The following is a 52,344-nucleotide window of genomic DNA, read 5'->3' as shown; positions in this document are numbered from 1 at the left end:
TTAGTCAAATAATCCGAAGGTTCCAAATAATCAATTCTATTCAAACCAAATCCAGTTCGCCAATATTTTTCCTTTTGCTGCGGATCAGTTGTTTCTTCAATTTCTTCATATGTTTCATAATATTTTTTTTTAGTCATTTTTGAACCCCCTTTTTTAGACTAATTTTGTAACTGTTCAGTCGCCATGGCATTAAAGATAATTTGGTGGCAGATACAGTTACTGCAAAAATGTACAGACAGACTCAAAAACATCTCGATTCAATTTGGTTTGGCTTTGTTAAGCGATTGGCACCGCTCCTCTAAGGGGTCCGTACTTCTATTCCAACTCAACAGGGTAAGTTATAAGTTTATAAGTTAGTGGCAGGCACGAATACTCATACGGATACTCTACGGATACTCAGCGCATTATTCTTGTTTTTTCCATGCTCCATCTGCAAATATATAAGTCCCTGCACTGCGACCTCCCGTAGTATAGAATGTTTTAAAATCATCATTGTTTGCAAATACCTTTTCCTCCATTGCGACATTGCCACCTATGGTGATCTTTGTGATGTTATTATTGTAAAACGCCAACCCATCAATGCGTGTTACACTATCTGGAAATTCTATCTCGGTTAAGTTGTTATTTATAAATGCTTGTCTATGGATCTGTGTTAGTTGACTATCATTTTCAAAAGATACCGCAGTCAAGCTACTATCTTTGAATGCGCCTTGATAGATATTCTTGATGGTGGTGCCATTTAAAGTCGTAGGGATGATAATATCGGTCGCTGATCCTATATAATCCAATATATTACTCTTCCACCAATCATTTCCCGTTCCCATCTTGATTTCAGCTGATGTCAATACCTTCGTCGCATCATGAATACTGCACTGAATTTCTGCTGTTATCTCTCCATCTGCATCAGAACTAGCCTCAAAGGTATAAACCCCACCAGACGGACATTGGGAAAGCGAGCCCCAATTTTCTTTCACAAAGCTTTCAAACCCAGCCTTAGAAGCACTTGATTCTTGATTAATCAATGACGTTTTATATAAACGCACCATGTCAAGCCGGGTAATATCGCATAATTTTTCTTGGGAATTGGAAATATAACCAAACATGGTCGGAATGGTGAAGGCAGCTAAAATTGCCAAGATCACCAGAACGACAATGACTTCAATTAGGGTAAAACCTTTTCTATTATTCATCGATGGCTTCTCCTTTTTTATAAAGAGTCTTGATGTCTATATAATCATCATACTGTAAAAAAGCAATCATTAATTCACAAGTGTAATTACAAGATAGCCTTCTGTTCCGGCTTTGAAGGTTGCATCGATGGTTGTTGATTTTATATTGTTCATTACAATGCCACCTTTTAAAATGGACATCGAATCTTTTGGTACGATTTCATAATTCATGGTATTGCCATTGGTGACATTAACGCTGATTTCCATAATCTGATCAGTTTGATATTCAACACCGTTAATCACTTCAATGCATTCACCATTATTATTAAAACCAATGCCGTAAAAAATTCCCGTACTTGGCTTGCTAGTCCCTATACTAATATCAGTTGCTATGGCTAAGGCATTCTGCAAATCTGTCTCAATATTGGTGATACTCTTTTGTTTATAGGAAATGCCAGTACCGCGGGTGTAGATCTTCTGGGACATCAGGAAAACAGAAATTATGGTTACCATCAGGATGACAGTGATCAGTAGGGCAACCATTAATTCCACAAGAGAAAAGCCGTTACTACCCAAATTAATCCTCAGCTTTTTCATATTACATCACCGGTTTTGAATTTTTTAGCAAAGGCTTTTAAATCCACGTAAGAATCTCCATTATTATAGTAAACTCGCACGTTAACAGTATAGCCAGCCTCACCATTTAGTCTCGTTTCGGTGTAATAATATTGCTTCGGCTTTGATTGATCATAGACAAATTTTTCTCCGGTATTTGCGACAACATTAACTGCTCCCAGCAAAGCATCCGTCGGAATGATACCTTTTGACAAAGAGGTCATAATATTATCAACTAATTCCTGGGCTTGGGCCGCCTCATTATTTTTTGAGTCTGAAAAAACAATCATCTTTTGGCCATAGAGTAATGCCCCAAGGATCGTAACCAGAATAATGGCTACGATGGCCGTAGCCGCCACTGTTTCAATCAGGGTGACACCGCGTTGATTATGCATTATCTTTTTCATGATAGCCCCCTAATAGTACATTTCATTTATAAGCTTAGTATTTCCCGCTGTTACAATTACACTGCCGCCACCTGTGTTCCCTGAATTGGAATCATTGGTCTTTTTTACACCATTTAGCCAAAAATTAGTGTATGTCCATTTTACGTTTGGAGTCTCTTCTATTGTGCCTTCAACGATAATATTTGTTGCCGAAATATCATTTAATATACCACTCTTGTTAGTATTAATAATAATATTTCCTTTTACCCACAAATTAGCACAATTTTCTATGACAAGATAGGAATTCTCATCAATTATGAGATTACCGATGATCATAATGTTATATGCACTTAAAGTATTTACATCACCATTTACCTGGTTATAGCCTTTGGTAAACAAAATTTCTCCAGGCATTTGAGCTGTTGCAGGCGTTTTATTTGTTTCTGGCATAGCAGGGGTTCCCAATGCGGTTATATTAAATTGCGCCCCGGTAACGCGAACTTGAGGGAGGGGTACAACCACAGCAATATTATTAGCCGTTAAATCCAGGATCTGATGGTCCGCCCATTCAAATTTAGTGGTATCACCATTGCCGTTACTATTACCATTACCATTACCATTATTTTGTCCTACCGCTAAGTTAAGGTTCTTATTCACGGTAAGGGTGCTCGTCGGTGCATAATAGCCCTGATGTTGATTACCGCCTCCCCCTTGTGTAATGATACAAGAAACAGGTGGACTGTTGCTGTTGCTGTTGCTGTTGCCGTTGCCGTTGCCGTTGCCGTTGCCGTTTCCATCATTAGACATTATCCAAGTATCACACCAGCCTGTCCCGGTCGTATCGGGCACATCTGGCATATCGGGTTTCGTACCCGGTGTTTCCGGTGTTACCGAAGTGCTCGTTGCCGGAGTATAGCTAAAGTCAGCCCGATAATCCAATTTTCGTCTTAAACCCTGCGTTTCTATTTTAAATTGATAGTTGCTGTCATCAAATGTCAATTCGCCTAATTTCACAATTTCCTCTGCGTTAGTAGCATCCGGTGCCGTTGTTGTTAACGTTCCGGTTACATCATTTGCATTGCCATAAATCACAAACGGATTAGCTAGCGCCACCACCAAAGCATCTCTCTGAGTTTCTGCCGCACTAATAGCATTTATTAATGCCGTACTGTGTTCCTCAGTTTCATTTTTATATTGGTTATAAAAACCCTCTAGTTCTTTATTTTTATTGTTTAAATCCGTCATCCGCTCATTAATCTCAATCTTCCCAAACTCAATCACCGACTTGGCATCAATATAGGCCTGCCGGCTCTCTACCGTTTGCTGGGTAAAGGTAAAATCGCTGTTAGCCACCGCCAGCAGCGAGGCCACCATGATCATAATAATCATACCGATAATCAGAACAAATGCCAATGAACTGCCTTGTTGATTCTTTAGTTTTTCTATTATTCTAATACCCACGGTAGCCCTCCACCCAATTCTATGGTTTGTATTTTGAGATGCCTGATCTTACTGAACTTTATAAGGATTGCTGATCTTAATAATATCGACAATACGCTCTTTTTAATAACGTTTTATTTTTCAACCATATAAACCGCAAAGGTCATACTAATCGTAATATTGCCGCCGTTTAATTGCGGAACGGTAGTTGTGGTCGCTGTTGTTCCCTCGGTCGTTGGCACTGCCTCCGGTTCAATTGTAAAAGCGGTAATAATCATATCCGGCCGGGACGCCACCGCATCCAGCAAACGGTAAAAGTTTGTTTGCGTCCCGGTAAGCTCCATGTTCACTACACCAGTCCAGGTTTCAGTCGCACTCGCTCCTGTGTCACTATCGGAACTTTCCGAAGTGGTCGAGGTTGTCGTATCTGTTGTTCCACTATTAATTGTGTTAACTACTTCTTTTGCCGCAGCGGTTACATCTTCTGTTGATACGGTATCGGTGGTCGTCTTTTCTGTACCCACTGATGCTGATGACTGTTGGTCCGCTGTGTATGCAACAAACGTCTCCATCCCAGCCAACTCATTGCTTTCAATCGCCAGCACCTTTGGTGCCAGACTATAATCCAGACACAACTGGGTTAATAGCATGTCCAAACCTTCATTCGTCAGCTTCTGGGAAAACGATGTTTTTAAACTGGCCAGATTGGCAGTGGCATCATCGCGAGCCTGCATGGTAGCGGGAATGCTATCAATGGCCATTTCCATCGATTCTTTAGTAAACTGGGCCTCAGCCGCCTGATCGCTGACCACCTGATAACTGCTAAAGCTTGGCAAAACGACAAAATAGATGCCGAAAAAGCCAATCAGAAAACAGGACAAAACATAAATTAATAATTTCTCACGTTTGGTCATTTTTTTCATTGGGCATCACCCGCCTTCAGATAGGCAGCGGCAACAAATCCGAATCCGCTGCTAGATGATGTCGTCGTTGACGTGGTGGTGGTACTTGTCTGGGATGCGATTTCCGCATAACCGGTATATTCAACATCAGTAAAATAACCGGTGCTTTTTAACCGTTCGATATAGCGGGCGGCTTCTTTTTCGTTATTTGCAATCGCCACGACTTCGATCGCTCCGGTGCTCCCATCGTAATCCAGAGAATTGATCACAATCACATTATTCCCCTGGGTGGCGATGCTATTCATCATCACCGAGACCAGATCGGGATTGCTGTTAACCGCCGCATTGATGGCTTCAACCTTTGACACTTCTGCTTGTATCCCACTGACCTCATCGGTCAAGGCCTTGGCCTGGAGATAATCAGCCTGATTATTGGGGTCACTGATATAAGCATTCATTTCCGCCAGTTTTTCCTGGGACCGATATTTCAGTCCAAAGAAAACACCGAAAGCAATCAGGCAGATCAAAATCATCGCAACCGGAAGGATTAAAGCTTTATACTCAAAAGGCAGCTCTTTTTTGACCACATTACTCTTTTTAAAAGCCGTAAACAGATTGATCGGTTTGATGCCGGCAAAAAAACCGGCAATCGGATAGATAAAACTTCCAAAATCAAATGACTCATCCATAACAAAACCGTTTTTTATATTGGGTGTTTGAGGAATAATAAATAAATTGAGCTCCGAATCAAAATTCAATGCTCGCAAGCCATTTAATTCATATTCATCCAACCCGGCATAAAGGCTCATGTTCAAGGTATATTCGGATTTTTGCGATTTATTAAACTGGATCAGCGATGACAGCTTTCCGGAAAGTTCGTCAGCAAAAGCATCCGACCCGCATTCCGAAAGTAGTCGCGAACGGTTGGAAAAAATATAAATGCCATTTTCAAATAATAAGGAGATCAGGTTTTTACCATCCAGAATATTGAGGGCAAAGGTCATCCCCTTATAGTCTTTGGTTGCCGATACGTATTGGATCAGGGCGTTGAGACCGACATCAATACTTTTAATTTGAATTTTCAGGCTGGCAAACAAGGTGATATAGGATTCCAGCACCCGTTTTTCAACGCCACAACAAAACAGATTATTACCGTCCGGTCCGGGAATATGGGCATAATCGACTACCAACGCATCGTAATTTCCGGCGGTATCTTCAAATTCGGTTGCTGCCACGGCAGCTAGTTCCTTAGGTTTTAACTTGGGCACTTCGACATTTTTGGTGGCGATCAAACTGCTGTCGATGACCAGTTTCATGTTTTTAAAAAGACGAGGGCTTTCTTTAAGCGCTGCGCTAATGGTCTCTTTCACCACTTCTTCATTGGTAATCACCCCATTGATCAGCGCCCCCGCCTCCACCGGCAGGGTTTTAAAATTCGATATATTAAGACGGCCACCCTTATTGATCCCCTGGAGGACCTGGATGCCATCGTTTGAAAAATAGACAAGTGTCTGCATATAAAGCCTTCCTATCCGATATTTTGGTATAAGGTCATAATCGGGAGCATTACCGATAACATGATGCCGCCAACAATTACCGACATAATAATAATCATCACGGGTTCGATAAAGGTGACCAGTCGGGTGGTCGCCATTTCGGCCTCGTAGTCAAAGGAGTCGGCGACCGCTTCCAGCATATCATCCAGATTCCCGGATTCCTCGCCGATATAAATGGTCGATACCAGCTTGGCGTCAAATCCCTCAATCGTTTGGATCGAGGCCGAAAGAGGTTCCCCGTTACGCACCTGCTCAATGGCATGGGGAAACTGGGACTGCAAATAGGTGTTGCCGATGGTGGCACCGCTGATCGACAGGGCGTTAATCATCGCCAGACCGCTGGAATAAAGGGAGCTCAGGGTTCTGGCAAAACGGGCGGTATAGATAATTTTCATCAACTTGCCGATTTGGGGGATTTTCAATTTAAACTGATCCAGCGCTTTTTTAACACTGGGGACAGTAATCAGAAAGCCCCCCAAGACAATCACAATTAACAATCCGATAAGATAAATATACCAGTAGCTCGTCATCGACGTACTGATATTGATCATCAACTGGGTAATGGCCGGCAGGTCAATCCCTTCAAACAAAGTGAAAAACTGCGGTAGGATCAGGGTAAAGATCAAGACCACCACCATAATGGTTATTACAAAAAGGATCATCGGATAGGTCATGGCGCTTTTGATTTTGCTCCGCAGTTTATGTTCTTTCTCATAATGGTCGGCCATTTTGCGGGCCGTGCCCTCCATCTGACCACTGGCTTCGCCGGATTTATACATATTGATCAGCAGCTCCGGAAAGGAGCCCCCTGTTTCTTCCATGGCGTAGGACAGGGTATTCCCCCGCTGGATTTCCTGATATAATATTCCATAAACTTTTTTAATAGCGGGTTTAATATCCCGCTCTTCCATGATCTTGATGGCCCGGATCATTGTAATCCCCGACGCCAGCATGCTGGCAATCTGGCGGGAGAAGTCCGATATTTCCATCGGTTTTAATTTATAGACCTGATGGTGCTCGTGGATCTCATGGATTTGCAAGGCAAATTCATTATTCTGCCGCAGGGTGCGCCGTACCAAATCCGGCGTGGCCGCCTCCATAGTACCCTTTACCAGCTGCGACTGTAAATTTTTGGCTGTATATTTATAAACAGGCATATGGCCTCCGTAATTGATTTTAACTTAACAGCATTATAACCCAAACAGGTTAAAATACCACTGTATTATTATATCACCAAATAGTAATGCTGTCATGATTCCGATGCATAAATAGGGGCCGAAGGCCATATGTTTATCGGCTGTTTTTTTCGCAAGAAGTCTAACTGCTACCACCCCGCCTAAGAGCAGACCAATAAAGGTTGCCAGCAGGGTATTGCCCCAGCCCAGCATAAACCCGGCCACCGCCATCAACTTGATATCGCCACCGCCAAAAGCATCAGGAATAAACAGAACCAGGATCAGCATCGGCAGACTGATCACAAAAATTCCAATCACCCGGGATAGGATTCCCACCTGGGGGAAAAAGAAAAAACTGAGCAAGGCTGGCGCCATCAGCGCCAGCACCAAGCCGTTGGGAATGATCATGGTATCAAAATCGATCATCGTAATACAGATCAGGATCGCACCCACTGCGAAAACCACCAGCCACTGGAAGGAAAACCCGTATACCGCAAAAACCAAAACAGCGATGATACCGGTAAGCAGTTCAACTAACGGATAGCGAATGGAAATCGACTCGCCACAATCGGCACATTTACCCCGAAGCCAGAGGTAACTGAACACCGGGATATTATGGTAGCCTTTGATCGGGGCATGGCAACGGGAACAGAACGAACGGCCTTTGGCAAAAGACAGTTCTTTGGGCACCCGATAGATAACCACGTTAAGAAAACTACCGATGACGATGCCGATAACAAAGATATAAAGATATAAGATTATGTTAATGAGTTCAACCATAGTTTAAAGAATCCCTTCCGCCATTAATCGTGAGCCATACGCTTTTATTCATTTTTTACTTCAATCGCCATAGTCTCCCCAGGTGAATACCGGGTGGCCCAACCGTTGCGGATATAAACAATATAATCAATGGTGGCATCCGTATTTTCATCCACCACCCTAATCTCTGCATCCTGATTGATTTCTGCGCCAATCAGATCGATGAGATCCGCTTGAACCGGAACCCGATAATTACCCAAGGCCTGAAATTCAATGGCTTTGGCCCGGGCAGCCAGATAGGTCAGTTTGGCATTGGAGGCATTAGTAGTATGGCGAAAAACAGTGACCAGACCTGAAATAATCAGCATCACCACCACGAGAATTAACACCACGGTCAGCACAAAACCCTGGCTAAAACCAATCGGTTCATTACTTGAGGAAGCCGACGTATAATCTTTAATTGAATGCACAGATTACCTCTCGAATTGATTAAACTATTATGGCGAAATATCTTCGATACTAAAACACAAGCAGACTTATTCTATCATAAAATTTATCTGATTGACTTAAATTGTTGGAGTTAAATTGGTTTGTGCATAAACAAGATGCTTTCGATAGCGATGCCGCCATCCACCAACCTGACTATACTGCTGTCTTTTCTAACTTTTCTTAAATAAAAAACACCCTATCCTACGCAAACCCAATGACAGGTTTGCGCCTTGGATAGGGCGAGAATTCCCTATGGCGCATAGGGTAAATTATACTCGTTATGTACGCAATATTATTACAGCTTCGTAGCTGTAGCATTTCCATTTTCGATTATTACTTGGTAACCATTTTTTACATAAGTAAGACCTGTCACTTTTGCCTTATTTGAGTTCACACTAGCATAAGTATTGGGAGCGTCAGTCCCCATCGTAACTGTCCACCATGCATAACCGTATTTTTGACCCTCCGCATTTGTTGCTAACGCACTAGTTTTATCCGCTATCGGATTTATATCCCCATCAAGATATGTAAACATTTGAAAACTCGCTTGATCCGAAATCGACGGATTAGTTTTTGCTGTTCTATTCACCTTAACTTGTGCAGACTGCAACGCCGCCGTTAATTCCGCAGTTGTCGCACCTTTAGCCGCATATTCCGTCGCCGTAGTCTGCGCTGCCACATACACTTCTCTCGCTTCGGCAATATAAGATTTTGCTTTAGCATCGCCCACAAATCCCATCATCGTCGGAATTGTAAAGGCTGCTAAGATCGCCAAAATAACCAATACCACAATAATTTCTACCAGGGTAAACCCTTTTCTGTTTTTCCGCATTCTGTTAATTAATTCCATTTGTGCCACTCCTTATTTTCTTATTTTTAAGCTCTATATGATCATCTGCGCCTGAAGATGATTTATAAATTTGATTTATTATTAAGACCCTTCTATTTTCACATAGTATCCATTATTTCGTCTTAATAATTAGTTTCATTAGCTTTTGGGGTCAAAAAAAGCCACACTGTACCGTGTGGCAACTGGCTGTCGTATCAAAATAACATTTTTCGGTTATCTGACTTAGACCCTGTAGCTTTGCGTCCCAGATTTTCATCTGTTTTGCCTTTACTATTCTATCTATTTGTAATTAAATCTTATGTTAAACTCTCTTAAAAGTCAAGTTAAAACTTTACATTTTTGTTACAAGTCTACCCATCGACCTCCACCATCGACATTTTTTCAGGCGCAAAAAAAGCCACATCTCGTGTGGCAGCTGGCTGTCGTATTATGTTGCGATTTGAATCGCCGATCATAACTTAGACCCTGAAGCTTTGCGTCACAGACTTTCATCTGATATGCTATTCGCTCTCTTATCTTAATTGTTTTTCAATTAAAAGTCAAGCTAATCTTTCTGTGAATTTTCAAAGGCATAGGGTGATTTTTTTTGACAAACCATCATGAATTGCTCAGTTTGTGAACAGATTTTTTATTTCTCAACGGGGTTGTGGGTGATCGCAAATGCACGCACCAAACGCTTTAATAATTATCGTCGATTAGGATTAAGTTCGCATTAAGACATGACTGCGTTCGGGCGGTGATAACCGCCCCGACAAATTTGATATCCACGTTATTGTGGTGGCCAGGCTATCGGCCAAAATACTGATTAAACTCCTGCTTATCACTCGCCCATTCCAAACCGACATCGTAGGTGATCTTTTGATCCCGAACCAGCATCGCCAGATCGGCGTTCAGGGTTTTCATCCCGTCGCGACCACCGGTTTGCATCACTGAAGCCAGTTGGTGGGTTTTATTTTCGCGGATCAGGTTGAGTACCGCATCGGTACCGATCAGCACCTCCAGCGATGCCATCCGGCCATCGCCGCTGGCCAACGGCACCAGTTGCTGGGTGACAACGCCTTTTAAAATACTGGACAGCTGGGTGCGGATCTGTTGCTGGCTGTGGGGCGGAAAGACGTCAATAATTCGGTCAATGGTATTGGCTGCGCCAATGGTGTGGAGAGTAGAAAGCACCAGATGGCCGGTTTCAGCGGCGGTGACAGCGGCCGAAACGGTTTCGTAGTCCCGCATTTCGCCGACCAGAATGACGTCCGGATCCTCCCGCAGCGAAGACCGCAGCGCCGAGGCAAAGGAGCTGGCATCGACCCCGATTTCGCGCTGATGAACAATGCTGCGCTTATGCTCGTGCTTATACTCGACCGGGTCTTCAATGGTTAAAATATGGACCGCCCGATTGGTGTTGATGTAGTCAATCATCGAGGCCAGGGTAGTGGATTTCCCGCTGCCGGTGGGGCCGGTGATTAAAATCAGGCCCCGGGGCTCAGACGCCAGCTTACGGATAATCGGTGGTAGTTTAAGATCTTCAAAGCTGGGGATGGTATCATTGAGCAGCCGGATGGCGGCGGCATAGCTGCCCTGCTGTTTATAGATGTTGACCCGCTGCCGTAGCCCTTCCGGGGTGACATGACAAAAATCCAGATCGGTGCCGGACGCCAGGGTCTTTTGTTCGTCGACGGTCAGCAGACTGAAAATCAGGTTTTCAATAATCTGCGGGTTATGCTCAAAATCACTTTGATAGAGTTTGCCGTTTTTTCTAAAAACCGGCGGCAGCTCCCGGGATAAATGGATATCCGAACAATCGTTGCGGCGGCCGTAGTTGACCAGATCTAAAAAACTTGTCATGATTTTTCTCCCTATTCCACATAATATGATAATTTAAGAAATTCTTCCATCGAGGTAATCCCCTGGATGGTCAGGTTGGAGACACTTTTACGGAGCGGAATCAGCCGACCGGTTTCTTCGACATAGCTGTAAATATCCTCGATCGGTTCTTTTCGGGAAATCATCGTGCGGATCGTTTTATCAATCGCCAGAATTTCATGGATGGCAGTTCGGCCTTTATAACCGGTGTTATTACAGATATGGCAGCCGCGGCCGCGATATAGTGTGGTCAAGCGTGGTTCGCCCAGCAGGTCTTTCTCAATCTCGCTGGCCACATAGGCTTCCCGGCAATTGGGACAGATTTTTTTGACCAGTCGCTGGGCCACCACCCCAGTTAAGGAATTGGCGACCATATAGGGTTCGACGCCCATATCCTGGAGCCGGACCACTGCCGAAACGGCATCATTGGTATGCAGAGTCGACAGTACCAGATGGCCGGTGATCGCCGAACGAACGGCAATCGAGGCAGTTTCGGCATCCCGGGTTTCACCAACCATGATAATATCGGGATCCTGCCGCAGGATCGAACGCAGACCGACATCAAATGTCAGCCCGGCCAGAATATTGACCTGGGTCTGGTTGATTTTGGGCAGATTCCGCTCGACCGGATCTTCGATCGTGGCGATATTAACATTTCGCTGGCTGAGCATTTCCAGAATCATATACAGGGTGGTGGTTTTTCCGCTACCGGTCGGGCCGGTGATATAAACCACCCCATGGGGACTTTGCAGCATCTGCAGAATTTTCTGATAATCCTGATCGTTCATGCCGAATTGACCGGCATGATCCAGGGGCACGTTCATGCTTAAAAAACGCATCACCATTTTTTCGCCATAAACTGTCGGCATGCTGGAACTTCGGACATTCATTTCAACGCCGTCGATACGGATCCGGAAATGCCCATCCTGGGGTACCCGACGTTCAGCAATATCCAGATTGGACAGAATCTTAATGCGGGCGATCAGGGACTGGTGAAGATTATTGGCGAGGGTCAGGTAATCGACAATCAGGCCATCGACCCGGAGCCGGATAATGGTTTCTTTTTCAAATGGCTCGATATGAATATCACTGGCACCGGCATTATGGCCTTTTAACAAGACCGAATTGACCAGATTGACAATCGGGGCATCGCCCTCGTTGGTAAGAATATCCTCGACAAAGGATAAACTGCTACCCTCGACGGTTTTGTTGGCGGCCGAGGCGGCCTTTCGGGCTTCGATTTCGGTATAAGATTTCCGGATCGTTTCGAGAATCACTTCCCGCGGTGCCAGTACCACATCGATATTCATATTGGTAATCAGCCGCAGATCCTCGATGGCGTAAAAATCGAGCGGATCGTTCATCGCCACCACCAGGTGATTTTTTTCTTCACCAATGGGAATTAACGTATATTTAAAGGCGATATTCTGGGGGATTTTCCCGGCCGCTTCCAGATCGATAACCGTGTCTTTTAAATCCAGTACCAGCACATTCAGCCGTTTGGACAGCGCCTCCAGCAATTGCGACTCAGTAACATAGCCATAGTCAACCAGAATGGCGCCCAACCGTTTGCTTTTATCGACCTTCTGGTAGGCCAACGCTTCCTGGAGCTGTTCCTCTTTAATAAAGCCGGCGCCGATTAAGATATCACCGATGCGAATGTTTTTAGTTTCCATTATTTTCCTCTTCCCCAAAGATCACTTGTTTGTAAGAATCTGCTTTTCGAATGCATCAACCGTCATCGGCTTACCAAAATAGTAACCCTGAATGATATCGCACCCCAATGCTCTGAGCATTTCAACTTCCGCTGCGGTTTCAATGCCTTCAGCCACTACCGTCATCCCCAGTTTTTTGATCATGTTAATGGTGGCTTCGACGACAATATGATTTTGTTTCCGTTTCAGGTTATTGTTAAAAAAGCCCTGATCCATCTTAATGATATCGAGGGGCAGATTCCCCAATAGATTGATGGACGAATAGCCGGATCCAAAGTCGTCCATTGACATCTTAAACCCATAATTCCGGACGGCTTCACCAATCTCAATCATCCGCTCGACATCTTCAAAAATACTGGATTCAGTGAGCTCAATTTCCAGATTGCCACGGTTGATCCGATATTGATTGGTGATATTTAAAACATTTTCGATAAAATCAGTCTGTTTGAGATTTTTTCGGGAGATGTTAACCGAGATCGACAGTTCCGGATATTTTTTTTCTTCCCAACGTTTTAAAACTTTACAAACCGCTTCCAGCATGAACATATCCAGCTTTTTAATAAACCCGGTTTGTTCAAAAATGGGAATAAATTCGCCCGGGGAGATCAACCCTTTGTCGGGATGCCGCCATCGCACCAGCGCCTCACTGCCGCAATAGGCATTGCGATGGAGATCATACTTGGGCTGGAGATACATTTCAAACTCATTATTTTCGAGGGCATCTTCCATCTGGTCGATAATTTCTTTTTCATCGCCAATTTTCTTCCGGAAGGCATCCGAATAGAAAAACCAGCGATTGTTCTCGGCGGTTTTGGCGGCAATCCGGGCCATATTGGCCTTTTCCCGGATTTTTTCGAGATTACCTTGCTTGTCTTCAATGATATAAATCCCAAAATGGCAGGAAAGCCGTTCCTTAATGCCGATCGCTTCTCTTTCTTCATTCAAAATCCGGACAAATTCTTTAATCCGCCAGGTTATTTTATCCCGCTCATCGCAGACACAGAGGATCGCAAAATGATCCCCGGATACCCGGGCATAGGTTTCCTGTTTGGCCATCCGGTTTTCCAGGATCCCCACGACCAGCTTAAGCACCTGGTCGCCCTTTTCATGGCCGTACTCTTCATTTATAAAACGAAACCGGTCAATGTCAAAGGTTAATAAGGCACAATGGGTCACCGTTTTTAATTCCAGAATTTCAGTTGCTTCCAGCTTGAATTTCTGCCAGTTATTACCGCCCGTTACCTCGTCCACATAGGCAATCCGTTCCAGTCGCTTTTTGGCACGGTTCTGGTAAAACAGAATAATAATAAACATCAGGGTGATTGCCAAAAGCGCAGCGGCGATTAGCATAAAGGAATACCAGCTGATTTGTGAGGTTTGGGCGCTAACCACCTTCGTTGGTACCACCGTCATCATATACCAGTCATTGATGGCCAGCGGTTTATAAATCGTATACCGTTCCATTCCCGCATAATAACTGGCAAAGCTGCCACTTTTGCCGGTGGCCATATTGTCGCTGATCGTTTCTAAATCATCGCCATCTCTTAAATCCGCCTCTTTAAGCATTTCGATGATATTGTCAAACGCTCCCGGGCTATTGGCATGCACTGAAGAAACCACCTCATCGCCATTGGCTTTGACAATGTAGGAATAACCCTGGTTGGAGAAACTGCCCACCTCCAGATATCGTTTCATGTTCACAGTTTCTACCGAAGCGATCACCACGGCCACCACCTGACCCTCTTTAAAAACAGGTACGGCATAAACATTGATGGGCTTGTCATCGGTATAGTCGTTGATGGTATCCGATACTGTCGCTTTCCCTTTGATGGCCTCCTGAAAATAAGGCCGATCAGCAATGTTATAGGCTAGCCCATCAGAGGTCATCAAATCGCCATTGGGAAGGGCAATCGCCATCCGTTTATAATTTCCCTCGCCAGCCTCGAGATTAATTAGTTTTAGCATATGACTTTGATCAAAATTACCACTGGATTCAATCAGCTTACTGGTCGTTTTTAAACTTTCCAGTTCATTATCAACCTTGCTTTCCACCAGAGCCACGCCCCGGGTGCCAACTTCTGAAAGATATAAAAGGGTCTGCTCTCTCAGGGCATGATTAATCAACGCTACATAATACCAGCTCAAGGCAAAAAAAAGAATAACCGTTATCACCGCAATAAAACTGGCTTTGATTTTTTTAGACTTCGTGATCATCTGTTATCCCTTCTTTTTTTGTCGTTATATAAAGTTCTTTCCATTCTACCAAATAAAAAGAACTTATTCAACGCAATTGAATAAGTTCTTTTGTTAAAAGCCTGCTTTATTTTAGCGAATTTCTTTAATATCGACCAGTTCGATTTCGGCCATCGTGCGGTTGGATTTTAAACAATCCAGCAACGCCTGAGCCGTGTCCAGCGAGGTCAACAGGGCAATCGAGGTTTCCACGCATTTTCGGCGCATCCGGACATCATCATGATGCGGCATCCGACCCTTACTGGAGGTGGAAATAACATAGTTCAGCTTACCGCTTTCGATCAGATCGCCGATATTGGGCTTGCTTTCAGCCAGCCGGCGAACGACTTTGGTGGGGATATTGTTTTCATTGAGAATCAGCGCCGTTCCGACGGTGCCGTAAATGGTAAAGCCCATTTCATGGAATTGGCGGCCGATTTCGACAATCGCCTCTTTGTCCCGGTCTTTAACGGTGAGGAGCACCCCGCCGGAGCGTTCCATACTACGGCCGGAAGCGACCAGTCCTTTGTAAAGCGCATCAGCAAAGGTTTTGGCAACGCCCAGAACTTCGCCCGTGGATTTCATTTCTGGTCCCAACTGGGTATCGACATCCTGCAGTTTAGAGAAACTAAATACTGGCACCTTAACGGCGACATACTCGCCTTCCGGATACAGGCCGGGCTGATAGCCGAGATCGGCCAGCTTGTCACCCAGCATCATTTTGGTGGCAATATTGACCATCGGAATATCAGTGACCTTGGAAATATAAGGCACAGTTCGTGAGGATCGCGGGTTGACCTCAATCACGTAGACCTCATCTTCAAAAATGACATATTGAATGTTCACCATTCCGACAATATCCAGTGCCTTGACCAGGCGGCCGGTATAGTCGATAATGGTATCTTTGGTGCGTTGATCCAGGGTTTGCGGCGGATAAACCGAAATGGAATCGCCGGAATGCACCCCCGCCCGTTCAATATGTTCCATAATCCCCGGAATCAGGTAGCTTTCGCCATCACTGATGGCATCCACTTCAACTTCTTTTCCCATCAGATATTTATCGATCAGGACCGGGTTTTCCAGCTCAACCATCGTGATGATATCCATATATTCGACCACGTCTTCCCGTTCGTAGGCGATGATCATGTTCTGTCCGCCGAGTACATAAGAAGGCCGCAGCAGTACCGGGAAGCCTAAACGTTCCGCCACTTCCACCGCTTCGCTGGTCGTATAAACGGTCTCTCCCTCTGGTCGGCGGATCTGGCAGGATTCCAGCAACTGGTCAAACACTTCCCGGTCTTCAGCAGCATCAATATTAGCCGGCGAGGTTCCCAGCACCGGTACGCCCATTTCTTCGAGATAACGGGTCAGCTTGATAGCGGTTTGGCCGCCAAACTGAACAATGGCACCAATCGGTTTTTCGGTTTCTACCACCGAACGTACGTCTTCTTTGGTCAGCGGTTCAAAATAAAGTCGATCGGAGGTATCAAAGTCAGTGGAGACCGTTTCCGGATTGTTGTTGATGAAAATGGCTTCATAGCCTTTTTCCCGCAACGCCCAGGCACAATGCACCGAACAGTAGTCAAACTCGATGCCCTGGCCGATGCGGATCGGACCGGAGCCGAGCACCAGAATCCGTTCTTTGCCGGTAGGATGTTCAGCAATAAATAAGGCGGCTTCATTTTCTTTATCCCGGGTTGAATAAAAATAGGGCGTCTGCGCCGCAAATTCACCGGCACAGGTATCAACCATTTTAAAGGAAGCGTAGGTTTTGGGATCTTCATTGATCTTTTCGCCCGATAATTCTTCGATGGTTTTATCCAAAAAGCCGATTTCTCGGGCCACGCGAACCCGCTCTTCGGTTAAACCCAGGGTCGCCAGATCTTTTTCCATAACCGCCAGATGACGCAGCTTATCTAAAAACCATTTATCTATTTTGGTTTTAGCAAAGATGGTATCCAGAGATACCCCTCTTTTGATCGCTTCATAAACGACAAAAGAGCGTTCATCATCAGAATCCGATAGCATTTTCATGATTTCGTCATCACTGGCTTCCACCAGTTTTTCGGTGGTTAATGTTTCCATGCCCAATTCAATCGAACGGATCGCTTTCATCATCGCATGTTCAAAGCTGGAGCCGATCGACATGATTTCACCGGTGGCTTTCATCTGGGTGCCCAGCGTTCGTTTAGCATAGACAAATTTATCAAACGGCCAGCGTGGGAACTTAACGACAATGTAATCCAGCGCCGGTTCGAAACAGGCGGTGGTCGTGCCGGTGACCTCATTGATGATTTCATCCAGCGAAAAGCCAATGGCGATCTGACTGGCGACCTTGGCAATTGGGTAACCGGTGGCTTTTGACGCCAACGCTGATGAACGGGAAACCCGGGGGTTAACCTCGATCACGGCATAGTTAAAGTTTTGCGGATTGAGAGCAAACTGACAATTACAGCCGCCTTCAACTTTCAGGGCGGAAATAATTTTCAGAGCCGAGGTCCTAAGCATCTGGAATTCCTTATCACTAAGGGTTTGACAGGGTGCTACGACGATCGAATCGCCGGTGTGAATCCCGACCGGGTCAAAGTTTTCCATACTACAGACGGTGATAACATTGCCTTTAGCGTCCCGCATCACTTCAAATTCGATTTCTTTCCAGCCGGCAATCCCTTTTTCGACCAGAATCTGACTGATCGGGGAAAGCCGTATGCCGTGGGTGGCGATTTCTTCCAATTCCTGTTGGTTGGCGGCGATCCCACCGCCAGTTCCGCCTAAGGTAAAGGCCGGACGGACGATCACTGGATAACCGATGGTAGCGGCAAAACGAACCGCATCCTCAATGGTTAAGACCACTTCGGAGGGAATACAGGGCTCGCCGATTTCGCGCATCATATCCTTAAATGCCTGACGGTCTTCGGCTTTTTCGATGGTTTCCAGATTGGCGCCCAGTAGCTTAACGCCGTGAGCATCCAAAAAGCCTTCTTTGGCCAGCTGCATCGATAAGGTCAGACCGGTTTGTCCACCCAGGGTAGACAAAATACTATCCGGTTTTTCCATCAGGATAATCCGTCTGATGACTTCTAAGGTCAGGGGTTCAATGTAAATTTTATCTGCCATCGCCTTATCGGTCATAATCGTCGCCGGGTTGGAATTAATCAGGATCACTTCCAGCCCGTAATTTTTCAAGGCTTTACAGGCCTGGGTGCCAGCATAATCAAATTCAGCCGCCTGGCCGATGACAATGGGACCGGAGCCAATCACCAGGACTCGTTTAATATCGCTTCTTAAAGGCATCCTTGTTGCCCCCTTTCCATAAGATCAGTAAATTGTTCAAATAAATAGCCGGTATCGTTGGGGCCGGCACTGGCTTCCGGATGGAACTGCACCGTAAAGGCGTGGATATCCGGATATGCAACCCCTTCACAGGTGCCGTCGTTTAAGTTGAAATGGGTCACTTTTCCCACTTCAGCAGGGATGCTTTCCGGTACCACCGCATAGCCGTGGTTCTGGCTGGTAATAAAAACCCGATCTCTGGTGACATCTTTAACCGGCTGGTTCATCCCCCGGTGGCCGTATTTAAGCTTGAAGGTTTCGCCCCCCAGGGCTAACGCCAACAGCTGGTGTCCCAGACAGATGCCAAAAATGGGCTTGCCGTATTTAACAAACTCTTTGAGGTTTTCAATAATTTCAATATTTTCGGCCGGATCGCCCGGTCCGTTGGACAGCATGATTCCATCGGGATTAAGCATCTTAATTTCGTCAATCGTGGTGTTGGCTGGCATTACGGTGACATTACAACCCAAACGCAGCAGCATCCGCAAAATGTTGTGCTTGAACCCATAATCAATCAAGGCCACGTGATTGGCCCGGTTGACCTGGCTATAATACCAGCCCTTGTTTTTGCGGGTCACGGCCTGAACCGGATTGACAATTTTAAAATCCCGGATTTTTTCCAGCAGGGCGTCTTTGGTAGTGGCAATATCTTCAGTGGTAATGGCGCCGTTCATGGTCCCATGTTCCCGGATCACCCGGGTAATCGCCCGGGTGTCGACATCCCATATCCCGATTTTATCCTGTTCGATCATAAACTCGTTAATATTGTGCGTATTTCTAAAATTCGACGGCTCTTCACACCATTCTTTGGTAATATAACCGTTGATCCAGCTTCGTTCCGATTCCATATCGTCACTGTTGATCCCATAGTTTCCAATTAAAGGATATGTTTGCAGGACAATCTGCCCATAATAAGACGGATCCGTCAACACCTCCTGGTAACCGGTCATCCCTGTGGTAAAGACGATTTCGCCAATGGTAGTGCCTTCGCACCCAAAATTATAGCCTTCAAAAACACTGCCATCCGACAGCACCAGCCAGGCCCGCTTATCTCGTTTGTAATAAGACATTGTTTACCTCCGTATTAGTTATTTTCAAAAAATACCTGATTGCAAGCAACCAGGTATTTCAATTTAGCACATTTATCGAATTGCTAAGTCCTCTCGATCGGGACCAACACCGACATAGGCAATGGTTGTTCCAACCAAGTCTTCAATTGTTTTAATGTATTTTTTGGCATTCTCTGGTAAATCTTCCAGTCGTCGGATCCCAGTCGTATCACTCATCCAACCAGGAAGGGTTATATAAACCGGTTCGACCCGTTCCAGGTCTTCGGTATTGGGAAAGCTTTTTACTAATTTGCCATCTAATTTATAATCGACACAGATTTTAATCTCCGGCAGATCATCCAGCTTATCAATTTTGCATAAGGCCAATTCATCATAGCCGTTAATGGCATGAGTATATTTCAGTACCGGGATATCAATCCAGCCTAAGCGACGGGATCGACCCGTTCGGGCGCCAAACTCATCATCCGGTTTTTCGCCGGTGCCCCGCAGGATATCAATGGTGCCACCAAACTCTTCGGTCGGAAAGGGACCGGCTCCCACGGCACTGGAAAAGGCTTTTGCCACGCCAATGACCTTATTAATTTTTTTGGCCGGAAAGCCGCCGCTGACTGCTGCATAAGCGGCAATCGGGTTGGATGAGGTAACATAGGGGAAAATCCCCAGATCAATATCTTTCATGGCTCCCAATTGACCCTCGAAAAGAATATTTTTATCCGCATCAATCATATCATGTAAATAGCCAACCGGATTGACAATCATATGGCTAAAGGTTTTTGCCCAGAATTCGCATTTTGCAAATAGCGCTTCCACCGTGTAAGGTTCTATCTTATAGGAAGCCATTTGATCATTGACCACCGGTATTATGGTTTCTAGTTTCTTTTTGGCATTGTCAAGATTCAGTAAATCTTCAAAGCGCAGGTTTTTTCGCATCGCTTTATAAGCATAAGCTTGACCGATGCCCCGCTTGGTGGTTCCAATGCCGCCGCTGGCTTCCATCAGTTCATCCAGTTTTTGATGATAAGGCATGAGGATATGAGCTTTTGCCGATATTTTAAGTCCTTCCAGACTTAGCTTTGCGTCGCTGATCTGTTGCATTTCTTCAAGTAAAACATCCGGATTAACAACCATGCCTGTTCCGATTAAACATTGACAATCTTTGTTGAAAACACCGCAGGGAATTAAATGAAGTTTGAAAACCCCATAATCATTAATAACCGTATGACCGGCGTTGTCGCCCCCTTGAAACCGAACAATTAAATCAGACTGTTTGGCGAAATAATCCACCATTTTGCCTTTGCCTTCATCGCCCCACTGGGCGCCAACTAATACAGAAATCGACATCTATTCTCATTCCTTCCATCAACCTCAGACCCGAAACACCTCTGTCACGTCTGGATTTTCATCCATTTTTATCAGAGCGCTTTGATCGAACACCACTTATTAGCATCTTTAACTATTTTATTTAACTACTTACGGGATCATTTTTTCCCAGAGCATTATAACATAAAGCCATCCGATTTGTTCCACATATTTTTATTTTTTTCAATGATATTGTTTACATTTTTTCTTTTCACTGTTTAAATCATTTTACCCTTAAAACAATCTTCTATCCTTAAAACAATCCTCTATCCTTAAAGCTTATCATGTAAAAAGCTTCATAACAAGGGTTTCTCTCGTTAGGAAGCTCAATTTAATAATTATTTGTTGCTGCTACTTTTTATCATAGGTTTTGATAATCTGTTCGGCGACCTTTCGGGGCGATGTCCGCATATCCATCGCCTTCTTTTGAATATAGCGGTGAGCCTGATCTTCGGTCATGTCCAGATGCCCCATCAGGAACAGTTTTCCCCGATAGACAACCCCGAGGTCATCGATTTTTGCTTTTAAGGCCTGGTTCTGACTTTGCAGCTTTTGGATTTTTTCCCGGGACTGACAAACAAAGCGGACATTTTGAACCAATAGCTGGCGGTTCAGGGGTTTAGGAACCACGAACGCCGCTGTATCGGTCAGTTTTTCTTCAACGTGATCGACCAGTTCGCTTTTGACAATCAGGATCACGCCGACCATGAATTTTTCCAGAATATCAACGGCAAAATCGACACCGAATTCATCACCTAAAGGGGTGTTCACGATCACCAGATCATATTCAATTTCCTGAAGTCGCCGCCGGCCTTCGGCGGCCGAATTGGCCGAGTCAATTAATTGAAAATTCATCGGGCGTAAAATATCGGCCAACCCACGGATGACGTCATCTTGTTTACATACCAATAATACGCTGCTCATCCCCTTCACCTCCTGCCTTTTTAAGTTTTTTCTGATTAATAAGTTAAGAGGTAGCGATCAATTTCCCAGGGGTGAACGGTTTTAATATAGTCCATCCATTCCGCTGTTTTCAGTTCAATGTATTTTTCGGCCAGGTTTTCTCCCAACACGGTTTTAATTAACGGGTCGGCGTCCATTTCCGTCAGAGCATCCATTAAGGTGATTGGCAGCTCCTGAATGTTTTTGACCGCCAAAGGATCTTTTATTATTTCATCTTCATCCAGTTTTAATTCGTCCATCAACACCAGCTTCTTTTCAATCCCTTCAAGACCTGCCGCCAGGATAATGGCAAAGGTCAGGTAGGGATTACAGGTGGGATCTGGCCCGCGCAGTTCAAAGCGATAATATTCATCGGATTCCAAGGGTATCCGGATCAGCGGTGACCGGTTTCCAAAACCCCAGCCGATATGGCGGGGCGCTTCCTTGCCACCAGTTAAGCGTTTATAGCTGTTAACCAGGGGATTGGCAATGGCCGTCATGCCTTTAACATGAGCCAGCACGCCGGCCATAAATTGCCGCGCTTCTTCGCCCAGAATGCCATCCTTATTTTCAAAAACATCCTGTCCGTCTTTTAGCAGCGACACATGAATGTGCATCCCACTGCCCGGTTCTTCCATCAGCGGTTTTGGCAAAAATGACGCATGTACGCCATTTCGCTGCGCTACCGTTTTGACCACTGTTTTAAAGGTCATGATCTTATCTGCTGCCGACAGGGCATCGTCGTATTTAAAATCTATTTCGTGCTGTCCCCGACCGGCTTCATGCCGCGAGCTTTCGATTTCAAAGCCCATATCCTCCAGGGTCAGACAAATTTCCCGGCGGGTGTTTTCGCCCCGATCATAAGGCGCCAAATCAAAATAACCGGCCTGATCAGTGGGAATAGTCGTGGGATCGCCGTTTTCATCCTGTTTGAACAGATAAAACTCGCATTCTGCGCTGGTGTTAAATTCATACCCCAGAGCCTTAGCCCGATTGATGGTTTCCTTTAAGATATAGCGACTGTCCGCTTCAAAAATATCCCCATTGGGATATTTGATATCACAGAGAATTCGAGCGACCTTCCCTTGTTGGGGACGCCAGGGTAAGAGCTGAATGGTACTGATATCGGGAAACAAGACCAGATCGGTGTCCCGGGATTCTGAAAATCCCACCACTAACGAAGCATCAAAGGGAATCCCGCTGGCCAGAGCCCGTTCCATTTGCATTGCCGTAATGGCAATGTTCCGATTTTGTCCAAAGAGATCACAAAACTGAAGCCGAATAAATTTCACATCATTCGCTTCAATAAATTTCATCGCTTCAATTATATTTTTCGCTAAGCTCATCCTAAACCTCCACTTATTTTAATCAGAAACAGCATTTAATAATTTCTATCTTTATGGTATTACGCTATTGGTGCTGCTTCTTTAAATTAATCCTGTTATTATTTAAAATTACGATCATTATTGATACCGGCCTTATCAGACTTGGGAGTTTGTATTATTATATACCCATTTTCCTGATCATTCACGATATTTTACACCATTGCCGACCAAACCAACAAAAAAAGAACATGCTAAATGACCCCCTCTGCAATAAAAATATTTCAGGAGGATCGAACGCCTTTGTTCTTTAGTAACTGTTCTTATTCTATTTTCTGTATACAATGTACTTGCTGTGTAGTTCTATTATTAAAACATATTTCTGTTAAGGTTTCAATTTTTTTTTAGCTTATTTTTTCTGACAAGGTTTTCAATTTCAATTTACCGCTAAAAACCCTCTAAACTTTCAGGTTAAAGGGTTTTTCGTAGATTTAGCAGGATCCCTTATTGTACCGGGCCTTTTTCCATTTGAGCCATGACTATTTGTCTCAACATCTCCATCGAACCGGCAAATTCCTCAAGGGTTAATCCCGGCACCCGTTCAGCCACCAGCCGATAGCCAGCTTCAAAGTCTTCGACGGCATTTAAAGCCATCATCAAATCTGCATCTCCTAATAGGGCATCCAGTACCTTGACATGTTTTTCTTCATCCATTTCAAATTTAATACTCATTTTTATTTTCCTCTCATATTAAATAATATTAGGCGTTTGCCAGACATAAATCCCGAATATTCTTTGTTATCGTTGCTATTCATATTATATCGCAGGCCTTCGTTTTTGTAAATCACTCCCGCTCCCTTTACAAAATGATAACCATTACATGAAATTTATTGTAAATTTTGCTTTACAAGAGCCTTTTCATCGTCTATAATAAGTTTAAATTAAATAGTGATAACTGCCTCGAGAGTGGCGATAGCAATGGTGCTTTGAAAGTGTAATGACAACTTTCTGAGGCGCTTTTTTTTTAGCCACTTTCAAAAATCAGCTATCGATCTTTTCAGATATGATTCATCATCTGAACAATTATAACTTGTCAGAAAGAAGGTATTCAGTTAAATGAGTAAAACCTTCGATTTGATTTTGCTTGGCTTTTATTTTAACATATCTGACAATGGTGCCATATATGTTATAATTATACAAATTATATTTTAGGAGGAAACACACGTGCCAATTAGTGAAAATGTATCCGAACTTTTCGGATCAAAAGTTTTTAACTCGGGAGTGATGCGCAAGCGCTTACCAAAACATATTTATGCTTCGCTGTTAAAAACAATGAAAGAGGATTTACCTCTAGAAGAAAACGTTGCTGAAGTTGTGGCAAATGCCATGAAAGATTGGGCTTTAGAATTGGGTGCGACTCATTATACGCACTGGTTCCAGCCAATGACCGGTATCACTGCTGAAAAGCATGATGCTTTTATCAACCCAACTGAAGACGGTAAGGTTATTATGGAATTCTCCGGTAAAGAATTAATTAAAGGCGAACCGGATGCTTCTTCTTTCCCTTCCGGCGGACTTCGGGCAACCTTTGAAGCCCGCGGCTATACCGCCTGGGATCCAACATCCTATGCTTTTATTAAAGGAACGACCCTTTATATTCCGACCATTTTCTGTTCCTACTCTGGCGAAGTACTTGATAAAAAAACACCACTGTTACGATCGATGCAGTCCCTCAATACGCATGCCGTTCGTATTTTGAAACTGTTTGGAAAAGACGATGTCAAAAAAGTAACCTCCACCATTGGTGCCGAACAGGAATACTTCCTGATCGAACGGGAAATGTATAAAAAACGTAAGGACTTGATCCTTTCCGGCCGCACCTTATTTGGTGCCAAACCACCCAAAGGCCAGGAAATGGAAACACATTATTTTGGTAAAATTCGCGGTCGTGTTGCCGCTTATATGGCTGATCTGGATCAAGACTTATGGAGCCTGGGGATCGCTTCTAAAACGCGACACAATGAAGTTGCTCCGGCGCAACATGAGCTGGCTCCTATTTTTACAAACACCAACATTGCCACCGACAACAACCAGTTAATTATGGAATTCATGCAACGGGTTGCTTACCGTCATGATCTGGCTTGTCTATTGCATGAAAAACCATTTGATTTTGTCAATGGATCAGGAAAACACAATAATTTCTCAATGTCCACCAACACCGGCGAAAACTTATTGGAGCCGGGCCAGAATCCGGTCGAAAACAAGCAATTCCTGCTGTTCCTTTGCGCTGTTATCGAAGCGGTTTATAAATACAGCGAAATGCTGCGAATTACCGTTGCCAGTGCCGGCAATGATCACCGTCTGGGCGCCAACGAAGCACCGCCAGCGATTGTTTCCGTTTTCCTGGGTGAACAATTAACGGCTGCTTTAAAATCGATCGAAACTGGCAAACCAGTTTCTGCGGCAAAAGATCTGGTCATGGAACTTGGGGTTAACAGCTTACCGAAATTTATCATTGATGCTACCGACCGAAACCGAACCTCCCCCTTTGCTTTTACCGGAAACAAATTTGAGTTTAGAATGCTGGGATCAAACCAGTCGATTTCCGGCCCGAATATTACCATTAATACGATTGTTGCGGATGTCTTAAAAGACTATGCGGATATCCTGGAAAAAGCCGACGATTTTGATACAGCACTGGATGCCTTGCTTCAAAATACGGTTAAAGAATGTAAGAGTATCGTCTTTAATGGCAATAACTACTCTGACGAATGGGTTGAAGAAGCTGCCCGCCGCGGTCTGCCAAACTTAAAAACCACACCAGAAGCGCTGGCTGAATTTACTTCTGAAAAGAACGTTTCCCTTTTTGAACGACACAATATCTTTACTCCTGCGGAAATGGAATCACGATATGAAATTCATTTAGAAGAGTATATCAAAACAATCAACATCGAAGCCTTGACGATGTTAAACCTGGCTAAGCGTGAAATCTCACCGGCTGTGGTTACCTACACCAAAGAGGTCGTTGATACCCTGATTGCTAAGAAAGCCTGTGGCGATGGCATCGACCTTTCAGCAGAATCAACCCTGGTCGAAAGATTATCTAAACTTTCTGGCGAGCTGATCAAAGCTATTGATGTTCTCGACGCTACCCTTGCCAGTATTAAGGATTGTGACTCCGCTCAGGCCGAAGCTAACTATTCCTGTGAAAAAATTATTCCGGCCATGGAAACTCTGCGAGTGGCAGCTGATTCGCTTGAAGAAATCGTTGCTGAAAAATACTGGCCATTCCCAACCTACGAAGATATCTTATTCTACGTATAATTAAAAAACCAACCAATCAGAACTCGCTCGTTTCATTACGCTCGTCTGATTGTGCAGCAAATGTCTTTGCCTGCGAAAGCGAGCTTTCTCGTCAAAGTCGCTTGCTACACTTTAACAAAAATAATCGGGGTCGGGGTTTATACCCCTCCCCCCAATTATCCATTCATGTAAAACTATAAGGAGGTTCATATGAAAAAGCTAGAAATAGTCATTAAACCCGAAAGACTGGAAGACCTGAAAGAAATCCTCAATACTTGTGATGTTCAGGGGATGATGATCACCAATATTATGGGATACGGAAACCAGAAGGGTTATCAGAAATCCTATCGCGGGACGGCCTACACCGTAAACTTTCTGCCGAAAATCAAGGTGGAAACAGTAACTGATGCCGAAACAGCGGGAATTATTATTAAAATCATCAAAGACCGTCTGGCAGCTGATGATGAAATTGGCGGCGGAAAAATTTTCGTGTACGATGTTGCCGATGTTATTCGAATTCGTACCGGTGATCACGGCGTTGATGCAATATAATATGAAGCGAAAAAGTAATCTAAGCTATCAAAGGAGATAGGTTTTAATGAAATGTTAAAGCTGTCTTCTTTTTTTATACCCGCATTGATTACTTCACTTCTATTTATATGATTTAATTTATCTGATTCAATTTAACGAGAGAGGTTATTATTATGGAATTATTAGCACTACAACAATATATCGATATTGTCTGGGTATTTTTGGCGGCAGTACTGGTCTTCTTTATGCAGGCTGGCTTTGCAATGGTTGAAACTGGCTTTACCCGGGCTAAAAATGCCGGGAACATTATCATGAAAAACTTTGTCGATTTCATGATTGGTTCAATCTTATTCTTCTGTTTTGGTTTTGCTTTTATGTTTGGTCCAGATGTGGGTGGCTTCATCGGGATGGGTGGCTTCTTCAATCCCGAAAATCTGACCAACGTTTCGGCTTTTGAAGCCGTCACACCCGAATTGTTTATCTTTTTCCAGACGGTCTTTTGCGCCACTGCTGCTACCATTGTCTCTGGTGCTGTAGCTGGACGAACCAAATTCTCGGTTTACTGTGTGATTTCAGCCTTTGTCAGCCTGGTTATTTACCCGGTTGTTGGACACTGGGCATGGGGCGGCGGATTCCTAAGCACGATGGGATTTGTTGACTTTGCCGGTTCGACTGTTGTTCACTCCGTTGGTGGCTGGACTGCTTTAATGGGTGCCATCCTGGTTGGCCCCCGGATTGGTAAATATAACAAAGATGGCAAAGCTAACGCCATACCTGGTCATAGTTTGACCTTAGGTGCGCTGGGAGTCTTCATTCTCTGGTTTGCATGGTTCGGATTTAACTGTGGTAGTACCCTGGCTGTTAATTTAGATATTGGCCATATTGCCATGACCACCAACCTGGCTGCCGCCGCTGGCGGATTAACGGTTATGTTCCTGACCTGGGCGCGTTACAAAAAACCAGATATTTCAATGACCCTTAATGGTGTCCTTGGCGGACTAGTCGCCATCACGGCCGGATGTCTGGTTGTGACCATCTGGGGCGCTATCGTGATCGGCATTATCGCCGGTTTGATCATCACCTTCGGGATCCCTTTCATCGATCAAAAGCTGAAAATTGATGATCCGGTTGGTGCCATTGGCGTTCACTGTATGAATGGTGTTGCTGGTACCTTACTGGTTGGTATATTTGCAAACTATCTGCCTGGCACCGAAGATGCTATTCTTGGCTTATTATACGGTGGCGGAATTGATTTATTAACTGTCCAGGCTATCGGTGTGGTTTCAGTTGCTGCCTGGACTTTGGGTACTTCTTTCCTACTCTTCTATGGTCTTAAGAAAACCGTCGGTCTGCGGGTTGAAAAAGTTGTTGAAATTGAAGGCCTTGACGTTCATGAACACGGAATTGAAGCTTACTCTGACTTCGTCAGCCGCATGAACTAGAAACCTGGTTTACTGTTTTACCTTTTAAAACGATCATAAATCACCAGGGCTGATTTTGGAACACCCCCCTTGTTCATAATCCGCCCTGGTTTGATAAAATGTAAGGAACACCTAATGTTGTGACAAAAAAGCCCTGGAAGTTTTGCTTCCAGGGCTTTTTATCTGACTTACGCTATGTTGTAATTAATGCTGCCTTTTTTAAAATTCGGCAAAGGCCTTACCAAACTGGACACAGCGGTGACGCCCCTCTTTATCGGGATCCCCTAAAATGGTTAGTCCTTTATCAAAAAGAATAGCGCCCAGATCTTTCACCTGGTTCTCCCACTCCGCCATCCACTCGCCATCGCCCCAGCCGTAGGATCCAAAAAGAGCCACCTTTTTTCCTATTAAATGATCAGAAATTGCCTTGAAAAACGGTTCAAATTCGCTTTTTTCGAGGGCTTCCCCTTCCATCGCCGGACAACCCAGGGCAATCTTATAATAGCTGTCAATACTGTTAATATCAAAGTCAACCACGTTGACTAGAATCGCTTTAGCGCCGGCTTCATCAATGCCATTTGAAATTTTTTCGGCCATGATCTCAGTGCTTTCTTTATAACTCCAATATATTACGCCAATTTTATCTACCAGTTCCATCTCGGTCTCTCCTTCTTATGTTTGAATTTACAGTTGTCTAATTATATACCCCAAAGCAAACCAGTTATTCTTCAATCTCCAATCCCGAATTAATTTTTTTTAATTCCTGCGACAAGATCTGGACACAGACCTGTAGATGGTTTTCGAGCAAGGCCTTGTTGTGTCGTAGTCCTTCCCGATAATAGGCCCGGGTTTTTTCCTGAATGGCAAATTTACCCAGCAGGCCCATCACCGGTATCGCTAAAAAAACAGCCCCGGCAATTGAGGTTCCAATTTTATCGCTTTTTTTAATTTGAAAATGGGTAATTTGGGGAATGCGCTGTTGCTCCGTCACTTCCACCAGGGCATGGCCTGAAAACTGGCTACTGAAAGCCGCATAGAAATCATAGGCTTCATTAAAAAGAGCATCCGACTCCTTACCAATCTCTTCAAAAATATCCTGGGCGTAGATGTCAAAATATTCATTGCGGCTGGCTTCTTTTTTTCTAGATGTCGGGTTTAAAAAACCGACATGCTTTTGAACCAGTTCCTGACACTCAATAAACCATCTATTTATTTTCTCCTGGCCGATCGTTGTGAGTATTTGCGGCATTTTGCCGGAAATGGAATCGAGCAGATTAACCTTGATCCGCTGGATGATTTTTTCTTTGCCAAAGGCCTGGGTGGTCTTGCCGCTGAGCAGTATTTTGGCGTGGCTGGATACCTCGACAATATCCTGATTCCGTACCCCGGTCTTTTTTATGATCTCTTTTCGCATCGCCGCAATGGCGGTTTCCACATTCATCACATCGCAATGGGTCAGCACCACCAGCACCGGGTTGCCATCCTTCCCCAGAATCGTGATCATTTCCAGATCAAAGTCCTCCACCCGGGCTGATTTGGCTGACAAACAATAAATAATGGTGTGAAACCAATCCTTGATTTCGCGAACATCATGTTGTTCCAGAACCTGCTGAATCAGGGCTTTCCAGCTTTCCGATTTATCAGCTTCCAGTCCCCAGGAGTCGTAGAGATGAAGGATCAGCGTTTGACTTAGAGGGATCGTTTCGGAAAAAATCCCCATCCCGGTCACTGGCCGTCCGGCTCCGGTTTTCATGACTTCGGTACCAAATATATAATTGCACAGGGATGTTTTCCCCACCCCGGTTTTTCCTAAGATCAGGACATTGGTTTCACAGCGTTTAACCATGCCGGGAAACCTTAAACCATTCGGCCATTAGCTTGGCAATGTTCTCGCCATTAAAATAGTCGGCCCACTCAATTTCTTTGCCTTCTTCAAACACTGCCGTGGCGCAGCGAAAACAGATCTCCGAAATGGCATAGCCCATGGCGGCAGTAAAGCTGGAAGCCACGACGGTGTTGACGGTGGTACCAATAGCCGTACCGACCCCGGGAATCAGTTTAAAGAGGTTGGCACTGAGGGTTTGAGCCAATAACCGACCGGATTCAGAAATCACCACCGAACCCACCAGTGACGACAGATTCCCCAGCTTTTGATCCAAACCATAAGTTTTCATAATATGCAGCGACATCTTAATCTGGATCGGCACCAGCAGTGCCGCATCCGAAAAAGGAATCGGTGTTAAGGCCACGCCGGCCGCACCGCTGGTATACAGGGGAATAATCTTATGATTGATCAGTCTTTTTTTAGCCTCCAGATTGCCTTTGAGGGCACTGATAAACCCTTCCCGCAAGGATTCATCGAGATGATCAATGGCCCAGCTGATCAGTTCATCCCATTGCAGATAATCCTGCAAAGCCGCTTTCACCTCCGGATCATCGACCACACTGGTGCGGAAAAATTCCACCTGGCAATGGTTTCTGATGGCCGCTTCCATAGCCTCGAGTTCTTCGGCATCGAGGTTATCGATTTGAGTCAGAACCACCGCTACCGGCAGCTTTTTTGCTCCCAGCATCTGGATCACATCGATATCCATATCGGTAACCCGTTTGTTTCCGGCTGAGATGCAATACCAGACCTCATGGATCTGGTTACTTAGGTCATGACTGGTTTCGTCTTTTTTAGCCGGGTTAATAGCCGACTCTCGACATTTATTTACCCAGCTTTCGACATTGGCCTTGTACTTAGATATTTTTTCGGTGCCGATTTCATAGCCTTCGGTATCATAAAGCACCACCCCGGCATCGGCTCGCTGATACTTGGTAATTCCCCGGGTTACCGGAATACCATGACCGATTTGGGCCACCGCTGCACCAAAAACATAATTCACCACCGAACTTTTTCCGGCACCAGTGGCGCCGCAGATTAAAATGTTTGGTTTCTTGATACTTTCACTGATTTCGTCAAGGGTTTTATTAAAATCAAAATCATCGGGTCGATAGTCTTTCATTTTGTTCCCTCTTTCTTTTTTCTGCTTGGTTACGCTAATTATCTGCAGTTTTTCTCAATTGTCCTAAGTAAGGGGTTTAATCCTTCATAAATCCGGTTTTTATCTAGTTATTATACCAGAGAATTGTTAATTTCATTTTAATTAAAATCTTCACCTGATTATCACAAAACAATCAACACCCGACCACAGATCGGCGTTAAACTAAGTACAGTAATCCATCACAACTGTTATTTATCTGAGTTTTCACCAATGGTTTATCCCTCAATAATCCCTTGGTTTAACATATATCTTTTCATAACTCCTTTCTCACAAAAAAGAATTCTCTGAAAGCAGAGGATTCTTTTTTGATTTAATTTGTAGTTGCTAATCCGCTACTCTGAAACCGTCTGATTTTCATTATTCTTATACGGCACCCGGGCAGAGGGGACGAATTCCGCTGTTGCATCGGTGTGAATGGCCTGGTCGTCAAAATAGATATGAGCTCCGAAGGCCTTAAGCACCTCCTGCTTGCTCATCCCACCGAGGAAAAAGGCTTCATCAATCCGCACATCCCAGGCCCGTAGGGTCCGGATGACCCGCTCGTGGGCTGGGGCATTTCTGGCCGTGACCAGCGCCGTGCGGATCGGTGCCCGACTTTTGTCGAATGCCTTCTGTATCGCTGACAAGGTTTTTAAAAACTTGGCAAAGGGACCTTCTGGCAGGGGATTCGTGGCGTTTTTAATTTCATTGGCCTGAAAGGCTTCAATGCCCTGGCTTTTATAAATCTGCTCTGATTCGTCGGAGAAAAGGACCGCATCGCCATCAAAGGCGATCCGAATCTGGTCGATTTCGGTGGCTTCATCATAGGCCAGGTGCTGGGTATAAATAATCCCCGCCGCTACCCCGGCGTTAATAGCCTCCTGAACATCCTCCTCATTGGCAGAAAGAAAGAGATCAGTGCTAAACGCCTCCAGATAGGGTGAAAGCGGGGCGCCACTGACCAAGGCGGCCCGGGTGATATCCAATTGATAATGCTTAATCGAGTTAAAAATCCGCAGACTGCTATCGGCATTATTTCGGGACATCACAATGATTTCGGTTTTTCGTTCCGCTGAACCAATTTCGTTGAGCTTCAGCAAGGCTTTGATTAAGGCAAAACCGGTTCCTGGTTTTAGCAAGTCATTCTCGTGTTCAATCTGATAGTTGGTATACGCATCTACCCCTTCTTCATTAAAAATCTGATTTTCCTCTTCCAGATCAAAAAGGGCTCGGGATGAGATGCCGACAACCAAACAGTTTTCAAATTTATGCATGTTATTCCTCTTATCTTCCCTATCGCAATGATTTTTTAATCTTAATCCACCTGTTAAAAGATCATGTTATCAACAAATGTGTTGATTTTATAGACAATTGTGGATAAGTATGGCCGTTGTTACTCTGCTCTGTCGGAAAATTTTATCCACATGCTAAAAGAACCTTTCTCAACGAGAAAGGTTCTTGCAATTAAATTCTTACATTCTTATCATATCACCTGAATGGCAGATAGTAAAGGGAATCCTGTCGGATATTTTTTACGCAAAATGATCTGTTTCAACAAGCGTTATTTTAATAATCCGCAAATTCGAAATCTGCCCCTGCAACTCAGCCTTCAGTGCTTTTAGCATTGCCAGTTCGGTTTCTGGATAAACACTGGCTTTATTGATACCCACCAGCGTAAACGCCTTATTTTCAGCCATTTTTAAATAGCCTTCCGCTGATTTTAACGCATACAGAATCATCCTATTTGATGGCCTTTGCTTCCAGATCAGATAAGGTCGAGAGTCCTTTAAGTCGATCGCGGTTTTGGTATTTCACCCAGGTATTCAGTTTTTCCCAGGCTGCGCCGTTGTGAATAAGTTCCAGCGCCAGTTCATAGCCTTCCCGAATGCTTGCTGCCTTGTCTCTCAAATAAAGAATCAGGCCGGCATTTAATGCAACAATATCTTCCCGGGTTTTGGTTTCTTGCCCCTTTAACAGCCGAACCATACACAGTGCGGACGCTTCCACGGAATCAAATGTTCGGATTTCATCCACAATTCCCGGAGTTATCAACATATCCTGTGGATTAAATGAGTAGTTTTCCACAGTGCCATCTTCTTTCAGCTCGGCAATAAAAGTGGTCCCGATAGTCGAAGCCTCATCAATCGACTGCTCGCCAACTTCACCATAAACAACAATGGCTCGTTTATAACCAATCTCCGCCATGATCTGGGGAACAAAGGCCAACATCTCTTTCGAGTAGACACCTCTTACCCCATACTGCGGAAGTGCCGGATTAGCCAGGGATGCTGAAATATTCAGCACGCTGCCAAAGGAAATCTGTGATAAAACCCGACCCAACGCCACGGGATGGACTTCCGGACTCATGCCGTTGAAAATACCAATGCCGGCTTTTTCAATGCTTTCTTTGACCAACTCCACGCTGGAGTCCATATCGATGCCTAATGCTTCCAGTACATCAATGGTTCCGCATACCGAGGTCAATGCCCGGGAACCGTGTTTGGCCATCGGAATTCCCGCTGCTGCCGCAATAATTGATGCCGCCGTACTGATGTTGAAGGTTTTAAAACTATCCATCCCAGTGCCGCAGTTATCCACAATCGGAAACTCGGTGACGGGTTCCACCTTAAAGGTATCCACCTCGTAAATAGCCTCAAAGCTCCCGGCCACTTCCTCCGCTGTCGCCCCTTTGGCACTGAGCGCCGCTAAAAAAGCACCTTGCTGCATGGCGGTTTGTTTATCACTTAAAATTTCCATAAACATTTCTTTGGAATCATCTTTTGACAGGTTTTCTTTATTGATCAGCTGGGTAATCACCTGACCATAATCTTTCATACTGATTGTTTTTTCCATTTGATTTCTCCTTGAATTTTTACTATTGTTATTTTTTTTAGTTCATCACAACAATGGTTGAATAACCATCGCCGTTTTTTATATAATCCATTCCCCGGGCCAGTTCTTCCAGTTTGACCCGATGAGAAATTAGCGGACGCACATTTACTTTTTTTGACTCCAGCAAGGTTTTCGCCTTCCGGCTATGCTTAACACTGCAGCCATAGGATCCCACCACTGAAATTTCCTTGTAGTGAATCAGATTGATGTCCGGGTAAAAAGTATCATCCCGACTCATCCCGCTGAAATACCCTAAGGTGCCTTTTTTGCGTAAAATCTGCAAGGCCAGATCCAGAGCCTTCGCACCGGGACAACAGGGAATAACCACATCCACCCCCTGGTTATTACTATTCATTTGCAGTTGGTTTTTCAGATCCGGCTCACTGCCGCTGAAAACCGCATTAAAGCCAAGCGCTTTGCCACGGTTGCGGCGCTCTTTATTTTCTTCAATAAGGATGACGTTTTTAATACCCGCCGCTTTTGCCACAAACAAATTGAGCAGACCCAGACGCCCTCCGCCGATGATCACCAGCACAGAATTGCCGTTCATTTTCAGACGATCCTGAATATTTACACAACAAGCCAGTGGTTCAATAAAGGATATTTCTTCATAAGCCAGATTTTCATTATTGATCTGATTGACGACTCTGGAACGCAACGCCTGCTGATCAATTTTAATCACTTCCTGAAAACCGCCATCAAAATTAAAGCCCATAATCTTGATCTGATCACAGAGATTATCCAGACCTTTTTTACAATATTCACACACCCCACAAGAAATTCCGGGATGAATGTGAACCCGCCCACCAACAGTATGGCCAATTACATTTTTGCCCTTCTCGATGATCTCGCCGGCAATTTCATGGCCCAAAATTCTGGGATAAACAAGATCCCGTTGCCCCACGGTAGCGCATTTTAAATCGGTTCGGCAAATATTGCAGGCTCTGACCCGCACCAGAATCTCGCCGTTACCGCAAACCGGCATTTCCCGGTCTTTCAGAACAAGGTCTCCCGGTTTTTCCAAAACAACTGCTTTCATTTCTTTATCCACCCTTATTCTCATTTTATCAGACTACCATTTCCCTAAAAGGTAGCGATCCTATCTTTAGACAAAAAAAAGCCACGCTAATAAAGCGCAGACTCTCCACATCTCTCAATATCTAATTCTCAGGCAGGTCTTCTGACTCATGATCATCACCTCTGTCGCCTTCCCATTTTTAAAACAGTGGCATATTGACAGAAATTCCCAATTTACAGCGGCGGGCCCGTATAAGCTTCTCACTTATTTTCCTATTCTCCCCGGGGGGCACCTGAAAACGATTATTCAATTTTGTTCATTATATCATAACTCTAATCCTGAATAAAACACATTTTTGGCAACTTTAATTGATGATTCCGCATGATAATTGGTTTTCTTTGTTAGGATTCTATTTTCGATGCAACCCCCTCATCCAGACCGTTCCATGCCAGCCTCGCTGCTTGAGCTTTCAAATATAATTTCGCCCTGATTGTTAGTTAACCGCACCCAAACTTTAGCGGTGATGCTCTCCACAACCTCCCGATCCATCCGTCCATCCACCGGCGCCCGAAGTCGACCGCCACCAACCATCTGAGCGGTAAAAGCAAGCGCCCCGTTCGGACCTTCCATCTCCCCGGCACAGGTTCCCTTTTCTGTGTCCACTTCCCATTTTTCCAGCCGGGAAAAATTGTAGGTGGCAAAACGCCGGGTGATCCCGTTAAAATCAGTAAAGTAGGCGAAAAAACCCGGAAATTCCATTCCCAAAAAGGGAATGTTCGCCCGTGAAAAAACAAAAGAAGCATTTCTTGTTTCAAAATGACTGGCTTGCAGCCAGAGATAGGTTTTGGGAAATGACCGGCCATAATCCTTTTCGATATAACCCACACCACCATTGAAATCAAGGATCTCCCCATCCAACTCAATTGAGCCATTTATTTCATGATATAAATGGATGATGGCGTGATAGCATTCCATAAATGGCAGCCAACCAAAAGGCCCCATGATTCCGGGATTCTTTCGGCCAGTGGGAAAGGGATAACTATTGTTAAAGGTCAGCCGCCCTTTGATGCTCCCATCCTCGGTGTCCACATTTAGTGACAAGCCCTGAGCATTAAAGCTATTGTTCTCAATTTCCACATCAAACTCGCCCGATCTGGCACTAAACTCCGAATAAGGAAAGTGATGATACCAGGTTTTTCCGTTGACAGCATTGATTACCTGGATAAAAGCATGCTTTTTCCCCTGGGGATCAATCGCCATTCCCGGAATAATGGCAATCGCATGTTTTCGATCCACACTGATGCATTTAAAATACCAGCCTTCGAAATAACGTCTTTTTTTGTTTTTTCCCTGAAAAAATGCCTGTTTAATCATCTGTCCTTTTCCTTTCATGTCACGAAAACAGTAGTTCTCCGCCAAAAACCATTTTTTTATTTGAGCTGCACAAAAATTAGAACCAGTGCGGCGGCCAACAAAGAGCTGGCAAAATTAACAAAATCATTGTTCACAAAGGTTATTCCACTATATAACTGGTTGGGTTTATTATTGTCGTCTGGCTTCTCAGTCAACTCGCCGGTTTCATGGCTGATATACTTGGCCTGGATAGCCGCACCCATTAGGCTGTCCAGAATTGATCCCAACACGCCACCTAAAGTAATAATACCAATTTGCATCCATAACAACTCACCGCTGTTTCCGGCGGCTAACTGGTACAAACCGTAGGTCAACGCCACCACCACCGAACCGCCCAGCGAAGCCATCAACCCCAGCGGACTGACCCCGCCGGAAAGCCCGGGACTGACCGGTTTAAAGGTGATCAGCGAAACCGGTGCCTTGCGGCTGAGAATGCCGATTTCCGAAGCCCAGGTATCAGCGTTGCAAGCCGCAAATGATGCTGCCACCGCCACCAGATAGGCCGGATTCTGAGATATAGCAAAAGGCACTGCCATAATCAGAGCGGCCCCCCCATTGGCACCAACCTGGACAATATCCCGGGGGCCCGACTTGGCGTGAATTCTGGCCTCAACCGGATCTTTAATGCTGGCTTTGAAATGGGATAAAAAGGTCGAGCTTAAAAAGAAAACCATCAGTAAAATAAAGAATAAGGGCCCTCCGGCCAGATATAAGGCGACTCCCAAAAAAAAGGCTCCCAGAGCTGCCGAAAAGGTTAATGATTTTCGCCAGTATGCAAAAGTTGACCCTCCCAAAGACAAGAAAATGTATATCACATGTTCCAGAATCGATCCGGTTTGCGCAGCTGCACTATAGTCGATTAAATTTTCCATTCCGCTCCTCCTATTTTCGCAGCTTACCGCCAAAAGATGTCAATAATAGCGGTTTGCTTGCTTTTATGCCTCAAACAATTCAAAAAATGCCCTGGTTACCCAAGGCATTGAGACTGCCGATAAAATTTGCCTAACATTTGATCGGACAGGCGCATTGCGGCAACTCTGAATAAAAAGAACGTCTACCTTATTTCATTTTTCCCAGCACTTCTTCCACATCCGGCAGGGTGCGAATTTCATATTTCTTGACCCAGATCACCATCCCAGCTTCATTGATCAGGATATTGGCTCTTTTTGATGCCCCGTGTTCCTCACTAAAAATACCATAGTCTCTGGCCACAGCACCTAACGGAACAAAGTCTGATAAAATTTTGATGTGTTTCAAAGACAAGGCCCGAGCCCAAACCGATTTGCTGGGTTGCGGATCCACACTGAGGCCCAGTATCACGGTATTCTTTTCCGCAAAGCGATCCACATTCCGATCCAGTGACCGCATCTGGTCGGTGCATACTGATGTCCAGGCCAGGGGATGCCAGGACAGTAACACCTTTTTCCCTTTAAACTGACTCAGGGTAACCATCTCGCCATTTTGATCCGACAATGTAAAATCAGGAGCCATTGCCCCTAATTGAATCATCTCTGTCATAACTTGTGCCTCCTCTTATTTTTTAATATTTTAATTTTTTTGGTTATCCATTACTGCTGAAATTTCCAGCCGCACTGGCAAGCCTTCTTCTTCAATCATTTTAAGGAAGGTGCTGACAATTTCCGGATCAAATTGGGTGCCGGAACAGGCGTTAAGTTCGCTGATGGCATAAGACAAATCGCTAGCTTTCTTATAGCTGCGGCTGTGAGTCATCACATCAAAGGAATCCACCACATTGATGATCCGTCCCAGGTATGGAATTTCCTGGGCTTTTAGCCCGTCGGGATAGCCGGTTCCGTCAAATTTCTCATGGTGCGCCAGGATATACTCGGCAATATGCTCCAGCGCTGGGGTGGACTTGGCAATCCGGTAGCCAATTTCCGGATGGGTTTTGATAATTTCCCATTCTTCATTGCTGAGCTTAGCCGGTTTATCGAGAATATATTCGGGTATTCCAATTTTGCCAATGTCATGGAGCAGCGATAGCAGTTCCAGTTCGTCCAGTTGATCTTTTCGCAGCTCCAGGCGACTGCCCAGGGCTTTGCTCAACAGGCTAATCCGCATCGTATGGGCTTCTGTCTCGGTACTTTTTTCATGGAGGGTTCGCGCCAGTGACCGGATCGTGGCATTTCGGGAACTGGTGCTTTCCATCAGCTTATTACGATACATTCGGTTTTCCGCCAGGTTCAGCACCTCTTCCGGACTTCTCAATTCCTCATTACTTTCAGCATAACCCATGGCCACGCTGATATTCAAATGAAAATCCTGAATTTTCTCAATTTCATGAGTGATATCCCGGATCAGCTGACAGATCCCTGCCTGTTTGATATCCTTAAGCACAATGACAAACTCATCGCCTGGCCATCTTGAAATCATATCGGTAGGACGGCACATCCGCCTGAGTACGTTACTCACGGCGATCAGCATCTGATCCCCTTCCTGGTGTCCAAAAGCATCATTGGTCAGCTTTAGCCCGTTAATATCACACATGATAATAAAATAGTGGGTATCTTTCTGCTCACCGAGGACTTCAAACTGCATTTTCATGTAGTCCCGGTTTTTAAGCCGGGTCAGCGGATCCGAATAACTTAAAAACCGAATTTCTTCCTCATTGATTTTTCTTTTGGTGATATTGGATTTGATATTCTGATTGGCCTGGTCAATTTCCCGAAGCATCTGGTTGATTGAAACTGCCAGCGTTTTAAGCTCATCGCGTCCATCCATATCGATGGAAAGAGTGGTATCGCGTTTTAATCCCACTTCTTTGGTAAAGGCAATCAGCTTTTCAATTCGCCTTAGAAAATAGCGGTTTACGATAAAAAAATCAATGCTGAGGATCAGCAAAAGCAGCGCAACGAAACTGGCCATAAACAGATTGAACTGATTCTTTACAAAAGCATAATTTTCTTCAACCCGGGAAATTGTCATCAGAATGGTTTTTTCGCCATCGCCATCCTGTAGTAATCGGCTGGCGGTAAGATAGGGTTTCCCATCGAATGCTCTTTTCATAATTTGATTTTCTGGAATGGCCGCCGCCCCCGCTTCGCGGAATTCCACATTGACTCCGGTTAAATCTTCGAGATAAGCCGTCATTTCGCCATCAACAGTTTTGACCATCACCATGCTGCCATTGCTGACCGCATTATGGCTGGAATTGTTAATCCGCCCGGAGGCAATCAGGTACGGCTGTCCATTTAGCATCATCAGATTTGTTTGGGCGTCCTCATCATCGGTCAGCATCCCCCTGTAAAAATCACTCTGGCTGATTTTTTTCACCAGCCCGGCGGATTCTTCCGCTGTCAGTTCAAAATCTACAGATCCCACCACCCCGCCAGTTTGACTGACAAAAAGCATCATATTCAAGTTCAGGTTTTTCAGCGTCTCTTCATTAAGATTCACGGTCACATAACTCGGATTCTGGTCATCGATAAAACGATAGGTATCATCCCAATAGGCCCAATCCTTCAAAATACTGTTGAGATTATCTTTTTCATTTTCAATGATCGTCTCAACCATTTTAAAATCTTTCTCAATCTGATTTCTCTGAGCGGCATCAACAAAACCATAGAAAACCCAATAAAAAATCCCATAGGTGATCCCTAAAAGCATTGCCGCACTGCAAAGGGCGATTATAATTGTTTTAACCTTCAGTTTCATTTGGCACCATCTCAGTCTTTTTTACAATGACTTTATTATATGACTAAATCGTTTTCATTTTAACCGTCAATTCTCTATTTTTTCTTAAGCAACGTCATTTTCGATTGAGCGCTTGCCGCACGATCAGACGATGATCAAATGCTAATTTACGCTCACCTGCTGATCGTTTCCATCCATTGGGATAGTTATATTTAAAGCGCATCTTCATGACCCTATCATAACAATAATTAAACAAAAATGACAGTCCCTATTTTTTTATTTTCATGATCTGTGGTCAAATGAACCAAACTATTATTGCTTTAAATCAGTCCGACATCTTGACATTTATATTTAAGATGATATAATACTGACAATTAAATACTCATTTGCGGGGGGACTTATATAGTTGAGAAGGTTAAAACCTGACCCTTTGAACCTGTTAGTTAATACTAACGTAGGGAGGCAAGGCGTTTTGGCTAATTTTCTAATACGTGCTTTCAGTGCTTTCCTATTGTGGAAAGCACTTTTTTTATACTCAAAATTCTTAATTTGAAAGGAAAATACTGTGAAAAATTACAACACTCAAATGGAAGCGGCAAGAAAGGGGATCATCACCCCAGAAATGGAAACAGTGGCTCAAAAGGAGGGTCTGGATGTTAATAACCTCATGGCTCTGGTCGCCTGCGGCCAGGTTGCCATACCAGCCAATATTTGGCATCATGCCCTTTCTGCCGAAGGCATTGGCACTGGTTTGAAAACAAAAGTCAATGTCAATCTGGGGGTATCTGGCGACTGCAAAGACTATCAAGTCGAATTGGAAAAGGTAAATTTAGCCTTGAAATATGGCGCCGAAGCGATTATGGATTTAAGCAACTACGGAAAAACCAATACCTTCCGTAAACAGCTCATTGCAATGTCCCCGGCCATGATCGGCACGGTTCCGATGTATGATGCCATCGGTTATCTTGAAAAAGATCTGCTAGAGATCACCGCCCAGGATTTTATGCGGGTTGTCCGAGCCCATGCTGAAGAAGGGGTTGATTTTATGACAATTCATGCCGGTATAAATAAACGTGCAGTGGAAGCCTTTAAACGAGCTGGCCGACGAACCAATATTGTCTCCCGGGGCGGTTCCCTGCTTTTTGCCTGGATGGAAATGACCGGCAATGAAAATCCCTTTTATGAATATTACGATGATTTTCTGGAGATTCTCCGGGAGTTTGATGTCACCATCAGTTTGGGGGATGCGCTGCGCCCTGGCTGTATTGATGATAGCTCCGATGCTTCTCAGCTCAGCGAACTGATTGAGATGGGTCATCTGACCAAACGGGCCTGGGCCAAAGATGTCCAGGTGATGGTTGAAGGCCCCGGCCATATGAGCATCAACGAGATTGCCGCCAACATGGTTTTCCAGAAAAAACTCTGCCACAATGCGCCCTTCTATGTTCTTGGCCCCTTGGTAACCGATGTCGCTCCGGGCTATGACCATATTACTGCTGCCATCGGCGGTGCCATCGCCGCCGCCAACGGTGCTGATTTTCTTTGTTATGTAACCCCTGCTGAGCATTTGCGGCTCCCGGATATCAATGATGTTAAGGACGGTATCATTGCCACCAAGATTGCCGCCCATGCCGCCGACATTGCCAAGGGTATCCCGAATGCCCGGGACTGGGATAACAAAATGTCCGATGCCCGGCGACAAATTGACTGGGATACGATGTTTGAGCTGGCCATTGATGGTGAAAAAGCAAAAGCCTATTATGACAGCACGCCCACCGAAGAAAAACATAGCTGCTCAATGTGCGGTAAAATGTGTGCAATGCGAACCACCAATATGATTCTGGACGGCCAAACAGTAGCCTTTCGCTCTGAAAAATAATCAACTTTATTTAATTTAGCACTTATCTTTTTCTTCATTCTGCCGATATTAAATTCAACGGATTGCGTCTTTTTCTGGCGTAACCATTTCGTAATAACATGGAGGTGGATTTATGAAAATCGAAAGTTCAACCGTCGCAATGGCAAGCCAAAGCAGTTATAAGGAAGCAACCAAAGCAGTCGAATCTTTGAAAACCTGGGATGCTCAGGGTAACTCTAAAACGACAACCATAACCAATTCTTCAGCAAAGGGGATGGATACCCTGGAAATATCAAAACAGGCTAGAGATCTGCAGTTAAACACGCTACCCCCCCTATCAACTGTACCCTCGGATGATGAAACAGCCTCTCTCTCCAGCAAAGAAGAACAACAGCTGACCTTATTGAAGCGGATGATTCAAGCCTTAACCGGCAAAAAAATAAAATTCGTGATGCCAAAAAAAGTTACGCTGGAAGACCCCAAGATGAGTCAGGCGATCCAAAGTGCCTATTCCAACCGGAGTTCACTCCAAGCTGCTGCCGCCGGATGGGCGCAGGGTTTAGCCGGTGCGCAACCCCGCAGCAATGCTAGCAATTCTTCCGGTGGCGGCTTTGAATACAGTCAGAGCGTCACCCATTATGAATCCCAAAGTACTTCATTTCAGGCACAGGCATCGGTCACAACTTCAGATGGCCGGCAGATCAATATTGATTTGCAGTTAAATCTTAGCCGGGAATTTATGTCCCAATCTAACCTTACAATTCAAGGAGGCAATCAACCCGTTCAAGTTGATCCACTGGTGATCAACTACGATGCCGGAAGCGCATCGGTCACCGCCGAAAAATATGCCTTTGATATTGATGCCAACGGTACCTTGGATCAAATTTCCTTTGTTGGTCCCGGTAGTGGCTTCTTGGCGCTGGATTCAAATGGCGATGGCAAAATCAATGACGGCAGCGAACTCTTCGGTCCTCAAAGCGGCAACGGTTTTTCCGATCTGGCTAAATATGATTCGGATGGTAATAACTGGATCGATGAAAATGATGCAATCTATGAAAAACTACAGATCTGGTCTAAAGATTCCGCTGGCAAAGATGTTCTAATGGCGCTGGGTCAAAAAGGTGTCGGTGCGATTTATCTCGGCAACGTCAGCACCAGCTTTGCCCTGAAAGGCGCTGATAATCAAACCAATGGTCAACTACAGCGAACGGGGATCTATCTCAATGAAGATGGTTCCGCCGGAACTGTTCAGCACATTGATCTGAGTATCTAAAACCTGAAACGACTTAAATAAATGCCCGCTACTAATAATTAGGTTTTGTCAATTTTGATTGACAAAACCTCTTTTTAATGTTTAAAATTGTTGTAAAACTATTTGGATGAGGTAATTATGAAACAACGAAATAAAGTCGGACTGCTGATCTCACTGATTATCCTCATTGGTATTGTGGCTATTGTATTCTTCAGCTTTACAACTTACAGTAAGATCATTAAAGATGATGTGCTTAATATTTCCAAGCTCACCTCCACCAATATCTATTCTGAAATCAACAACGAATTGACTAAACCTATTTTTGTGAGTCTGACCATGGCCAATGACAGCTTTGTCAAGCAGTGGCTTGAGCAGGAAGATTCACAAAACAATCAGGAAATCATTGCTTATCTGGAGGGCCTTCGTAATAAATATGACTACCATTCGGTCTTTTTAATATCGGCCAAATCGCTGAATTATTTTCATTATAATGGTTTGTTTAAAACCATCTCTCCCCAGGATGAACATGATCAATGGTATTATGATTTCATCAATCAAGACAAGCTTTATCTCCTGGATGTCGATCAAGATCAGGTGGATCATCAACGTCTGACCATCTTCATCAATTGCAAAATATTGGATGACCAGAGTAACCTGATCGGTGTCGCTGGGGTCGGTATTGAGATGAGCTATGTTCAGGATCTTCTCGAAATTTTTGAACGCGACTATAATCTGGAAGCCTTCCTGGTCGATGAAAACGGATTGATCCAAGCTCATACCAATCCGAATCTAATCGAAAATCAGAATATCAACGATCTGGAAATCTATTCGAAAATCGGTCCATCCCTTTATAACAAAACGGATAAGATCAACGTTTTTAACGACGATAATTTGTACAATCCGCAATATATCATCAGCCACTACATTGAAGAGCTCAACTGGTATCTCGTCATCCGCAAAGATACCGCTGAATTAGCCCAGTCGTTTAATAATCAGTTATATTATGATCTATTTATTATCATCCTAGTACTAACCTCGGTTCTCTTGATTGTTCAACAAATCGTCAACAAAAATGATGCTCAAATGAAAAAACTGGCCCTCCTGGATAATCTGGGAATCCTCTCCAATCGAAAGGATTTTGATCAGAATTTGAAAGCAACGCTGGCTCAAAACGATGAGAACAAGGTTGGTTGGTCCGTTTTCTTAATGGATCTGGATCATTTTAAAGATGTCAATGATAACCATGGCCACTTGCAAGGCGACAAAATTTTAAAACATGTGATGACGCTTTCCAAAAACACCCTAAGTGATCATCTCATCACCCGTTGGGGTGGTGATGAGTTCAGCGGCATCATCTTCCTTTCGGGTATTTTAGCCGCTGAAAAACTTGAAACGCTGCGGCTGGAGATTCTCAATGACCCGCTGCTTTCGGAATTTAACGTTACCGTCAGCATTGGGGTAACACAAGCCATTGATATTGATACTGAAGACACGATTATTCGCCGGGCTGACAAGGCGCTTTATGAATCTAAGAGCAACGGCAAAAATCAAGTCACCTTTCTCTAAAACAAACAAAAAGGATGAATTTAAAAGTTGCAATTCATCCTTTTTTGTTATTATGTTTTGGTAATTTTATAGATTTGGCTAAATACCTGCTGCCGGAAATGCTCAAAACCTTCGGCTGAAAGGGGATCCGGATAGGTCATCATCTTCAAGGGAATTTTTTTGCTGATATCGCCGCGCATCACCGGCTGATCATAGCCATATTCGGACAGATGAAAGCCCAGCCGCTGATAAAAACCAATTCGTCTCTCGCTGATTTCGGTTTTCACATCTTCTACCTCAATCACCACCGGCTTTGCCGCCTGGGATAAATAGGCTGCCATCATTCGGGAACCGATTCCTCCGCCCCGCAAAGTTTGCTCCACCGCAAAATGCTCCAGAAAAATTATTGACCCCAGATCCCACTCGGCAATAAAAGCAAGGATCAGATCAGCTTCATTTCTTGAAATCCATATCGTATAATGAGGATCCCGCAGCTGAGCTTTGGCATTTTCCTGGGGTCTGACTTCTTCAATGGGAAAAGAACACTCCATCAGTGCATATATTTTTTCAAAATCCTTTTCATTCAATTTTAATAGTTCGATTGATTACACACCCTTTCTGCTCTTATTAATTAGCGCTAAGTCGCTTTTACCAACTTTTAAGAAAAATCAAGGTATCGACATAGCTGTTATTTTTTAGTCGATAGCCTTCTTTAATGGTCCCAATGATTTTAAAACCGAGTTTCAGATAAAGGGTTATGGCAGGATAATTGGTGGACACCACGGCATTAAACTGGAGACCTTTAAAACCACTTTCGCGGCTTCGTTTAAGACAATCTTCCACTAGCCGACGACCGATGCCCTTGCCCCGATATGCTTGTTTGACCCCAAACGAGGCATTGGCAATATGCCCGCAGCGGCCAATATTGTTGGGGTGAAGAATATAAAGTCCGACGACTTCATTTTCACTGAGGGCGCATACTGTTTCGGTCTGCTGAGCAAACATCACGGCTGCTTCTGCTTCACCAAGAACCTGATCGCCGGGAAAACTATTGGCTTCGGCGACAATAAAATTCCAAATTTCTGTGCTCTGTTTCAAATCTGCCTGACCTAGTGGTCTCATTTCGATGTCCATAAGCTCCTCCTCAACGGTCATTTTTGCTTTATCACTCTTCGCAAAGATAGGTTTTACTTAGTCAATATAGCACAAATTGGCTGTTTCTCCAACCCCCATCCGTCCTGCCAGTGTTTGGGATTTTGATTGGAAAATTTAAGTTAATCTTATTTTTTACAATTATTTTTGATTTATTTAATAAACTCCGCTATAATGTGAATCAACAAGATCGGTAAAAACAACACCACTCTTTGTCATCTGCTGTAGCTATCGATGACCGACTGATGCTGCTCTAGCCTGATCGCCAATCCTATTTGCCGCATAATATTGCCTGTGTCCTGCCGTTTTGCCGCATTCTTTCCAGAAAGGATTAACTTAGATGGAACCTGATCTGAATAAACTCAAAGACAATTGGACAAACTTTGTTGAACATGGAATTCTGGATGAAAATACCCGGCCAATTATCCAGCGTTCCTGGAAATACTGCCAAAAAATAAAAATGAATATAAACGGCGGTAAGGGCGAAAACATCGATACCCGCCAATTGGCGCAGGTATTAGCCGAAAACCGGGAACTGATTAAAATCGCCCAGCCAATTATGCAGAACCTTTATGAAATCGTTTTATCTTCCCATTTTGTTTTGGTTTTAACCGACAAAAACGGTGTCCTCCTGGACACCATCGGCGATGAGGTGGTCAGTATGCGGGCTTCCGAGCTGCGTTTTTTAAAGGGTACCGTCTGGACAAATGAGGCGGTAGGCTCTAACGCCATCGGCATCGCCCTGGATGAAGATGGACCGGTTCACGTAGTGGGTCCTGAGCACTACTGTGTTTCCCATCATACCTGGACCTGTTCCGCCACCACCATCCACAATGTCAAAGGGGAGATCATCGGCGTCCTCAACATGTCCGGCGAAAGCCACAAGCTCCACTCCCATACGCTCGGGATAGTCGTGGCGGCGGCTTACAGCATCGAAAATGAACTGGCGCTATCCCATACTTATCGCTCGATGTCGGCCTCCCTGGACAGCACTGAAGATGGGATTCTGGTCACCGATGAGAACTTTAATCTGCAATGGATGAATGTTGGTGCCCAGAAGGTGCTGCGGATTAACATGGACGAATTCAATGACATCGGCTTTAAAAAAATCTTTAAAAAAATGGACGTTGACGGTGAAATCTGGAATACGGATGAAACCACCCACTACTATACCGATGTCACCGCCCATATCGACAGTCGAAAAATTCAATGCAGCGCCAATATTTCGCGCATTCTGGAAAATGATAAAATTCAGGGTTATTCCATCGGCATCCGTGAAATCAAACATCTTCACAGCGCCGTCAACCGGGTCAGCGGCAACGTGGCGACCTATACCTTTGATGACATCATCACCCAAAACCCCCAGATGCGGATAATTATCAAAACGGCTGAAAAAATGGCTCGGTTTAAAAAAGCGATCCTCATCGAAGGGGAAAGTGGTACTGGTAAAGGGATGTTTGCCCATGCGATTCACCGGGCCAGTGCCTTTTCCCAGGGTCCTTTTATCGTCGTCAATTGCGCCTGTCTGCCTCGGGATCTGGTCGAAAGCGAACTGTTTGGCTATTGCAAAGGCGCTTTTACCGGGGCTCTCAGCGAAGGCAAACCGGGAAAGTTTGAATTAGCCGAAGGCGGGACGATTTTTCTGGACGAAATTGGCGAAATGCCCCTGGAAGTTCAGGCAAAACTGCTCCGGGTCGTGGAAACGAATACCGTTTCACGAATCGGCGGCCAAAGCGAACGCAAACTGAATATCCGGATCATTGCCGCCACCAACCGAAGTCTGGAGCAGGAGGTCAAAAACAAGAGCTTCCGGGAAGATCTCTATTTCCGTCTGAATGTGATTTATCTCCACATTCCCCCGCTGCGGGTCCGGGGAGACGATATTGTCTGGGCCGCTTCCCACTTCCTGGATCGCCTCAACCGGGAATATCCCGAAGATACCAAAACCTTTTCAAGTGAATTTCTGGAAGGTCTTAAGCTTCACCCCTGGCCAGGCAATGTCAGAGAGCTCCAGAATTACATTGAACGGACCTTTTACCTGTGCCCCGAACCGATTATTTCAAAAGAATATCTGCCGACACCCCTGCCAAAGTATTGCGAAGAATCCCGAGTCCTGCCGATGGCCGCCAGCCCCACCCTGGACGATCTGGTCAAAGCCAATCTGGAAAAAATCTTGAAAGAAACTCACGGCAGTGTTGAGGCCTCTGCTGAAATGATGGGCCTGAGCCGAGCCTCGCTTTACCGCAAAATAAAAAAATACAACATCGATATCAAAGATTATCGTTATATGTCTCAAATGTGAGAAATTTCGCATATTTGAGACAAGTGATTCGCAAAAGTGAGATACGCCTGAGAAATCCGGCGTATCTTTTTTTTGTTCAAAAAAGTCCACTCTCAGATAAAACCCTATTTTAAAGCCATTTCAAAAAAAGTCCTGCTGAATTTAAAAGTTGGCACGGTTCTTGTTATTAGATAAGTCATCTAAAATCTTTGGATAATACAAAAAAGGAGAACATTGAATTTATGAAACTTGATAAAGCGATTATCAAAGACATGTACATCCGCATGAAACGGATCAGGGAATTTGAAACAAAGGCCATGAACCTTTTTGCCGAAGGTGCCATCCCCGGTTTTGTGCACCTCTATTTAGGTGAAGAAGCTGTTGCCACTGGCGTCTGCCAGGCTCTTAACGATGCGGACTACATCACTAGTACTCACCGTGGCCACGGTCACATCATTGCTAAAGGCGGCGATCTGAAATACATGATGGCCGAACTCTACGGAAAAGAAACCGGTTACTGTAAGGGTAAAGGCGGTTCCATGCACATTGCCGATGCTACCAAGGGCATTCTTGGTGCCAACGGCATCGTTGGCGCCGGCCATAATCTGGCTGTCGGAGCTGGTTTCAGTGCTCAATACCGGGGCACTGACCAAGTCTGCGTCTGCTTTTTTGGCGATGCCTCAACCAATCAGGGAACCTTCCATGAGTCGATGAATCTGGCCAGCATCTGGAAACTGCCGGTTGTTTTTGTTTGTGAAAACAATGGCTACGGCATCTCCATGAGTCAATCACGTCATCAGGCGATTAAAGATATTGCTGACCGCGGTTCCGCCTATGGTATTCCGGGCATCTCGGTCGATGGAAATGACGTTATTGCGGTTCACGAAGCCGCTGTTGAAGCCGTTAAACGCGCCCGAAAAGGTCAGGGTCCGACCCTCATCGAATGCAAAACTTACCGTCAACGTGGCCATTTCGAAGGCGATCCCGGTAAATACAAACCCACCGAAGAGCAAGAAATGTGGATGAAAAAAGATCCCATGCCACGGATTGAGAAACACATGATCGATAGCGAAATCGTAACGGCTTCCGAACTGAAAGCACTCCAGGACTCCGTGGTTAAAGAAATTGCTGAAGCAATTGAATTTGCCAATGCCAGCGCTTATCCGGAATTATCCAGTGCGGTAAAAGATATTTACTTTGATATTGTTGAGGAGGTTCGTTCAAGATGAAACAAATGACATATGGAGAAGCCATTCGTGAAGGAATGCGCATAAGAATGCTGGAAGATGAAAATGTTTGTATTTTCGGAGAAGATGTCGGCGCCTTTGGTGGCTGTTTTGGTGTCACCGCCGGTCTTTTCGATGAATTTGGTGAAAAACGAGTCCGGGATACCCCTATTTCTGAAGGCGTTATCATCGGCTGTGCCGTCGGTTCTGCGGCTACTGGCTTACGCCCCATTGCCGAGTTGATGTTTATTGACTTTTTAACCGTTGGGATGGATCAGCTAGTGAATCAGGCTGCTAAAATGCGTTATATGTTCGGTGGTAATATTTCCGTTCCGATGGTTGTCCGTTTACCCGGTGGCGGTGGTGTTAGTGCCGCAGCCCAACATTCCCAATCATTAGAAGCCTGGTTAACACATGTTCCCGGATTAAAAGTCGTTTATCCATCCACACCACAGGATGCCCTGGGTCTAATGCTCAGCGCCATCGATGATGAAGATCCGGTAATGTTCGTTGAGCATAAAGCGATGTATGGCATGAAGGGCGATGTCGATGATGTGATTGTCCCGATTAAATTAGGTGTCGGCGACATCAAACGGGCAGGAACCGATATTACCGTGGTTGCCACTGGTAAAATGGTTCATGAGGCTCTTAAAGCAGCTGCCAAACTGGAGAAGGAAGGGATTTCCGTGGAAGTTATTGATCCCCGAACCCTGTATCCTCTGGATAAGAATATGATTTTCAATTCGATTAAAAAAACAACCCGGGTGGTTATTGCCACCGAAGAAGTCAAACGCGGCAGCTTTGCTGGCGAACTGGCAGCGATGATTTCGGAATCCTGTTTCTTCAGTCTGGATGCCCCGATCAGACGGGTCAACGCCCTGGACACCCCAATTCCCTTTGCACCCAACCTGGAAAACTTTGTCCTGCCCAACGACGTCGACATCTACAATGCCGTCAAGGAAGTCATGGCTTAATTCCTAATCAATTAGTATTACCCATTAGAAAACAGGGATAAAGTAGTCCCGACAACCTAGCCGTAACCTTGCTCCAGCAAGGTTACGGTTCAATGAAATCAAAAAATACGGAGGTTATTATGGCACAATTAATCGTCATGCCCAAGTTCGGGCTGACAATGACAGAAGGCACCATTGCCAGCTGGAATGTGGCTGTGGGGGATGCGATTGCCGAAGGCGATATTCTCTGCGAAATCGAAACTGATAAACTGACCAATGAATTTGAATCCCCCAAAGCTGGGGTGCTGCTAAAAATTATCGAAACTGACGGGGCGACTGTTACCTGCCTGGAACCGATCGCAATCATCGGCGAAGCCAATGAAGATATTTCCGCTTTATTATCCGGCGGTGCTGCTCTCAGTGCGGATGAGGCGACGGCGCCCGTAGCTGCTCCCGTTATTGCTGAAACGCCTGCTAAATCAGCTGGCGGCCGGATCAATGCTTCACCGTTGGCTAAAAAGCTGGCTAAAGAAAAAGGAATTGATCTTTGTTTAATCACCGGCACTGGCTCCAAGGGCAGCATCACCGTGGACGATGTCAACAATTATACGCCGACAACCGAAGCTGACCAAAAGGTCTCAGTTTCTCCAGTTGCTAAAAAAATGGCCGATGCGTCCGGCATTGATTTAAGCACCGTATCTGGCGATGGTCGGATTATGAAAAAAGATGTGGCCGCCCTGGTAGCCGATCAGGTACCTGTCGAAAAGCTTCCTGAAACCATCCGGCTGAAGGGTATGCGCAAAACCATTGCCAAGCGGATGAGCGAAAGCTGGAGCACCTCACCTCGGGTCACCTATACCCGGCCAGTAGATGCCACTGCAATGAAAGAATTCCGCTCTCGCTTAAAACCCGAATTTGAAAAACGGGGTCTCAAACTGACCTTTAATCATATTATTATGAAAGTCTGCGCCCAGGCCTTGCTGGAGTATCCGCATCTTAATGGTAGCCTGGTTGATGATACCCTAATTCTTCATCCCCATGCCCATATCGGTCTGGCCATCGGACTGGATTCAGGACTATTGGTGCCTAATGTAAAAAGCTGTGACACCAAATCCTTATCTCAGATTGCTGAAGAAACCGAAAAACTGATTGCCGAAGCCAAATCCGGCCATACCAATATGGACGACCTGAGCGGCGGAACTTTTACTCTGACTAATCTGGGCGCTTATGGGATCACCTCCTTTTCGCCGATTATCAATCAACCCGAGCTGGCTATTTTAGGCATTGACGCCATGGTCGATACCCCGGTTGTTAGTGGTGGTCAAATCACCATTCGACCGATGATGAATCTGAGCCTCACCGCTGACCACCGCATCATTGACGGGGCTTTGGCTGCTCAGTTCTTACAGCGGATTGGGGAATATCTTGAAAACCCTGCGCTGCTATTGGTTTAAGTGCTGTGAAAGAAGGTAAAAATATGAACCATATTGCCATAATTGGTGGTGGTCCCGGAGGCTACGTGGCCGCCATTCGAGCTGCCCAATTGGGAGCCCAGGTCACCCTGATCGAAAAGGAAAAGTTGGGCGGCACCTGCTTAAATGTGGGTTGTATCCCCACTAAGGCCCTGCTCCATTCTGCTGAGGTG

General features: G+C 44.8%; 43 protein-coding genes and 4 riboswitches (1 of these 47 cut by a window edge). Of the genes, 11 read left to right on the top strand and 32 right to left on the bottom strand.

All coding sequences use genetic code 11. From position 1 onward, the window contains the following. Positions 1-404 precede the first annotated feature (404 nt). The 19 genes from Q7J41_RS11320 to Q7J41_RS11230 form a co-directional block, all read right to left on the bottom strand. Positions 405-1,190, bottom strand: coding sequence for a leucine-rich repeat protein (locus Q7J41_RS11320; protein WP_304888139.1), 786 nt, complete (start codon positions 1,188-1,190; stop codon positions 405-407). Positions 1,191-1,259: 69 nt separating this feature from the next. Continuing rightward, positions 1,260-1,766 (bottom strand): PilW family protein, encoded by a 507-nt coding sequence (locus tag Q7J41_RS11315; RefSeq protein ID WP_304888137.1) that lies wholly within the window; start codon positions 1,764-1,766, stop codon positions 1,260-1,262. Further along, complete coding sequence (locus tag Q7J41_RS11310) at positions 1,763-2,191, bottom strand: type II secretion system protein J (protein WP_304888135.1); 429 nt, start codon at positions 2,189-2,191, stop codon at positions 1,763-1,765. Before Q7J41_RS11310 ends, Q7J41_RS11315 begins: the two co-directional genes overlap by 4 nt. 9 nt (positions 2,192-2,200) lie before the next feature. Beyond that, complete coding sequence (locus tag Q7J41_RS11305) at positions 2,201-3,631, bottom strand: hypothetical protein (protein WP_304888133.1); 1,431 nt, start codon at positions 3,629-3,631, stop codon at positions 2,201-2,203. Positions 3,632-3,744: 113 nt separating this feature from the next. Continuing rightward, positions 3,745-4,533: a hypothetical protein gene (locus tag Q7J41_RS11300; RefSeq protein WP_304888132.1), complete on the bottom strand. Its 789-nt coding sequence runs from the start codon at positions 4,531-4,533 to the stop codon at positions 3,745-3,747. Beyond that, a complete protein-coding gene (gene pilM / locus Q7J41_RS11295) occupies positions 4,530-6,029 on the bottom strand; it encodes a type IV pilus biogenesis protein PilM (RefSeq protein WP_304888130.1) in 1,500 nt (499 codons plus the stop codon). Before pilM ends, Q7J41_RS11300 begins: the two co-directional genes overlap by 4 nt. Positions 6,030-6,040: 11 nt before the next feature. Beyond that, positions 6,041-7,225, bottom strand: coding sequence for a type II secretion system F family protein (locus Q7J41_RS11290; RefSeq protein ID WP_304888128.1), 1,185 nt, complete (start codon positions 7,223-7,225; stop codon positions 6,041-6,043). Positions 7,226-7,258: 33 nt separating this feature from the next. Further along, complete coding sequence (locus Q7J41_RS11285) at positions 7,259-8,023, bottom strand: A24 family peptidase (RefSeq protein WP_304888127.1); 765 nt, start codon at positions 8,021-8,023, stop codon at positions 7,259-7,261. Positions 8,024-8,067: 44 nt separating this feature from the next. Next, entirely contained in the window at positions 8,068-8,472 is a 405-nt protein-coding gene (locus Q7J41_RS11280; protein WP_304888126.1) for a hypothetical protein, read from the bottom strand. A 314-nt stretch (positions 8,473-8,786) separates the two neighbouring features. Continuing rightward, positions 8,787-9,341, bottom strand: a complete 555-nt coding sequence (locus tag Q7J41_RS11275; RefSeq protein ID WP_304888124.1) for a type II secretion system protein — start codon at positions 9,339-9,341, stop codon at positions 8,787-8,789. A 174-nt stretch (positions 9,342-9,515) separates the two neighbouring features. Beyond that, positions 9,516-9,617: riboswitch (cyclic di-GMP riboswitch) on the bottom strand. A 131-nt stretch (positions 9,618-9,748) separates the two neighbouring features. Beyond that, positions 9,749-9,853, bottom strand: a riboswitch (cyclic di-GMP riboswitch). A gap of 274 nt (positions 9,854-10,127) precedes the next feature. Beyond that, positions 10,128-11,183, bottom strand: a complete 1,056-nt coding sequence (locus tag Q7J41_RS11270) for a type IV pilus twitching motility protein PilT (RefSeq protein ID WP_304888122.1) — start codon at positions 11,181-11,183, stop codon at positions 10,128-10,130. Positions 11,184-11,194: 11 nt separating this feature from the next. Next, positions 11,195-12,877 (bottom strand): GspE/PulE family protein, encoded by a 1,683-nt coding sequence (locus Q7J41_RS11265; RefSeq protein WP_304888120.1) that lies wholly within the window; start codon positions 12,875-12,877, stop codon positions 11,195-11,197. A 21-nt stretch (positions 12,878-12,898) separates the two neighbouring features. Continuing rightward, on the bottom strand, positions 12,899-15,130 hold the full coding sequence (locus tag Q7J41_RS11260; protein ID WP_304888118.1) for an EAL domain-containing protein: 2,232 nt from the start codon (positions 15,128-15,130) through the stop codon (positions 12,899-12,901). Positions 15,131-15,241: 111 nt separating this feature from the next. Then, the gene (carB, locus tag Q7J41_RS11255; protein ID WP_304888116.1) at positions 15,242-18,442 is read right to left on the bottom strand and encodes a carbamoyl-phosphate synthase large subunit; all 3,201 of its coding nucleotides are present in this window, start codon (positions 18,440-18,442) and stop codon (positions 15,242-15,244) included. Next, positions 18,433-19,551 (bottom strand): glutamine-hydrolyzing carbamoyl-phosphate synthase small subunit, encoded by a 1,119-nt coding sequence (carA, locus tag Q7J41_RS11250; RefSeq protein WP_304888115.1) that lies wholly within the window; start codon positions 19,549-19,551, stop codon positions 18,433-18,435. Before carA ends, carB begins: the two co-directional genes overlap by 10 nt. 72 nt (positions 19,552-19,623) lie before the next feature. Further along, the gene (locus tag Q7J41_RS11245) at positions 19,624-20,892 is read right to left on the bottom strand and encodes an adenylosuccinate synthase (RefSeq protein WP_304888113.1); all 1,269 of its coding nucleotides are present in this window, start codon (positions 20,890-20,892) and stop codon (positions 19,624-19,626) included. A 369-nt stretch (positions 20,893-21,261) separates the two neighbouring features. After that, positions 21,262-21,834, bottom strand: a complete 573-nt coding sequence (locus Q7J41_RS11240) for an ANTAR domain-containing response regulator (RefSeq protein WP_026393392.1) — start codon at positions 21,832-21,834, stop codon at positions 21,262-21,264. Between the two features lie 35 nt (positions 21,835-21,869). Continuing rightward, positions 21,870-23,198, bottom strand: coding sequence for a type I glutamate--ammonia ligase (gene glnA / locus Q7J41_RS11235; RefSeq protein WP_304888108.1), 1,329 nt, complete (start codon positions 23,196-23,198; stop codon positions 21,870-21,872). Between the two features lie 480 nt (positions 23,199-23,678). Next, positions 23,679-23,906 (bottom strand): hypothetical protein, encoded by a 228-nt coding sequence (locus tag Q7J41_RS11230; RefSeq protein WP_304888106.1) that lies wholly within the window; start codon positions 23,904-23,906, stop codon positions 23,679-23,681. 552 nt (positions 23,907-24,458) lie between these two features. Here Q7J41_RS11230 and Q7J41_RS11225 point away from each other — a divergent pair. The 3 genes from Q7J41_RS11225 to Q7J41_RS11215 all read left to right on the top strand — a co-directional run bounded on the left by Q7J41_RS11225 (position 24,459) and on the right by Q7J41_RS11215 (position 28,450). Next, positions 24,459-26,498: a glutamine synthetase III gene (locus Q7J41_RS11225; protein WP_370651012.1), complete on the top strand. Its 2,040-nt coding sequence runs from the start codon at positions 24,459-24,461 to the stop codon at positions 26,496-26,498. Between the two features lie 189 nt (positions 26,499-26,687). Next, positions 26,688-27,029, top strand: a complete 342-nt coding sequence (locus Q7J41_RS11220; protein ID WP_304888102.1) for a P-II family nitrogen regulator — start codon at positions 26,688-26,690, stop codon at positions 27,027-27,029. A gap of 152 nt (positions 27,030-27,181) precedes the next feature. Beyond that, positions 27,182-28,450: an ammonium transporter gene (locus tag Q7J41_RS11215; protein ID WP_304888100.1), complete on the top strand. Its 1,269-nt coding sequence runs from the start codon at positions 27,182-27,184 to the stop codon at positions 28,448-28,450. 198 nt (positions 28,451-28,648) lie between these two features. Here the strand turns inward: Q7J41_RS11215 and Q7J41_RS11210 are convergent, their stop codons facing one another. The 11 genes from Q7J41_RS11210 to Q7J41_RS11160 form a co-directional block, all read right to left on the bottom strand. Beyond that, positions 28,649-29,086: a flavodoxin gene (locus Q7J41_RS11210; RefSeq protein WP_304888099.1), complete on the bottom strand. Its 438-nt coding sequence runs from the start codon at positions 29,084-29,086 to the stop codon at positions 28,649-28,651. A 64-nt stretch (positions 29,087-29,150) separates the two neighbouring features. Then, positions 29,151-30,275, bottom strand: coding sequence for a GTPase domain-containing protein (locus Q7J41_RS11205; protein WP_304888097.1), 1,125 nt, complete (start codon positions 30,273-30,275; stop codon positions 29,151-29,153). Further along, complete coding sequence (locus Q7J41_RS11200) at positions 30,268-31,437, bottom strand: YcjF family protein (RefSeq protein ID WP_304888096.1); 1,170 nt, start codon at positions 31,435-31,437, stop codon at positions 30,268-30,270. The genes Q7J41_RS11205 and Q7J41_RS11200 overlap by 8 nt, the downstream gene beginning before the upstream one ends. Positions 31,438-31,808: 371 nt before the next feature. Beyond that, positions 31,809-32,729 (bottom strand): 5'-nucleotidase, encoded by a 921-nt coding sequence (locus Q7J41_RS11195; protein WP_304888094.1) that lies wholly within the window; start codon positions 32,727-32,729, stop codon positions 31,809-31,811. A gap of 258 nt (positions 32,730-32,987) precedes the next feature. Beyond that, complete coding sequence (locus tag Q7J41_RS11190) at positions 32,988-33,152, bottom strand: hypothetical protein (RefSeq protein ID WP_304888092.1); 165 nt, start codon at positions 33,150-33,152, stop codon at positions 32,988-32,990. Between the two features lie 43 nt (positions 33,153-33,195). Beyond that, positions 33,196-34,308 (bottom strand): anthranilate phosphoribosyltransferase, encoded by a 1,113-nt coding sequence (gene trpD / locus Q7J41_RS11185; protein ID WP_304888090.1) that lies wholly within the window; start codon positions 34,306-34,308, stop codon positions 33,196-33,198. 37 nt (positions 34,309-34,345) lie between these two features. Continuing rightward, positions 34,346-35,386 (bottom strand): alcohol dehydrogenase catalytic domain-containing protein, encoded by a 1,041-nt coding sequence (locus Q7J41_RS11180; protein ID WP_304888088.1) that lies wholly within the window; start codon positions 35,384-35,386, stop codon positions 34,346-34,348. A 113-nt stretch (positions 35,387-35,499) separates the two neighbouring features. After that, a riboswitch (cobalamin riboswitch) is annotated at positions 35,500-35,676 on the bottom strand. 118 nt (positions 35,677-35,794) lie between these two features. After that, entirely contained in the window at positions 35,795-36,739 is a 945-nt protein-coding gene (locus Q7J41_RS11175; protein WP_304888086.1) for a tocopherol cyclase family protein, read from the bottom strand. A gap of 56 nt (positions 36,740-36,795) precedes the next feature. Then, on the bottom strand, positions 36,796-37,650 hold the full coding sequence (locus tag Q7J41_RS11170) for a DUF92 domain-containing protein (RefSeq protein ID WP_304888084.1): 855 nt from the start codon (positions 37,648-37,650) through the stop codon (positions 36,796-36,798). Positions 37,651-37,837: 187 nt separating this feature from the next. Then, positions 37,838-38,296 carry a redoxin domain-containing protein gene (locus tag Q7J41_RS11165; RefSeq protein WP_304888081.1) on the bottom strand — a complete coding sequence of 153 codons (459 nt, stop codon included), beginning with the start codon at positions 38,294-38,296 and terminating at the stop codon, positions 37,838-37,840. Positions 38,297-38,326: 30 nt separating this feature from the next. Then, positions 38,327-40,453: an HD domain-containing phosphohydrolase gene (locus tag Q7J41_RS11160; RefSeq protein WP_304888079.1), complete on the bottom strand. Its 2,127-nt coding sequence runs from the start codon at positions 40,451-40,453 to the stop codon at positions 38,327-38,329. A 359-nt stretch (positions 40,454-40,812) separates the two neighbouring features. Continuing rightward, positions 40,813-40,911: riboswitch (TPP riboswitch) on the top strand. Positions 40,912-41,018: 107 nt separating this feature from the next. Between Q7J41_RS11160 and thiC the strand changes: the two genes are divergently transcribed. From thiC to Q7J41_RS11145, 3 genes are all read left to right on the top strand, one after another. After that, positions 41,019-42,311, top strand: a complete 1,293-nt coding sequence (gene thiC, locus Q7J41_RS11155) for a phosphomethylpyrimidine synthase ThiC (RefSeq protein WP_304888143.1) — start codon at positions 41,019-41,021, stop codon at positions 42,309-42,311. A gap of 112 nt (positions 42,312-42,423) precedes the next feature. Beyond that, on the top strand, positions 42,424-43,563 hold the full coding sequence (locus Q7J41_RS11150; RefSeq protein WP_304888077.1) for a hypothetical protein: 1,140 nt from the start codon (positions 42,424-42,426) through the stop codon (positions 43,561-43,563). Between the two features lie 117 nt (positions 43,564-43,680). Next, positions 43,681-45,108 (top strand): sensor domain-containing diguanylate cyclase, encoded by a 1,428-nt coding sequence (locus Q7J41_RS11145; protein ID WP_304888075.1) that lies wholly within the window; start codon positions 43,681-43,683, stop codon positions 45,106-45,108. Positions 45,109-45,158: 50 nt separating this feature from the next. On the opposite strand, the gene Q7J41_RS11140 is transcribed toward Q7J41_RS11145, so the two are convergent. Further along, positions 45,159-45,674, bottom strand: a complete 516-nt coding sequence (locus Q7J41_RS11140; RefSeq protein WP_304888074.1) for a GNAT family N-acetyltransferase — start codon at positions 45,672-45,674, stop codon at positions 45,159-45,161. A 61-nt stretch (positions 45,675-45,735) separates the two neighbouring features. Further along, positions 45,736-46,221 (bottom strand): GNAT family N-acetyltransferase, encoded by a 486-nt coding sequence (locus Q7J41_RS11135; RefSeq protein WP_304888072.1) that lies wholly within the window; start codon positions 46,219-46,221, stop codon positions 45,736-45,738. 358 nt (positions 46,222-46,579) lie between these two features. Between Q7J41_RS11135 and Q7J41_RS11130 the strand changes: the two genes are divergently transcribed. The 5 genes from Q7J41_RS11130 to lpdA form a co-directional block, all read left to right on the top strand. Next, positions 46,580-48,541 carry a sigma-54-dependent Fis family transcriptional regulator gene (locus Q7J41_RS11130; RefSeq protein ID WP_304888070.1) on the top strand — a complete coding sequence of 654 codons (1,962 nt, stop codon included), beginning with the start codon at positions 46,580-46,582 and terminating at the stop codon, positions 48,539-48,541. 221 nt (positions 48,542-48,762) lie between these two features. After that, the gene (locus Q7J41_RS11125; protein WP_304888068.1) at positions 48,763-49,749 is read left to right on the top strand and encodes a thiamine pyrophosphate-dependent dehydrogenase E1 component subunit alpha; all 987 of its coding nucleotides are present in this window, start codon (positions 48,763-48,765) and stop codon (positions 49,747-49,749) included. Beyond that, the gene (locus Q7J41_RS11120; RefSeq protein ID WP_304888066.1) at positions 49,746-50,720 is read left to right on the top strand and encodes an alpha-ketoacid dehydrogenase subunit beta; all 975 of its coding nucleotides are present in this window, start codon (positions 49,746-49,748) and stop codon (positions 50,718-50,720) included. The genes Q7J41_RS11125 and Q7J41_RS11120 overlap by 4 nt, the downstream gene beginning before the upstream one ends. A 119-nt stretch (positions 50,721-50,839) precedes the next feature. After that, the gene (locus tag Q7J41_RS11115; protein ID WP_304888064.1) at positions 50,840-52,153 is read left to right on the top strand and encodes a dihydrolipoamide acetyltransferase family protein; all 1,314 of its coding nucleotides are present in this window, start codon (positions 50,840-50,842) and stop codon (positions 52,151-52,153) included. Between the two features lie 23 nt (positions 52,154-52,176). After that, positions 52,177-52,344, top strand: partial view of a dihydrolipoyl dehydrogenase gene (lpdA, locus tag Q7J41_RS11110; RefSeq protein WP_304888062.1) — the 5' portion only. Its footprint extends 1,218 nt past the window's final position; only the first 168 of its 1,386 coding nucleotides appear in the window; its start codon is at positions 52,177-52,179; the stop codon falls past the right edge of the window.

Source organism: Acetobacterium sp., from assembly GCF_030652775.1.
Lineage (GTDB): Bacteria > Bacillota > Clostridia > Eubacteriales > Eubacteriaceae > Acetobacterium.
Note: the sequence above shows the minus strand (reverse complement) of the source record. Positions and strands in the feature narration are given on the sequence as shown.

Bases quoted from the DNA above. Each gene is read 5' to 3' on its own strand.
- Q7J41_RS11160 (WP_304888079.1), bottom strand. From the start codon at position 40,453: ATGAAACTGAAGGTTAAAACAATTATAATCGCCCTTTGCAGTGCGGCA.
- Q7J41_RS11125 (WP_304888068.1), top strand. From the start codon at position 48,763: ATGAAACTTGATAAAGCGATTATCAAAGACATGTACATCCGCATGAAA.
- thiC (WP_304888143.1), top strand. From the start codon at position 41,019: ATGGAAGCGGCAAGAAAGGGGATCATCACCCCAGAAATGGAAACAGTG.
- Q7J41_RS11315 (WP_304888137.1), bottom strand. From the start codon at position 1,766: ATGAAAAAGCTGAGGATTAATTTGGGTAGTAACGGCTTTTCTCTTGTG.
- Q7J41_RS11310 (WP_304888135.1), bottom strand. From the start codon at position 2,191: ATGAAAAAGATAATGCATAATCAACGCGGTGTCACCCTGATTGAAACA.
- Q7J41_RS11205 (WP_304888097.1), bottom strand. From the start codon at position 30,275: ATGGTTAAACGCTGTGAAACCAATGTCCTGATCTTAGGAAAAACCGGG.
- Q7J41_RS11230 (WP_304888106.1), bottom strand. From the start codon at position 23,906: ATGAGTATTAAATTTGAAATGGATGAAGAAAAACATGTCAAGGTACTG.
- Q7J41_RS11210 (WP_304888099.1), bottom strand. From the start codon at position 29,086: ATGGAACTGGTAGATAAAATTGGCGTAATATATTGGAGTTATAAAGAA.
- Q7J41_RS11290 (WP_304888128.1), bottom strand. From the start codon at position 7,225: ATGCCTGTTTATAAATATACAGCCAAAAATTTACAGTCGCAGCTGGTA.
- Q7J41_RS11265 (WP_304888120.1), bottom strand. From the start codon at position 12,877: ATGGAAACTAAAAACATTCGCATCGGTGATATCTTAATCGGCGCCGGC.
- Q7J41_RS11115 (WP_304888064.1), top strand. From the start codon at position 50,840: ATGGCACAATTAATCGTCATGCCCAAGTTCGGGCTGACAATGACAGAA.
- Q7J41_RS11245 (WP_304888113.1), bottom strand. From the start codon at position 20,892: ATGTCGATTTCTGTATTAGTTGGCGCCCAGTGGGGCGATGAAGGCAAA.
- Q7J41_RS11285 (WP_304888127.1), bottom strand. From the start codon at position 8,023: ATGGTTGAACTCATTAACATAATCTTATATCTTTATATCTTTGTTATC.
- Q7J41_RS11145 (WP_304888075.1), top strand. From the start codon at position 43,681: ATGAAACAACGAAATAAAGTCGGACTGCTGATCTCACTGATTATCCTC.
- glnA (WP_304888108.1), bottom strand. From the start codon at position 23,198: ATGAGCTTAGCGAAAAATATAATTGAAGCGATGAAATTTATTGAAGCG.
- Q7J41_RS11300 (WP_304888132.1), bottom strand. From the start codon at position 4,533: ATGAAAAAAATGACCAAACGTGAGAAATTATTAATTTATGTTTTGTCC.
- carA (WP_304888115.1), bottom strand. From the start codon at position 19,551: ATGTCTTATTACAAACGAGATAAGCGGGCCTGGCTGGTGCTGTCGGAT.
- Q7J41_RS11260 (WP_304888118.1), bottom strand. From the start codon at position 15,130: ATGATCACGAAGTCTAAAAAAATCAAAGCCAGTTTTATTGCGGTGATA.
- Q7J41_RS11180 (WP_304888088.1), bottom strand. From the start codon at position 35,386: ATGAAAGCAGTTGTTTTGGAAAAACCGGGAGACCTTGTTCTGAAAGAC.
- Q7J41_RS11220 (WP_304888102.1), top strand. From the start codon at position 26,688: ATGAAAAAGCTAGAAATAGTCATTAAACCCGAAAGACTGGAAGACCTG.
- Q7J41_RS11190 (WP_304888092.1), bottom strand. From the start codon at position 33,152: ATGGCTGAAAATAAGGCGTTTACGCTGGTGGGTATCAATAAAGCCAGT.
- pilM (WP_304888130.1), bottom strand. From the start codon at position 6,029: ATGCAGACACTTGTCTATTTTTCAAACGATGGCATCCAGGTCCTCCAG.
- Q7J41_RS11240 (WP_026393392.1), bottom strand. From the start codon at position 21,834: ATGAGCAGCGTATTATTGGTATGTAAACAAGATGACGTCATCCGTGGG.
- Q7J41_RS11120 (WP_304888066.1), top strand. From the start codon at position 49,746: ATGAAACAAATGACATATGGAGAAGCCATTCGTGAAGGAATGCGCATA.
- Q7J41_RS11150 (WP_304888077.1), top strand. From the start codon at position 42,424: ATGAAAATCGAAAGTTCAACCGTCGCAATGGCAAGCCAAAGCAGTTAT.
- trpD (WP_304888090.1), bottom strand. From the start codon at position 34,308: ATGGAAAAAACAATCAGTATGAAAGATTATGGTCAGGTGATTACCCAG.
- Q7J41_RS11200 (WP_304888096.1), bottom strand. From the start codon at position 31,437: ATGAAAGACTATCGACCCGATGATTTTGATTTTAATAAAACCCTTGAC.
- Q7J41_RS11215 (WP_304888100.1), top strand. From the start codon at position 27,182: ATGGAATTATTAGCACTACAACAATATATCGATATTGTCTGGGTATTT.
- Q7J41_RS11275 (WP_304888124.1), bottom strand. From the start codon at position 9,341: ATGGAATTAATTAACAGAATGCGGAAAAACAGAAAAGGGTTTACCCTG.
- carB (WP_304888116.1), bottom strand. From the start codon at position 18,442: ATGCCTTTAAGAAGCGATATTAAACGAGTCCTGGTGATTGGCTCCGGT.
- Q7J41_RS11195 (WP_304888094.1), bottom strand. From the start codon at position 32,729: ATGCATAAATTTGAAAACTGTTTGGTTGTCGGCATCTCATCCCGAGCC.
- Q7J41_RS11135 (WP_304888072.1), bottom strand. From the start codon at position 46,221: ATGGACATCGAAATGAGACCACTAGGTCAGGCAGATTTGAAACAGAGC.
- Q7J41_RS11165 (WP_304888081.1), bottom strand. From the start codon at position 38,296: ATGACAGAGATGATTCAATTAGGGGCAATGGCTCCTGATTTTACATTG.
- Q7J41_RS11170 (WP_304888084.1), bottom strand. From the start codon at position 37,650: ATGGAAAATTTAATCGACTATAGTGCAGCTGCGCAAACCGGATCGATT.
- Q7J41_RS11270 (WP_304888122.1), bottom strand. From the start codon at position 11,183: ATGACAAGTTTTTTAGATCTGGTCAACTACGGCCGCCGCAACGATTGT.
- Q7J41_RS11320 (WP_304888139.1), bottom strand. From the start codon at position 1,190: ATGAATAATAGAAAAGGTTTTACCCTAATTGAAGTCATTGTCGTTCTG.
- Q7J41_RS11130 (WP_304888070.1), top strand. From the start codon at position 46,580: ATGGAACCTGATCTGAATAAACTCAAAGACAATTGGACAAACTTTGTT.
- Q7J41_RS11225 (WP_370651012.1), top strand. From the start codon at position 24,459: ATGCGCAAGCGCTTACCAAAACATATTTATGCTTCGCTGTTAAAAACA.
- Q7J41_RS11175 (WP_304888086.1), bottom strand. From the start codon at position 36,739: ATGATTAAACAGGCATTTTTTCAGGGAAAAAACAAAAAAAGACGTTAT.